Source organism: Roseburia sp. AM16-25, assembly GCF_003473825.1.
GTDB classification, from domain to species: domain Bacteria; phylum Bacillota; class Clostridia; order Lachnospirales; family Lachnospiraceae; genus Pararoseburia; species Pararoseburia lenta.
In genome coordinates this window covers 366464-424134 of record NZ_QUCW01000001.1, presented here as the reverse complement: position 1 = coordinate 424134, position 57671 = coordinate 366464, and the positions used below count along the sequence as shown (strand labels likewise).

Here is a 57671-nt window from a genome sequence, read left to right as displayed (position 1 = left end):
TCACATCAGAAAGATATGGAAGCCATCTATCAGGAATTGGATTTCGTCGGATTAAATATCTATACATCCTATAATTATGCAGAATGGGGTGCAGAAAGACAGGAAGCAAAGCCCGGAACACCGCGCAATTCCCTCGGTTGGGTCATTGATGAACGCGTTATGTACTGGAATGTACGTTTCGTGTACGAACGATATCATCTGCCTATCATGATCACAGAAAATGGTGTTGCTGAACACGATGTTGTAAGTATCGATGGTGCCGTCCATGATCCGCAGAGATGTGATTTTATCTATCGTTATCTTGGACAGTTAAAGCGTGCAGCCAGTGAAGGGATTCCGATTTTGGGATATTGTCATTGGTCTGTTATGGATAACTTTGAATGGGCGGAAGGCTATGATCCACGGTTTGGTCTGGTCTATGTAGATTATCCGACGCAAAAAAGAATTGTTAAGGATTCTGCGTGGGAATACAAGAAAATAATAGAAAGCAATGGAAGTATTTTGTAGGGGGTTACACATGAAAAAAGAAGTTAGGTTATTAGATCATGGATTGTTTGAAAAGCCTTTTATGGATTCAAAGGCACGTACAAGAGCAGTATCGACAAAAGAGATTGCCTTTGGACATTTGATAGGACCACTGGGGTTGATCTTAATTGTTAACACGATTGCAGCACTGGTAGAAAAATTCTTCACACAGCAGACAGGTGCTATGTATGGTACGGCAAATGTGAATATGATTCGTATTATGGGTAGTCGTTATGAAGTTGTTATGACTGTGGCAAAGATCCTTGCAGTCGGTATGGGGCTCTTAAACGGATGGCTGGTTCAGCATACACATTCGAAACAGGGAAGACTGCGTCCCTGGTATCTGATTTTTGGTTTTTGTTCGATTATTATTGGTGCTCTGATTTTTCAGTTTGCAGGACCGAATGATCTGGGAGAAGCTTACTGGTATTACTTTTTCTTTTTACTGATCTGTTATCATACCGTGGGTTCCAGTTATTTCTTTGTCTTTAAAGATACGATCGTTTCGTTGACATCGCGAAATCCATCGGAGAAGATGCGCTTGAAATTTGTCCGTCAGTTATGCTGGACATTGATTTCCGGAATTTTAATTGGAATGATGGTTTCTATGGTCGTTCTCCCGATGTGGCTGGAAAATGACATTAGCGGTTACCCGCTACTGATGATCATCTTATCCGTGATTGCCATACCATTGCTTTTGCTGGAGTACTTCTACACCCGTGAGCGAATCACAGAGGATGTCACACAGGAATACGGAGATGAGAATAAGATTCCGTTAAAAGAACAGATGAAGGCTCTGTTTACCAACAAATATTATGTTTTGTTGACCATCATTGTAACGGTAGGAAGTATTGTTGATAATTTTAAGGGTGGTAATGTCCAGTACTTCTATATCAAGTTCTTATTGGGAGGCGCGGATAACCCGATCATGTTTACACTCTATCAGGTCGCAACCGGTATTCCGCTGGGGATAGGAGCCTTTGCTATTTATCCATTGGCAAAGAAGTTTGGGATAAAAAACGTATCCATTGTAGGATACATCTGTGTTCTGATAGGAAGTGTTGTTGGTCTACTGAACCCATCCAATATTCCGGTTGCAATTGCGGCTGGCTTCCTGCGCCAGACAGGTATGCTTCCAAATGCTTATGTGTTTGCAACACTTGTATGTTATGCCTATGACAGCGTGGAACATGATTCCGGTTATCGTCTGGAAGGCTTGCTTGGACCTGCCATTGTCCTTGCGGTCCAAACGATATTGACGGCTCCGTTCGCAGGAGGATATGAGTCCGGTATTTTAAAACTGGGATTTGTGGATGTTCAGGGCATTACACCGAACAGCGATGTACTTCAGTTTATGACTTTCGCATTTTATATGTTTGATATTGTGGCATCCATTATTTATATCGTACTTTTGCCGTTTGTTGATATTGAAAAGAAACTACCGCAGATTAACGAGGATTTGCGTGAACGCCAGAAGCAGATTGCCTTATCCAAAGGAGAAGAATGGATAGAACCGGAAGAAATTGCCAGACGGGAACGCGAAGAAGCTGATCGTATACAGGAACAGAACCGCATTCATGATTTAGAGGAGCGTTGCGCAAAGAAAGGACTGGACTTTGAGACAGAAAATCGAAAATATCTGGAGAAACAGTCAAGGAAGAAGAAAAGATTAGGAAAGAGGTAGGAAATGACATGTGATTTTAACGATGGCTGGTTGTTTCAGAAAGAAGGTCAGCCGGGGGAAAGTGTTGATCTGCCACATGATGCTATGATAACAGAAGTACGGAATGCCTCTTGCAGAAATGGCGTCAATACAGGTTTTTTCCCGGGAGGAAAATATGTCTATACCAAATATTGGAAAGTTAATCCGGAATGGTTAGAGAAGTCAGTCCGTATTCATTTTGAAGGGGTTTATCAGAATTGTCATGTCTTTTTAAATGAAGTGGAAGTTGGCAGCCATAAATATGGATATACGCCGTTTGACATTGATTTGACAGGGTGGTTGCAGGTTGGTGAGAATTGTCTGCGTCTTATGGTAGATAACTCTCTAGAACCCAACTGCCGTTGGTATTCGGGGGCAGGTATTTATCGCCCGGTGCAACTGATTGTGGAAGAGAAGCAGCATATTGAGCGAATTCGCGTGAAAACACTTGCAATCAATCCTGCGGTGATTTCTGTGGATGTTATAGGAGATAGTCTGGAGGCTGTGACCGTTTCCATTTGTGATAGAAGCCACATTCTATATGAGGGAGAACCTGGGAAAATTACACTACAGCAAGTACAATTATGGAGTGATGAAACGCCAAAACTATATACCTGTATTGCAAAATGTAAAACAGATGAAAAACGATTGGATTTTGGCATTCGTAAACTGGAATGGTCAGCAGAAAAAGGACTTTTGGTGAATGAAAAAGAAATACTGTTGCGAGGTGGCTGCATTCATCATGATCATGGTGTCCTGGGGGCGTGTGAATTTTGGGATGCGGAAGAACGACGTATCCGTATATTAAAGGATGCGGGATTCAATGCCATCCGCATGGCGCATCACCCTGCGTCACAGATTTTACTGTCTATTTGTGACAGACTCGGCATGTATGTTATGAACGAGACTTTTGATGGCTGGTATGTACCAAAGACATATCATGATTATGCCAGATATTTTGACGAATGTTGGAAAGCCGATGTTAGAAGCATGGTGGAATCTGCGGAAAACCACCCGAGCGTGATCATGTACTCTATTGGTAATGAGGTATCGGAGACAGCGACCCCAAAAGGCATTAAAGTCTGTCGGATGATACAGGATTATGTGCATGGATTAGATGACACGCGACCGGTAACAGCTGGTATCAATGTGCTGCTGAATGTGTATGCGCATATGGGGATCGGTGTCTATCGTGACAAGGGGGAATACCAGCCAAAACCTTTGCCACCGGGGAAAAGTTATCATGATAAAAAGTCGGGATCCGCTTTTTTTAATGCAATGGCACAAAAACTGGGTCCGCTCATGTTCTTTATGAGTAAAGGCAGACATGGGGATAAGGCGTGTGCGCCGGCGGGAGATGTATTAGATATCATAGGATTGAATTATGCGTCCTCGCGCTATGATGAAGATGCGAAAAAATACCCTGAGCGCATGATGGTTGGCAGTGAGACTATGGTGGCAGATTTACCTTATAATTGGAGTCGAGTGAAGAAATATCCGCAACTTGTCGGGGATTTCGTTTGGTCGGCATGGGATTATCTGGGAGAAGCCTGCATTGGAGATTGGACGTATCATTCCTACAAAGGTCTTCCTTTGCTGGCTGGTCAGGGGATGATTGATATTACGGGAAAAGCACTGGCATCCATGTATTACATGCAGATTGTATGGGGCTTGCGAAAGAAACCATTTATTGCTGTTAGTCCGCTGAATCATGCAGATGAGACGCCAACGAAAGGAGCCTGGCAGTTTACCAATGCAATTGATAGTTGGAGTTGGGAAGGCTATGAAGGTGTAAAAACGACGGTTGAGGTATATGCGGCGGGCGAGTCGGTTCGACTCTTTTTAAATGACAGACTGATTGGGTGTCGCAGGCTGAAAAAATTTAAGTCAAGTTTTTCCCTAGTCTACCAACCGGGAGTTTTACGGGCAGAGGCATTAGATACCAATGGAAATGTAATCGCGCAGCATTTCCTTGGAACAGCCCAAAAGGAGACGATTCTTTGGGCGGAAGCCGAGAAGAAAGAACTACGCGCCAACGGGCAGGATCTTTGCTATGTTCCAATTGAATTTACAGATAAGAAGCATTGTCTCAAGCCTTATATAGAGAAGCGTGTGGATATTGCGGTAGAGGGCTGTGTAAGTCTGGCTGGATTTGGCAGTGCCTTGTGTAAGACCAACGAGGTGTTTGACCGGAACCATCATATGGCATATCGGGGAAGATGTCTTGCTGTGCTTCGCGCAAAGAATGAGCAGGGGAAAGCCAAGGTTAGCATTTCCGCAGAGGGAGTGGAACCGGTAGTTATTAGATTGGAGGTAAAATAAAATGAAGAAATTTCAGTCGTTTGGAGTTCTTACACCAGAGGAATCAGAGCGTGAAAAAAAGCATAAGTCACTTGCCAGAAGAGCAGCGGCAGAGGGATATGTTTTGCTGAAAAATGAAGGCCTTCTGCCTTTGCAGAATAAAAATATCGCCCTATATGGAGCAGGCAGCAGGCGTACAGTGAAAGGAGGTTCCGGTAGTGGCGATGTCTACGAGCGCCATAGCGTGACCATCGAGGAAGGCTTAAAAAATGCCGGATTTACCTTCCCGACGACTCTGTGGATGGAGCGTTTTGAAAAAAAGTATCAGGAAGATATTGCGGAGTGGGAGGCGATGGTAGAAGAAAAGATAAAAGGTTTCTCACCAGTGCAATCCATGAAAATGTTTGATGTGATCCATGAATATCAGAAACCGAATCCAGCGTGTACGCCGATATTGGAAGATGAACTGAGTGACGAGACAGATACCGCTATTTATGTATTATCCAGACAGGCGGGCGAAGGCGGTGACAGACGCTATGAGAAGGGGGATTATCTTTTGTCGGAGGTGGAAGAAGAAAGTATTCGTCTTCTGTCTGCACATTATAAAAAACTTGTGCTGGTTTTAAATTGTGGCAGTGTGATAGATCTGTCCATTTTGGATCAGGTACGGATTGATGCCGTTATTTTCTATGCGCAAGGTGGTATGGAAGGTGGAAATGCCCTTGCGGATATTTTGACCGGAAAGGTAAATCCATGTGGAAAACTTACAGACACATGGGCATATCACTATGATGATTATCCATGCGCCGATACGTTTGGCTATCGCAATGGGGATGTGTCACAGGAAGATTACCGGGAAGATATTTATGTGGGATATCGTTATTTTGATGCCTTTTCTATTCATCCGCGTTTTCCGTTTGGTTTTGGTTTGTCCTATACAACTTTTTCTATGGGAAGAAAGGCTGTTCTGGTAGATGGAAGTAAGGTTACAGTAGATGTTTCTGTTAAAAATACCGGTAAATATGCCGGACGTGAGGTGGTTCAGTTATATTTGCAAAAACCACAGATGGTGCAAGGAGTAGAGGAGAAGTCACTGGCGGCATTTGCAAAGACCGGATGTCTGCAGCCGGGGGAGACAGAACTGGTTACTACAACTTTTGATGTCTGTGATCTTGCGGTTTATGATGAGAAAAAAGAAATGTTTGTCCTGCCGCAGGGCGAGTATGGAGTTCTGTTGGGAACGCATGCAGGAGCGGTCAGCCCTGTGGCGGTATTGACGCTTTCAGAAGATGTGGTTGTGGAGCAGGTGTCTGCCGTACATCCATTTGCACGTTCTTATGAACGTATGCAACCGGAACAAGGCAAGCGTGTTTACGAAGAAAGTCTTACCCGTTACGCGATGCAGGTGGATCCGAGGAGAAGAAAAGAGAAGACACAGGCAAACCCTTATCAGAAGCGAGTAGAGGAACTTTTGCGAAATTTAACAATTTCCGACCGTATCAGATTGGTCACTGGCGGTGGATACAGCATGAAATGCTACAACAATGTCATGGGGGCGGCAGGAAGAACCTGCACCAAATTATTAAAAAAAGGCGTCCCTAATATTGTTATGTCAGATGGTCCGGCAGGACTGAACGTTGTGCCGTGTACTGCGATCGCAAAAGACGGCACACCGCGTTTCCCGGATGGCGTACGTGTAGATTGGCGCTGGGGATGGATAAAAAAGCACGAGGAAATGATTAAACATCTTCCGGGAAAATATCAAAAGGTATATCGTTATATGACTGCCTGGCCGAGTGAAACACTTCTTGCGCAGAGTTTTGATATTGATTTACTGGAGGAAGTGGGACAAGCCATTGGCAGGGAGATGAAGGAAATAGGTATTTCTATATGGCTTGCGCCAGGCTTGAATATTCACAGAAATCCGCTGTGTGGAAGAAACTTTGAGTATTATTCAGAGGATCCGCTGGTATCCGGAAAGATGGCGGCAGCGGTGACAAGAGGCGTGCAGTCCGTAGGAGGCGTCGGCGTTTCTGTCAAGCATTTCTGTTGCAATAATCAGGAAGATAATCGTATGGAAATGTCCTCCAATGTCACACAAAGAGCCCTGCGTGAGATTTATCTTCGGGCGTTTCGTATTGCGATTGAAGAGGGAGACCCATGGACGATCATGAGTTCTTATAATCGTGTGAATGGTCTGCATGTCTGCAATAACAAAGAACTTTTAACGGATGTCTTACGTGGAGAATGGGGATATCAGGGGCTGGTCATGAGTGACTGGACAGCGACAAATCAGTGTTCCCATGCCAAGGCAATCAATGCAGGAAATGACTTGATCATGCCGGGCGATAAATCTGTCTGGAAGGCGTTAGAACAGGCAAAAAAAGAAGGACTCCTGCAAGAGGATGCCTTACAGCAATCCTGTGAAAGAGTCCTGACCTTAATCTTGAAGAGTGAAACCTGTAAAGATTTTCGCTAGGTCTGTGCATTTGCATTTTCAGCAACGATCTGATAAACACTGATCTTAAACTGCTGTTCCGGTGTAATGCCGACAAAGCAGCAGCCGTATTGAATAGAGTCATCGATACATTCGGCACGGATGACTTCAATAATGGTTTGGATACTTTCTTTGTTTTCAAGTGTTATATTGGCATCATAGTAGGTGCCGAGTTTGAATTGGTAGTCGGATTTGAAAGCCATGCCCGTTGTGGAAATATCTACGACATTGACATCAACGGCAGTTGGCTGATCCGCACTGTTCTCTATCATACCATAAAAAGCAGAAAAAATGCAGAGATTAAGCGGATACTTTTCGGTTGATTCGTGTGGCTTGACGTGATAGAGTAGTCATAAAAGATTGAGGACGAGAGGAAGATGGCATGATAAAGTTTATTTCATGGAATATTGATTCTTTAAACGCGGCACTGACATCAACATCGGCAAGAGCAGAACTTTCCAGAGCCGTATTAGACACCATAAAAGGGGAAAATGCAGACATTATTGCCATACAGGAGACAAAACTGCCTGCAACCGGAATGACAGACAAGCATAAGGAAGCATTGGCTTTCTATTTCCCGGACTATCAGGTGGAGTGGGTCAGTTCCGTACCGCCAGCCAGAAAGGGCTACGCGGGTACCATGGTTTTATACAAAAAGTCCCTGCAGGCACAGATGAGTGCACCGGCGATCGGCGCACCGGATACCATGGATGCGGAGGGAAGAATCCTTTGTCTGGAATTTGAGGATTTTTACTTTGTAAATGTTTATACACCGAATGCGGGAGACGGCTTGAAACGCCTTGCAGACAGGCAAAAATGGGATGCCTGTTATGCAGATTATCTGAGTGGGCTGGATCAAAAGAAACCGGTCATTGCCTGTGGTGATTTTAACGTGGCACATGAGGAGATCGACTTGGCGAACCCGGACGGCAATCATATGTCTGCGGGCTTTACAGATGAGGAGCGAGAAGGCTTTTCCCATCTGCTTGCCAAAGGTTTTGTTGATTCTTTCCGTTATCTGCATGGCAATGTGGAAAAGGTCTATTCCTGGTGGGCGCAGAGGGTCAAGACCAGCAAGATCAACAACTCCGGATGGAGAATTGATTATTTTCTGGTCAGTGACAGGATCAAGGATGGAATCCTAAGATCCGAAATGCTGGATTCAGGCGCCAGACAGGATCATACACCACTGGTACTGGAGATGGAAGAAAGTAAGTGATAAGCATATATAGGGTAGGGAGGTGCAAAAAACAGCGCAGGCAGCGAAGATTACCGCTTTAGGCAAGAAAACAAACCGCCCGGTGTCCTAAAAGACGCCAGACGGTCTGTTTTATATTTGAAAGATCCTATCTGCAATTAAATGTCCGTTGCAGATAAGTGCTGTGTTCTTATATAGTCACCGATCTTTTTGTCGGAACCAAGGATGTGATTGGATAACCATGCCAGAAGAAAATCGATCAGATTGATCAGATATTCCTGCTGGTTGTCGTCCATGGCATCCAGTTCGGACAGATCGATCTCTACCAGACGCTCTACAAAAGCAGAATGGGCGCGCTTTTGTGCCTCAAACCCCGGATAGGAGATCTGCTCCATCAGGGCTTCCTCATCACTGAAATGAAACTCGGTGTATTGCCTTAATTCGGCAAGCAGGCGCATGATCTCATCGTACTTGTCATGAAGCAATTCTTCGTGGATCAGATCGTTGACTTCACGGATGATGGCAAACAACTGCTTGTGTTCGTTGTCTACCAGTTCGATACCGGTCTTGTACTTGTCTGTAAAGGCAAAAGGATCTTCGGTCGGCTCCGGTTTTTGACACATTTTGCCGATCATGATATCACTGCTTAAGATATGATGATAGAGCCAGCGTACCAGATAGGTCAGCAGATCATTTAAGGATGTGCGGGCGGCTTCCGGTGAGGATGTATCCAGTACAAAGGTATTCATCTTTTCTGTAAAAGCCGTATGTTCCTTGCGCTGTAAGGGCAGTTCCGGGTCGTTGATGCTCTCCATGTAGGCTTCCTCATGGGCAAAATGTGTGGCAGCGTATTCCTTTAAACGAGGCAGAAGGCTGTCGGCGATGGTTGTGACATCCTCGGTGTGCGCTGCGAGATCGATCGCCTCGTTGATCATTTGGAACAATCTGCGGTGTTCGTTATCAATTTCTTCTATATGTATCATGCAATCTTCTGTAAATTCGTACATAAGAAACCTCCTTCCATAGATACCACAATCATAGCACAGAAACTTGGGGAATCAAAGGAAACTATCGAAAATATACGAAAAAAATTCCATTTTATCGTTTGGTCTGTGCCTTGAACTGAGAGACATTTAATAGTATAATTTTTTCGATTGTTAGAGTAGATGCATGAGTGAGGAGGAAATTTTATGACACAGTGGAAAAACTTAGATACCCTTGCTTCTTTTGGTGAGTTGGCAAAGGTTCAAAAAGTAAATTTAGTAGAGGCTATGTCCGGACAGAACGGAGCAGATCGTGTAAAGAAATACAGCGTTCCGATGGCAGAAGGTCTTACATATAACTATGCAGCAAAACAGGTTGACGATCAGGTGATCGACGCACTGGAAAAACTGGCAGCAGAGGCAGAACTTTCTGACAAATTTGCAGAATTATACAATGGTGCCGTGATCAATACCGGGGAGAACCGTCTGGTTCTGCATCATTTGACCAGAGGTCAGTTGGGAGATACTGTTACCGCAGACGGCGTGGACAAGAGAGCCTTTTATGTAGAGCAGCAGCAGCGTATCGCTGATTTTGCCAACAAGGTACACAGTGGCGAGATCACCAATGCCGCAGGCGAGAAATTTACGACAGTAGTCCAGATCGGTATCGGTGGTAGTGACTTGGGCCCGCGTGCTATGTATCTGGCACTGGAGAACTGGGCAAAGAAGAACAAAACCTTCAAGATGGAAGCCAAGTTCATCAGCAATGTAGACCCGGATGATGCAGCAGCCGTACTGGCATCTGTTGATGTAGCACATTCGATTTTTGTTCTCGTGTCAAAATCAGGCACGACTTTAGAGACACTGACAAATGAGTCATTCGTCAAGGATGCATTGGCAAAGGCAGGACTCGACGCATCCCGTCATATGATCGCCGTTACCAGTGAGACATCACCGCTTGCCAAGAGTGATGATTATCTGGCAGCCTTCTTTATGGACGATTACATCGGTGGACGTTATTCTTCTACCTCTGCCGTAGGCGGAGCCGTACTTTCACTGGCATTCGGACCGGAAGTTTTTGCAGCATTCTTAGACGGTGCAGCAGCAGAGGACAAACTTTCAGCCAATGCTAATGTCAGAGAAAACCCTGCTATGTTAGATGCCTTGATCGGGGTTTATGAGAGAAATATCTTGGGCTATCCTGCAACCGCAGTCCTTCCGTATTCACAGGCGCTCAGCCGTTTTCCTGCACACTTGCAGCAGGCAGATATGGAGTCCAACGGTAAGTCAGTCAATCGTTTTGGAGAGCCGGTAGATTATGTGACCGGACCGGTACTCTTTGGTGAACCGGGAACCAATGGCCAGCATTCTTTCTATCAGTTGCTCCATCAGGGAACCGATATCGTGCCATTGCAGTTCATCGGCTTTAAGAATAGCCAGATCGGTACAGATGTTGTGATTCAGGACAGCACAAGCCAGCAGAAACTTTGTGCCAATGTCGCAGCACAGATTGTTGCATTTGCATGTGGTAAAGCAGATGACAACCGTAACAAGAATTTTGAGGGCGGTCGTCCATCCAGCATCATCATTGGAGATCAGTTGAACCCACAGGCACTTGGCGCTTTGCTTGCACACTTTGAAAACAAGATCATGTTCCAGGGATTCCTTTGGAATGTCAACAGTTTCGACCAGGAAGGAGTACAACTTGGCAAAGTTCTGGCAAAACGTGTTCTGGCTCATGAGACAGACGGCGCATTAAAAGAATTTAGTGATCTTTTGAACATTTAATTTTACAGAAAAATGTGATAGTATAAGGCGACGAGGTTTCGTTGCAAGAAAAGGGCATCCTCGAAATGAGGGTGCCTTTTTAGACGAAGAGGATGAAATGATGACATTAAAAGAACTAGAGATAGGACAGAGTGCAATCATTACGCGTGTGGGCGGAGAGGGTGCTCTGCGGCAACATTTTTTGGATATGGGAGTCATCCCGGGAGCAGAGATTACTTTGATCAAATATGCACCGATGGGAGATCCTATGGAATTTCAGGTGCATGGCTACGAATTGACCTTGCGTTTGGATGACGCAGCGCAGATTGATGTGGAACTGATTGCTGCAAGAGCACGCAGCCACGAAGGAACAAGTGATATCAATAAATCTGTTCATCCGGGTCTTGGTGAGGAAGGCAAGTATCATAGCAAGGGCGATGGGGATCCATTACCGGATAGCGAAGACCTGACCTTTGCTTTGGTGGGAAACCAGAATTGTGGCAAGACGACACTGTTCAATCAGTTGACAGGTTCCAACCAGCATATCGGAAATTTTCCGGGGGTAACCGTAGATCGTAAAGATGGTCCGATTCGAGGACAGGCGCATACGAAAGTAACAGATCTGCCGGGAATTTATTCTATGTCTCCTTATAGCAGTGAGGAAATTGTTTCGCGTAACTTTGTATTAGAGGAACATCCAAAGGCAATCATCAATATTGTGGACGCGACAAATATCGAGAGAAATCTTTATCTTACGATGCAGTTGCTGGAGATGGACATACCGACTGTTGTGGCGCTTAACATGATGGACGAGATGACGGGAAATGGCGGTTCTATTGATGTAAATCACATGGAAGAAATGCTTGGAGTTCCAGTGGTTCCAATCTCGGCAGCAAAAAATGAGGGGGTGGATGAACTGGTGCGCCATGCCATGCACATCGCGAAATATCAGGAGAAGCCGGGAAGACAGGATTTTTGTGATGAAAATGATTTTGGTGGGTCTGTACATCGCTGCATTCATGCCATCTGTCATTTGATCGATGATCATGCGAAAGCGGCAGAGATCCCGGTGCGTTTTGCAGCAGCAAAGATTATCGAGGGCGATGCTCTGATCATGGAACGCCTGAAATTGGATGACAATGAAAAAGAAGCGATTGAGCACTTGATCCTTCAGATGGAAAAAGAGCGTGGTATCGACCGGAGCGCTGCTATTGCCGATATGCGATTTACCTTTATCGAAAAGGTATGCGAGCAGACGGTAGTTAAGCCAAAAGAAAGCAAAGAGCGTATCCGAAGCCAGAAGATTGACCGCATACTGACCGGAAAATACACGGCAATTCCTTGCTTCTTTGGCATTATGCTTCTGGTATTTTATCTGACTTTTAATGTGATCGGTGCATGGCTGCAAAATTTGCTGGAACTTGGCATATCACAATTATCCGATGCGACAGAACAACTGATGATCGCGGCAGATGTTAATGAAGTATTGCGAGGGCTGGTCATCGATGGCATTTTTACCGGTGTGGGAAGTGTCTTGAGTTTCCTGCCGATCATTGTAACCCTCTTCTTCTTCCTTTCTTTGATGGAGGACAGTGGCTACATTGCCAGAGTTGCCTTTGTCATGGATAAACTGCTTCGGAAAATCGGTCTGTCAGGCAGAAGTATCGTCCCAATGCTGCTCGGATTTGGATGTACGGTTCCGGCACTTATGTCAACAAGAACACTTCCGAGTGAGAGGGATCGTAAGATGACCATTTTGTTGACACCATTTATGAGTTGCTCTGCAAAACTGCCGATTTATTCTTTCCTGATCAGTGCCTTTTTCCCGGGACATGGAGCCTTGATCATGATGGGATTATATATACTTGGAATTGCTGTTGGCATTCTTGTGGCACTTGGTTACCGCAAGACGCTGTTTAAAGGAGAGGCAGTGCCATTTGTCATGGAACTGCCGAATTATCGTCTTCCGGGAGCAAAAAATGTGTTGCAACTCTTATGGGAAAAAGCCAAGGATTTTATCCAGAAGGCTTTTACTGTAATCTTCATGGCAACCATCTGTATATGGTTCCTTCGCAGTTTCAGCCCGCACTTTAGCCTTGTACAAGATTCAAAGGACAGTATACTTGCCATGATCGCAAGCGTGTTAGTGCCAATCTTTAAACCACTTGGTCTGGGAGATTGGAGGATCTGTGTTTCCCTGATCAGCGGATTTATGGCAAAAGAAAGCGTGGTATCTACACTGGAAGTGCTTTTTGGCGGTGCGATGCAGCAGTTTATGACACCACTTGCAGCTATGTGTCTGCTTGTATTTAGTTTATTATACACACCGTGTGTTGCTGCAATTGCATCTATTCGTCGGGAATTAGGACGCAAGTGGGCATGGGGCGTTGTTATCTGGCAATGCGTGATTGCCTGGCTCGTTGCCTATGCGGTAAATCTAATCGGCGGATTTATATTAGGATAAAAGAACAGGGAGAATGACGATATGAATATAGATCTTTTGATTGAGATCATGAACCTGATCGGGGATGTGGCATTTGCCGTGTCCGGGGCAATGACCGCGATCGAGAAGCGGATGGATATTTTTGGCGTCTGTGTCCTTAGCATTGTAACGACTGTAGGCGGGGGCATGACCAGGGATGTTTTGCTTGGCATTCTGCCACCAATCGCTTTGCAAGATCCACTGGATATCGGTGTGGCGACGGTTGTTGCCTGCATTGTCTTTATCTGGGCGGCACGAAAGAAGCATCTGGATCAGAGCCAGAGCCCTATCACGGCAAATATGCTCAATATTTCCGATGCGATAGGGCTTGGTATTTTTACGGTCATTGGTATCAATGTGGCGCAGAGTCATCTGGAAGATGCACATGCTTTTATCCTGATCGTTGTTGGTGTGATCACCGGTGTCGGTGGAGGTGCCCTGCGAGATGTGCTGAGCGGTTCCATTCCTTATATTTTTAAAAAGCATGTCTATGCCATGGCATCTGCCGTAGGCGCGATCGCCTATGTGGTCATGGATGATCTGGTGGGCGTAGCATGGGCGACTATTCTCTGTGCGATCTTAGTGATTGCGATCCGGCTTCTGGCAGCCTATTATCGGTGGAACCTGCCGCGGATCCATGAGATCGAGGAGGAAATCGGAAGCAACACAGAACCGTGATCTTTGGAAGGGGAGAAGATAGGACATAAAGTGAGAGGTGATATGGCGGATGAAGATACAGTTGGCACAGACACTGAGAGATTATGACAAGAAAAACTTGCCCAAGGATATGTTTGCGGGGCTGATCATTATGGCAGTTTCTATCCCGATATCCATGGGATATGCGCAGATTGCGGGCTTGCCCGCAGTTTACGGCTTGTATGGATCGGTATTCCCTATTCTTCTGTTTGCCCTCTTTTCCACATCGCCCCAGTTCATTTTTGGCGTGGATGCGGCTCCGGCGGCATTGGTCGGATCGGCGTTGCTTGGTATGGGGATAGAAAGTGGATCGGCAGAGGCGATGTCTGTCGTTCCGGTACTTACCTTCTGGGTAGCGGTATGGCTCTTAGTATTCTCTCTGCTTGGAGCCGGCAAATTGGTCAATTACATCTCAGCACCGGTCATGGGTGGTTTTATCACGGGTATCTGTACCACGATCATTCTGATGCAGGCACCGAAACTCTTGGGAGGAAGTGCAGGGACAGGTGAGTTGCCGGAATTGCTCTTGCATTTATGGGAAAGCCTGCCGGGATTGAATGTGCCGTCTCTGCTCTTGGGACTTCTGGCACTGTGTATCCTTTTGCTATCCAAGAAGATCATGCCAAAGTTTCCTATGGCAGTGGTCTTGATGGCGCTTGGCGTTTTGCTGTCTAAGTATCTGCCTTTGCAGACCTGGGGGATCGCCACTTTATCAGCGGTAGAGCCGGGTATGCCAGAATGGAGCCTGCCGGATCTTTCCGCAGTGCCTTTTGTGGATGCCATGACCATCAGTTTATCGGTTGCTGTCGTTATCATGGCAGAGACCCTTTTGGCAGAAAATTCTTTTGCCGGAAAGAACGGTTACCGGATTGATGACAACCGGGAGATCTTTGCCTTTTTTATGGGTAATTCTGTGGCGGCTCTGACCGGCTGTTGTCCGATGAACGGATCGGTTTCCAGAACTGCCATGGGAGAACAATATCAGGCTAAGACCCAGTTGACAGGGATTGTCGCAGGGCTATCCATGATCGTTCTTCTGCTGTGCGGAACCGGTTTTATCGGTTATCTGCCGGTGCCTATCTTGACGGCAATCGTGATCTCTGCCCTGCTTGGCGCGACGGAGTTTGATCTGGCGGCAAGACTGTGGGAGGTCAGTCGGACGGAGTTCTTTATTTTTGTCGGTGCTTTTGTCGGCGTTTTGCTGCTGGGTACGATCAACGGCGTTTTGATCGGTATGATCCTTTCTTTTTCTGAAATGATCATCCGTACCTCCAAACCGGCAAGGTGCTTTCTGGGTATCCAGCCGGGGCACAAACATTTCCGGGATCTGACGGAGAGCGACCAGATCCATGCTGTTTCCGGTGTCTTGATCTACCGCTTTAGCAGTAATCTCTTTTTTGCCAATATCGCGGTCTTGGAGCAGGACATTACAGACCATATCACGCCGGAGACAAGGGCAGTGATCTTGGATGCCAGCGGTGTCGGCAGCCTTGATATTACCGCGGCAGACCGACTGGGAATTTTGTACCATAAATTAAAGGAAGAAAATATCCGTTTTTACATGACAGAGCACATTGCCGGTGTCAATGACCAGTTGCGCAAATTGGGACTGGGCTACATGATCGAGGAAGGAGCCGTCCGGCGCACCATCCATATTGCCCTAAAGGATATGGGCTATCAACGTCCTTATCCCTTGGAAGGCGGCGTGGATAATGAGGAGCGCAGTGCTTCGCGCAAGCGGGCAGACAACCGTGTGCAGGAATTTGTCTGGGCGTTTGGCAAGGAGAGCGAAGAACAGATCGAAAAACAGATTGCTCTACAGATTGAACAGTTGAAGCAGACAGGCGATGTCGAGGAACTTTTGCATGGCAGGTGGAGTCATATGGAAGCCTTGGATGAGGATGAGTGGTTGGAACATCTGGAGGAACATCTAAAGGAGATCGTTAATATTTCCGGTAAAGATGAGGAAACTTTAGCAGCCCGTCTGGAAACTCACAGACAGGAAGTGCATGACCGCATTGCCCTAGAGCATCCGGAACTGGCGGAACGTTTTAAGGAGCGCAGACATTTGCTGGACGATCATCTGAAAGAAAGACGACCGGAAGTATATGAAGTGGTCGTTCGGATGCGCCAGAAGAAAGAACAGGAAAAAGAGATAGGAGAAAAGTATGGCAGAAGCAGTAGTAACACTGAAAAAAGGGGAAGGAAGAAGCCTGAAGGCGGGCGGACTCTGGATCTATGATAATGAGATCGACACCATCATGGGAACTTTTACCAATGGTGATATTGTACTGGTACATGACTTTGACGGATATATCATGGGACGTGGTTATATCAACCAGAATTCCAAGATCCGCATCCGCATGATGACAAGAGAACCGGATCAGTTGATTGATGAAGATTTTCTGCGGCGGCGTGTGGAAAATGCATGGCAGTACCGCAAGGATACGGTGGATACTTCCTCCTGTCGTCTGATCTTTGGCGAGGCAGACTTTTTGCCGGGATTGGTCGTGGATAAATATGAGGATGTCCTGGTGGTCGAGTCGCTGGCGCTGGGGATCGACCGCATGAAAGAGACTATCGTCGGGCTTTTGAAGGAGACACTGGCAAAAGACGGAATCATGATCCGCGGTGTCTATGAACGAAGCGATGCCAAGGTGCGGCTCAAAGAAGGGCTTCCGCGTGTCAAGGGCTTTATCGGGGAGCCTTTTGCCACCAATGTGGAAATTGTGGAAAATGGTGTACACTACATGGTGGACCTTGTGGACGGACAAAAGACGGGCTTCTTTTTGGATCAGAAGTACAACCGTCTTGCTATGCAGCGCATCTGTCAGGGCAAGACCGTCTTAGACTGCTTTACCCATATGGGAACTTTTGCCCTGAATGCCGGGATAGCCGGAGCCAAGGAAGTCACAGGGCTGGATATTTCCGAGTTTGCCATAGAACAGGCAAGAGCCAATGCAGTTCTCAATCATCTGGAAGATCGTGTAAAGTTTCGCTGTGCCAATGTCCTGGATGAATTGCCGCGTCTGGCAAATGAGGGGGCAAAGTATGATGTGGTGATCTTGGATCCGCCTGCCTTTACCAAGTCAAGAGAGGCGACAAAGAATGCCATCAAGGGCTATCGTGAGATCAACATGAAAGGCATGAAACTGGTCAAAAATGGCGGTTATCTGGCAACTTGTTCCTGCTCCCACTTTATGACACAGGAACTTCTGGCAAAGACCATCAAGGAGGCAGCCAAGGCAACCCACAAGCGTCTGCGGCAGGTGGAATTTCGCACCCAGAGCCCGGATCATCCGATCCTGTGGGCGGCAGATGAATCTTATTATCTGAAGTTCTTCATCTTCCAAGTTGTAGATGAGAGATAGACATAAAAAGAGTAGGCAATCAAATGCCTACTCTTTTATGGTTCTAAAATAAATTTACTGCTGACCTCTGACACTCTTGATGAGGTTGACGCCTTCTTCCTTTCCCTTGCTGATCTGTGTAGCAAAGGATACCAGTTCGTCGGATACCTTGATGATGCGGTCCGTCTCGCGCTCATTGGCAAGAGCGATATTGTGAAAGTGTTCCATATTCTTGCCGGTAATCTCGGCATTGTTGGCATTTTCCTCTGCGGAGGATGCCAGATTGTTTACAGTGTTTTCGATACGGTTCTTGTGATCGCCTAACTCAGTGATCTCGGTATCAATATCAGAGATAGACTGGGTTACCAGATTGATCTCCTCGTTCAACTGACCAAAGATATCCTTTGTCTCGTTGATCTTTTCGTTTTGCTTTGCAAAGGAATCGGTAACTTTCTCGGTAATCTCTACGCTGACATTGGCATTGCTCAAAAGTTCATTGACAATCGTATTGATCTGCTCGGTAGAAGACTTGGATTGATCGGCAAGCGCGCGGATCTCGTCAGCAACAACGGCAAATCCCTTGCCAGCATCGCCCGCTCTGGCAGCCTCGATACTGGCATTCAGTGCCAAAAGGTTGGTCTGTGCGGAAATATCTGCGATCAGTTCTGTAGCGGTACGAATCTGCTGGGTGGACTGGTTGGTAAGTTCTGTCTGCTGGCGCACCTGCTCAATGGCCTGACCGCTTTCCTCACTGTTGAGGATCAGTTCGCGGATGATGGTCTCTGCGGCTTCGTTGCAGGAACGAACCTTGTCAGCAGAAGCATTGAGGGCAGCGACATTGGCTACGATCTTGTCGATCGCATCGCCGATCGCGTTGATCTTGTCCTGCATATCCAGTGTGCTGTCTGCCTGTGCGCCGGTATTGTCAACGATGGATGTAATGGCTGACTCGGTATCGGTCATGGCATCGGACATCTCACCGGAGATCTGTTTGAAACTCTCGGAAACAGCGGCAAGTTCTTGTGTTGCACTGGAGATCTGTGTTACCATAGTAGCAAGACCAAGGGTATTGCTCTGGATGGTACGGACAGCCTCGCCGAGTGCATCGTCGCGCTGTGCAAATTTTTTAAATTTCTCTTTTTGCTTTTCGGATTCTGCCGGTGCTTCCTTACCACGGATAGCGGCTAAGAAAGGGTGCAGGAGCGAAAGGATAAAAGAGGTCAGCAGTCCGAAGATAGCGGCGATGACGATGATCTGTATGATCATGGCAACCAGTGTATTCAGGAAACCATGAGATAAGAGTTCAAATAAAATAATCTCAAAGGCAAGCATCAGTACTAAAAATCCTATGAGGGGTTTGAGTAGTTTGGCTATAAGATTTTTTTTGTTGTCCATAGGGAATACTCCTTCATATATAAATATCCATTATTATAGTTTCTATTATTATAGCGTGAAAAATGTCATTTTTCAACGGAATTGTGATAATAGACAGATGTGGAAAAGAAAGGTGGCTAGGTATGAAAAAGAAGCAGAAAACAGTATGGATCACGGGTGCAAGTTCCGGTATTGGACTGGCATTTGCCAAAGCATATGCGAAAAAGGGATATCGCCTGATCTTAACAGCAAGAAGACAGGGGCGTCTGGAAAAATTAGCAGAAAATTTAGGAGTTCCCTGTCGGATTGAGACGGCAGATCTTTTCAAAGAGAAAGAGTGCTATCGTGTCTGTGAAATTTTAAAAGAGGAGACCATAGATATTTTTATCAATAATGCCGGATTGGGAAACTGCGGCGATTTTGCCAGGACAGATCTTTCCAAGGATATGGATATGATCCGTGTCAATGTCGAGGCTATGCATATCTTATGTAAGGAAGTCCTGCGCCAGATGCAGGTCAAGGGCAAGGGAACCATCCTCAATGTGGCATCGTCTGCCGGACTTTTGCCGGGGGGCCCTTATATGGCAACCTATTATGCGACCAAGGCATATGTTGTCAGTCTGACAAAAAGTATTGCAGAGGAACAGCGGGAGAAAAAAAGCGGTGTTTATGTCTGCGCGCTCTGTCCGGGACCTGTAGATACAGAGTTTAATGCGCGGGCGAATGTTGTTTTTGCCCTGCCCGGTATCACGGCAGACCAGTGTGTAGCGGAAGCCCTGCGGGGGATGCGCCTGCGCCGTACCATCATCGTGCCGACCTTTATGATACGCATAGGTGCAGTCTTGCAGCGTCTGGTGCCTGATTTTATCATGCTGCCACTGGTGGCAAGCCGACAGAAGTCAAAAATACGCATTCGTTGAGATGGACATCGGTGTGGCATTGCAAAAAAAGAAAAAAGGGGTACAATTCTTAGCGAGAAGTATTGTAGAGGGCATATATTTATTTAAAATAGAAGAGGCAGGATGATGGAAGAAAAAAAGAAACAAAAGATGCAGACGTCGGAGACCTTTCTTTTGAGTGCGATCTTAGCGGTGTCGGGAGGCTTTCAGGATGCTTATACCTACAATGTGCGCGGGGAGGTCTTTTCCAATGCACAAACCGGAAACGTGGTACTCATGAGCCAGCACTTTTTGATGGGAGATTGGTATAAGGCACTGCATTATCTATTCCCGATCGTGGCATTTGCCTTTGGTGTTCTGGTGGCAGAGCAGATCGGGCATAAATACAAATATGCCAAACACATCCACTGGCGTCAGATCATTGTTGTGATCGAAATGACCCTGCTTTTTGTTGTGGGATTTATCCCGGCAAAATATAATATGGCGGCGAATATGATCGTTTCCTTTGCCTGCTCCATGCAGGTGCAGACCTTCCGTAAGGTGCACGGATACGGCTATGCCAGCACCATGTGTATCGGTAATCTGCGCAGTGGAACCGAGAGTCTGTCTGTCTATCTGCGTGACCACCAGAAGGGAGCCTTGAAAAAGGCGGCGCATTATTATGGAATCATCCTGATCTTTGCGCTGGGCGCAGGATTGGGCGGTATCTGCTCCCTGCATTGGGGCATGAAAGCCATCTGGGTATCCAGTGCGCTTTTGCTTGGTACCTTCCTTATGATGGTAAAGGAACGTCGATAATGATATTGAACATATGTTCGAAATGTGTTATCATACATAAAACAAAGAAATTAGGGCATTTGCTATAACAAGTGCCTTTTTTCGTATCAAATTATAAAGGGGGGATAGGCTTGGCTGAGGATAGAATCTATATTGCGATCGATCTGAAATCCTTCTTTGCATCGGTGGAGTGCAGGGAGCGGGATCTGGATCCTTTGAATACGAATCTGGTCGTGGCAGATGCTGCCCGCACGGAAAAGACCATCTGCCTAGCGGTCACACCCTCACTCAAGTCCTATGGTATTCCCGGCAGAGCCCGCCTTTTTGAAGTCGTACAGCGTGTGCGGCAGGAAAATCAAAAGCGGGCAGCGGCAGCACCGGGGCACCGCTTGGAGGGCACTTCCTATTCACATGACGATCTGCAAAAGGATCCATCCCTTGCGATTGATTATCTGATCGCCCCGCCACGGATGGCACTCTACATGGAATACAGCACCCGGATCTACCATATCTATCTGCAATATGTCGCCCCGGAGGATATTCATGTCTACTCCATTGATGAGGTCATGATGGATGTGACTGCCTATCTGCGCACTTATGGCATGAGTGCCAGAGATCTGGCACGCAAGATGATACAGGATGTCTTGGAGGAGACCGGCATTACGGCGACCGCCGGGATCGGCACCAATCTCTATCTCTGCAAGATCGCTATGGATATTGTGGCAAAGCATGTGGAGGCAGATGCGGACGGTGTGCGCATGGCGGAATTGGATGAGATGTCTTACCGCAGGCTTTTATGGGATCACAGACCCCTGACAGACTTCTGGCGGGTCGGCGCGGGTTATGCGCGCAAACTGGAGGCGAGCGGCATCTACACCATGGGGGATGTGGCACGCTGTTCCATCGGGCGGGAGGATAACTTTTATAATGAAGACCTCTTGTACCGGATGTTCGGTATCAATGCGGAACTTCTGATCGACCATGCCTGGGGCTATGAATCCTGCACGATGGACATGATCAAGTCCTACCGCCCGACCACCAACAGCCTTTGTTCGGGACAGGTTCTGCAGTGTCCTTATGATTTTACCAAGACCCGACTGGTCGTACAGGAAATGATCGATCTGCAGGTCTTGGATCTGGTAGATAAGGGACTGGTGACAGATCAGGTCGTCCTCACGATCGGCTATGATATCGAAAACCTGACAGATCCCAAGCGGCGCAAGGCATATCGCGGAGAGGTCACCATTGACCGCTATGGCAGATCTGTGCCCAAACACGCACACGGTACTGCCAATCTGGGCAGGCACACATCCTCGACCCGGCTGGTGACAGAAAAGGTTTTAGCACTTTATGACCGCATTGTGGATCCGGCACTCCTGGTACGCCGGATCAATCTCTCGGTCAATCATCTGATACCGGAGGCGGATGCCCGGGAAGATCAGACCTACGAGCAGTTGGATCTCTTTACCGATTACCGGCAGAAGGAAGCCGAAGATCAGCAGGAAAAAAAGGATCTGGAACGTGAGAAAAATATCCAGCATGCCATGATCGATATTAAGAAAAAATATGGCAAAAACGCCATCTTAAAAGGCATGAATCTGCGAGAGGGCGCGACGGCAAAAGACCGCAACCGCCAGATCGGAGGGCACAGGGCATGATGCAGAGAAAAAGTAAGGACTACAGTGATATCATAAATCTGCCACATCCGGTATCAAAGAAGCATCCGCAGATGTCTTTATATGATCGGGCGGCACAGTTTTCGCCTTTTTCTGCCCTGACCGGACATGAGGCGGCGATTGCGGAGACCGGGCGTTTGACAGATGAGAGAACTGAACTTGACGAGGATGCTAAGGAACGTCTGGATGAGAAATTGCAATATCTTTTGTTCCGTTTACAGGTGTGTGGATCTGAGGGACTGCCCATCCGTGTGACCTATTTTGTACCGGATGAGAAGAAAGAGGGTGGCGCTTATCAGGAATATATCGGCAGTCTCAAACGTCTGGATGCCTATGCGCGTGCTCTGATCTTTAGCGATGCTACAGAGATTTCTTTAGACGCCGTCTATGATATTGCCGAAGATACAAAATAAGCATTTGCATGCAGACAGGCTGTGCTATAATAGGTAGCAGTAATGTTTTTATAAAAGCAGGAAAGAAGGAATACAGCATGAGTAAAATGAAAGAATTACAGGACGCGATGATCGCAGCAATGAAAGCAAAGGATAAGTTTCGTAAGGATGCGATCTCTGTTTTGGTATCCGCTGCAAAAAAGAGCGGTATTGATGCAGGATGCCGTGAGGATATCCCGGATGACATGGTCAATACAGCCATCTTAAAAGAGTTAAAGTCTTGCAAGGAACAGATCGACACCTGCCCGGAGAGCAGAGAAGACCTCTTGGAAGAATATAAGAAGCGCTATGAGATCATGAGTGAATTTGCACCAAAGCAGATGGATGCAGAGGAGATCAAGGCATACTTGCAGGAGAAGTTTGCAGACGTGATCGCCACAGGCAACAAGGGACAGATCATGAAGGCTGTCATGGCTGACTTAAAAGGCAAGGCAGATGGCAAGCTCATAAATGGCATTGTCGCAGAATTGATGAAGTAGAGGATTGCGTATGAACATCTTTGAGGTGGTGGGACCGGTCATGGTAGGACCGTCAAGTTCTCATACAGCGGGAGCCGTCAAGATCGGCTATATTTCCGGGCGCTTGCTGGGGGAGCCTTTGGTGCGGGCAGAGATCAACCTGCATGGCTCCTTTCTTGCGACCGGGGACGGACACGGTACGAAAAAAGCGCTGGTGGCAGGACTTTTAGGTATGCAGACAGACGATATCCGCATCCCACAGGCACTGGAGATCGCTGAGGAGCGGGGAATTGTCGTCAGTTTTGGACAGGCCATCCTGCGTGAGGCACATCCCAATACCGCGCAGTTGATCTTACATGGCAGATCCGGGCAACGTCTGGAGATCATCGGACAGTCGCTGGGCGGCAGCCGGATCAATATTGCACAGTTGGATGGCATTGAGACCAACTTTTCGGGAGAGTCACCGACGCTTGTGGTCTATAATGAGGATCGTCCGGGGCATGTATCCGAAGTGACGACCATGCTTTCTAACCAGAATATCAATATCGCATCCATGCGCCTGTATCGCTCCAGCCGTGGCGGCGAGGCTGTCATGGTGGTTGAGTGTGATCAGGAAGTGCCAGAGAGCGGCATTGACTGGCTGCGTGGATTTGACGGTATCCGTAAGGTAACCTATCTTGGAATGACGGGAGAATAGATAGATGTATCATTCGATAGCAGATATTATCAGACAAAGTGAAGAGAAATCATGCCCTTTCTGGCAGATCGTCCTGCAGGCGGATATGGAGGAGAGAGGTGTTTCCTATGAGACATCTTTTGCGACCATGCGCCATATGTATCAGGCGATGAAAGCTGCGGATGCGGGCTATGATCCGACTATACATTCCGCATCCGGTATGGCTGGCGGTGCAGGAGAGAAACTGCATGTCTACAATGCCAAGGGTGCCAATCTCTGTGGAGAACTTGTAGGACAGGTCATGGAAAAAGCCATCAAGATGGGCGAGTCCAATGCCTGCATGCATCGTATCGTTGCAGCGCCTACGGCGGGCTCTTGCGGTGTGATCCCGGCAGTTTTTCTGGTGGTAGAGGAGAGGCTTTCTCTGCCTGAGGAGAAAATGGTTGAGGCTATGTTTGTCTCTGCCGGTATCGGTGCAGTCATTGCAGAGAATGCCTCACTTGCCGGAGCATCCGGCGGTTGTCAGGCGGAGATCGGTTCCGCCAGTGCCATGGCGGCAGGCGGACTGGCTTATTTACAGGGAGGTTCTGCCGAGCAGATTGCAGATGCAGCAGCCTTTGCACTCAAGAATATGTTAGGACTTGCTTGTGATCCGGTCGGGGGACTGGTAGAAGTTCCCTGCATCAAGCGCAACGTGGCAGGCGCAGTGAATGCATTGACTTCAGCCCAACTGGCGATGGCAGGGATCACGTCTGCCATTCCGGTAGATGAGGTCATTGATGCCATGCGCAGGATTGGCAATGAGATGCCGTCTGCGATCAAGGAGACCAGTCTGGGCGGACTTGCCACTTCTCCTACGGCAGTCAGACTGACAGAAAAGTAATGCCGGACTATTTGTCCAGCATTTTCTTGTATTCACGCGGGCTGACGCCGACGTGCTTTTTAAAGAGTTTAGAAAAATAACCGAAATCAGGAATACCGACCGCCTCAGCGACCTCAGCGACGCTCATGTTGGTCGTATTAAAGTAGCGCAGGGAGGATTGGATGCGCTGTTTGCCGATATAAGAAGTCAGCGTCTCGCCGACTTCTTTTTTAAATGCATTTGACAGATAGGAAGGATTTTTGTCAAATTCCTCTGCCAGTACAGAAAGGCTCAAGTCAGTAACTAAATGTTGGTCGATATAGTTGACGACATTGCGAATCAGATAGGAGTATTTTTCATAGGTGTAGTTTTTGGCAAGCAGGGCATATTTTCTGGTCATCTCAAAAGGAAGATGTGTCAGAGCGCGTTGGGAGTTGAGTTCTGCAATCTTGAGGTCAAAGTTCTGCATTTGGTTAAAGACGTAGTAAGGATGAACTGCGGTCTCCAAAAGCCTTGCCGCGAGAAAGGTATTCATTGCAAATAATTCATGTCTTATCTGTGGCAGAGGACTGGACTGAAAAGGAGCCGCATAGTCTAACAGGGATTTCATATGATCGAGAGCCTGCGACTGATTTCCACTGGTTACAGCCTTGCTGCATGCCTCGATACGCTTGTGCATTTCCTCAACATAATCAGAAGAAAACTTATGAAAGCGTTCTTCGCTGGGATTGAGGGCGTGCTTTTCTGATTTGTAATTGACATATTCTACACGGTGATCCGCGAAGGCAGGAAAAAAGAACGTTATCAGATGCTCTATGGTCAAGATCAGATCGTTCAACTCTACGACCGGCAGGGACAGATAAAAGTGGGACATGGTCGAGGTATGCTGGGGAGCAATGCCGTTTTCTTTCATGATGCGGTTGATATTTGCCTGGTTGATCGGTTCCGTCCGAAATGGCATGATACCGATCAGATCCGGTTCTTCATCTGCGGTCAGGGAAATGATCATATTGTAAAAGCCCAGCGTGCTTTCCAAGACAACGATACGATAGGGAGAGTCCTCTGCTATAGAGAAGATGGGCGAATTGGTAGAGTATTCACCCCAGACCATGCGCCTAAGTCCCATATCCATTTTTTCAAAATCGTGGTAGGGCGCATGCATGAAAAAGGAATCGACCTTAAAACTGTCCGCTAGTGTCTGTTTAAATAATGGGAAAAAATCATCCGTACTGATATTCTCAAATGCCATAAGTGCTCCTTTCGTATATGTTTTTTCTATGTTTGACATATTTTGTTTCTATATATTTCCAGGTATCTGTAATTTTTTTGTCAAGAATACAATTCATGTAAAAATTTTACCAAAATAGCAAAAGTAAGACAAGAGCAATTTATCCTGGATTGCTATACTGGGTTCACAAAGCAAGTGAGAAAGAAAAGAGCCGTGTGCTCATTTTCGAAAAAGGAGGGTAAATTTAATGGCAACAAAGAAGAACATCAATGCATCTTGGAACTTCACAAAAGATGCAGTTTCTGTTGCAGAAGGCACATCCGTTTTATCTCAGGGCAACTGGGAGACATTAGATCTGCCTCACACATGGAATGGTGATGACGGACAGGACGGTGGTAACGATTACTATCGTGGAACATGCTATTATGCAAAGAGTATGAAGCGTGACGAGTTTGGCTCAGATCCGATCGTTTATATGGAATTTGAGGGGGCAAACTCAAGTGCATGGCTTTATGTCAACGGCAAAGAGGCAGGACACCATGACGGTGGTTACTCTACCTGGAGAGTCAATGTCACAGATCTTCTGGCAGAGGACAATGAGATCGTCGTTGCAGTAGACAATGCACCAAACGACCATGTATATCCACAGATGGCAGACTTCACATTCTATGGCGGTCTCTATCGTGATGTTAATGTGATCAGTGTATCTGATGCACACTTTGATCTGGACTATTACGGAACACCGGGCATTGCCGTAACACCGACGGTAGAGGGTGCTAACGCTAAGGTCGAGGTTGAGGTATTTGTTACCGATGCTGCAGAAGGCGACACTTTAGAGTATGTTATCAAAGACGGTGACGCTGTGGTGGCAACCAAGACTACTTCTGCTGATGAGACAAAGGCAACTTTTGAGATTGAAAACGTGCATCTTTGGAACGGACGCAAGGATCCACATCTTTACACCGCAGAAGTTTCTTTAAAGAGAAATGATGCAGTATTAGATGAAAGAAGCACACGCTTCGGCTGCAGAACGTTCGCTATCGATCCGGAAAAAGGATTTATCTTAAACGGAGAGCGCTATCCACTGCACGGTGTATCCCGTCATCAGGACAGACCACACATTGGTAACGCTTTGACACATAAAGAGCACAAGGAAGATGTAGATCTGATCCTTGAGATGGGTGCCAATACCATCCGTCTTGCTCATTATCAGCACAATCAGTATTTCTACGATCTGTGCGATGAAGCAGGACTTGTGATCTGGGCAGAGATTCCATATATCTCTAAACATTTACCAAACGGACGTGAAAATACCGTTTCACAGATGAAAGAACTGATTACACAGAATTACAATCATCCATGTATCGTTGTCTGGGGACTTTCAAACGAAATCACTATGGGTGGAGCAGAAGATGCTGATCTGATTGAAAATCACAACATCTTAAATGATTTGTGCCACCAGATGGATCCAACAAGACTTACGACAATGGCTGTTGTATCTATGTGCAGTATTGATGCAAAATATGTACAGATTCCAGATGTGATTTCATACAACCACTATTATGGATGGTACGGTGGAACAACGGATATGAACGGAGAGTTCATGGATGACTTCCACAAGAAATATCCAAATATTCCAATTGGTATGAGTGAGTATGGATGTGAAGCTTTAAACTGGCATACATCAAATCCTGTTCAGGGTGATTATACTGAGGAATATCAGGCATACTATCATGAAGAACTGATTAAGCAGCTCTTTACAAGAGATTTTATCTGGGCTACACATGTATGGAATATGTATGACTTCGCCGCTGATGCAAGAGCAGAAGGTGGAGAGAACGGCATGAACCATAAGGGCTTGGTTACATTTGATAGAAAGTACAAGAAGGATGCTTTTTATGCATATAAGGCATGGTTATCAGATGATCCATTCGTGCATATCTGTGGTAAGCGCTATGTAGACCGTGTAGAAGATACAACAAAGGTTACGGTATACTCTAATCAGCCAGAAGTAGAATTGTTTGTAAATGGTGAAAGCCTTGGCAAGCAGACAAGTGATGTGCATTTCTTCTACTTTGATGTACCAAATGCAGGCGAAAGCACACTTGTTGCAAAAGCAGGTGATTGCAGCGATGAAAGCAAGATTCGCAAGGTAGATACCTTCAATGAAGAATATCGTTTGAAGGAAGAAGGCGAAGTTCTTAACTGGTTTGATATTGATATGCCAGAAGGATACTTCAACATCAATGATCAGATTGGTGATATCATGAAGACCATCAAGGGTAAGATGTTCATTGGCGAATTGATGCTTAAGATTATGAAAGACGCTGATGGCGGCGCAGCAGGAGCAGCAGCTGGTGTTGACCGTGAAGGCATGATGAAGATGCTTGGTGGTTTCTCTGTTAAGCGTATGCTCAACCTTATGGGAACTGCAGGCGGTGGCAAGCAGTTTACAAAAGAAGAACTTCTTGAACTGAACAGAAAACTCAATAAGATTAAGAGAAAAGACAAATAATAAAAAGTGTTTTTTAGGAGGAGTTTATTATGAGTAAAACAAAAGAAGTAAGACCTTTTGGCTTACGAGACAAAATCGGCTACATGTGTGGCGATTTGGCAAATGATTTCTCATTTATCTTTGCAAGTAGTTATGTAATGGTATTTTACACAAAGGTTATGGGTATTTCAGCAGGTATGGTAGGAACGATGTTCCTTGTTGCAAGATGTCTGGATGCATTTACAGATATCGGCATGGGACGTATTGTTGATAATTCAAAGCCGACAAAGAACGGACGTATCCGTCCATGGATTCTTCGTATGTGTGCTTTCGTAGCACTGGCATCCTTTATGATGTATCAGTCATTCCTGGTTGATGCTTCTTATGGTGCTAAAGTAGCATATATGTTTATCACATATATCCTTTGGGGATCTATCTTCTATACATCCATCAATATTCCTTACGGATCTATGGCATCTGTTATTTCAGCAGAGCCTAAGGACAGAAGTTCTCTTTCTGTATTCCGTTCTATGGGTGGTGGTGTTGCCGGTATTATGATTGGTATTATGGCACCGATGCTTGTATATCATACCGATGCACAGGGTAATCAGGTTGTATCTGCATCTCGTATTTCTGTGGTTGCAGGCGTATTCTCTGTCATCGCTATTATTTGTTACTTACTTTGCTATACACTCACAACAGAACGTGTTGCATATGTGCCAAAGCCAGCAAGCGAAAAGAAATCAACAGCAGAGACATTAAAGACTCTTTTTACAAGCAGAGCTTTGTTAGGACTTGTACTTTCAGCTGTATTACTTCTGTTGGCATCTCTTATGGGGCAGGGTATTAACACATACTTATTTGCTGATTACTTTAAGAACACAAAGGCATTGTCTGTATTTGCATTATTGATGCTTCCATGTATGATCGTACTTGCAGGTATTTCTACAAAACTTGCTACAAAATTTGGTAAGAGAGAATGTAGTATGGTTGGTATGTTCGTATCTGGTATTCTCTACTTTATCATTGGATGCTTACACATCAAGAATGTATGGGCATTCGTAGGAATGGTATTCGTAGCTATGCTTGGTATGTACTTCTTCCAGATGCAGTGTTGGGCACTTGTTACAGACGTTATCGATGATATGGAAGTACAGACAAGAAATCGTGACGATGGTACGATTTATGGTATCTACTCATTCTCAAGAAAGATTGGACAGGCAATCGCTGGTGGTCTTTCCGGATGGGCACTTGGATGGATTGGATACGATGAACTTGCAGCAGGACAGACAGAGGCAGTTGCAAATGGTATTTATAACTTGGCTACTTTCTTCCCAGCAGTTATCTATATTCTTTGTGGATTAGTACTTATGTTCATTTTCCCTCTGAATAAGGCAAGAGTAGATGCAAACGTTGCAGAACTCAAGAAGAGAAGAGAAGCAGCAAACTAGTCATATATTAAGAAAAACTCAATTACGAATGAAAATCCACATGTCAGATCAAGGCATGTGGATTTTTTCCTGTGTTTTATTAGGAGTTTCGTAAATTTTCGGTAAAAATGCCGAAAAAGCGTAGATTTTGCAGGGACTCTATGTATATAATAGAAATATGTTTACAAAATGCTGATGAAGGGGGATTTCAATATCATGACAGAGACACAAAAATATCTTTATGCGGATAGTGATCGTCAGACCGAGCATGTGAACCGGTTGGAATGGCAGGTCTTTACGATTTTTTCTATCTGTAATTTTATGATCGTATTTGTTGCTTTTTTGAGGGGATACAGGACAGCGGCATTTACAGGGACGACTTTTCTTATTTCGGCGGTCACGGTGGTGGCTATGCTGATCGCATATCTGCGCAAGCGCGACAGCAGCAAGATCCGTTGGATATCACTGGTGGCACTGGTGCTTTTGACACTGTTTACGACCACTGCCTTTGACAGTTATTATATGCGCTTTGCAGTTGTTGCACCGATGGCAGTCTATATCCTGTATTATGACTCCAAGTTCATGGTCAGTTCCGCGGTAGCGATCATGCTGACAGAGATCGCAACAACTGTGCAAAAGTTCTTTAAACCGGATTGCACGGTAGACCGTATTGACATCTGTACGGCAACGGCGATCGTTATCTTCTACCTGATCGTAGTCTGCTTTATCGAAGGGACCGGCAAGAAGTTCCGTCTGGATATGCTGGGCAGCCTACAGGATGAGAAAGACCAGCAGGAAAAGATGATGCAGGATGTCATCTATGTGGCAAGTGAAGTACGAAAGGGTACGGCGGGTGCCATGGATATCATGAACCAGTTGAATGAATCCACCAGCGTTGTGACAGGGGCAGTCAAGGATATTTCCGACAGTACCCAGTCGACCGCAGAGAATATACAGAACCAGACCGTGATGACCCAGAGCATCCAGGATGCGATCGAAAAGACCCTTCATCACTCTGAGAGCATGGTTACGATCGCGGAAAAGGCAAAGGAGTTAAACGAGGAAAACTTATCCATCGTCAAGGAGATCCAGAACCAGTCTGAAACGATCGCAGAGACCAATGATGAGGTGGCAGTAACCATGCAGACTTTGCAGGAACGTGCCAATGCCGTTAAGGGTATCGCTGATACCATTTTTGATATTTCCAGCCAGACCAACCTGTTAGCGCTTAATGCATCCATCGAAAGTGCCAGAGCAGGCGAAGCGGGCAAGGGCTTTGCAGTCGTTGCAGATGAGATCCGTCAACTGGCAGAAAAGACCCGTGTGGAGACGGAAAACATTGCATCGATTCTGGGTCAACTTTCCGAAAATGCAGCAGATGCCGTGAATGTCGTTGCCAAATCTGCAAGCGCAGCCGGACAGCAGAATGAACTGATCGGCAGAGCAGTAGAGACCTTTGATGAAATGAATACTAATGTAGGACAACTGACACAGGATATCTCAGATATCGACACTATGCTGACAGATCTTTCCGAAGCCAACAATCATATCGTGGACAGCATTACCCACCTGTCAGCAACCTCGGAAGAAGTTACGGCAGCGTCGGCGCAGGCGGAGGGCTTGAGCAGCAAGAACCTGACCAATGCCGACCAGACCAAGAGTATTCTGGATCAGGTACTACATGTTTCCAAGCAATTAGACAAATATGTCGGCACAGAAGAAAGCGATGTGTCGGAGATTATTCTTTAAACACTACCCCGGAAGAAAAATTTTCCTCCGGGGTATAATATTTTTTTTCAGAATACCGATAATCATTGTGTAAAAGCAAAAAGAGCTTCATGTTTCAAGGAAGAAAGGAGAGTGCCATTATGCGTATAGAAGCATATAATCAGGTAGCACAACTCTATAAGACGAATAAGACTTCAAGCACCCGCCCGGCGTCAGCAAGTGCTATGGGAAGAGACGAAGTGCAGATTTCATCTTTTGGACGTGACTATCAGATCGCAAAGAAGGCAGTCGCAGAAGCTTCGGATATCAGGGAAGATAAAGTTGCTGAAATGAAATCAAAGTACGAGTCAAATGATTATCAGGTAGATACCGGAGATTTTGCAAGCAAATTGCTTGAAAAATATCAGATGGGACTGTAAGGAGAATCGTAAGTGGCTAGTTTAGTAGAAGAATTACTCGTAGGAATGAAAAAAGAAGATGCATGTTATACCAGATTACTGGAACTGTCCGAGAACAAGAGACAGGCGATCATTGCAGGTGCAGTGGCTGATCTGGAAGAGGTGACTGCTACAGAAGAAAGTATCAGTAGTGACTTGAAAAATCTGGAAAACAAGCGCGTGAGTATTCTTCGCGATATGGCTGTAGTTTTAGGACATGACGGTGAGCAGTTGACTGTGACCAATGTCATCGAGCAGTTAGACGGACAGCCAAAAGAGCAGGGCGATCTGACGGCAGCCAGAGACGCACTTGTAGACGTTGCCACACGTTTACAGACAGCAAATGCACAAAACAGTGTACTTCTCCAGCAGGCATTAGAGATGGTTGAGTTTGACCTGACTTTGTTCAAGAGTCTGAAGCAGGCACCCGAAACAGCGAATTATGACAAGAACGCTTACAACACGGGAGAACTGCTTGGCAGCAGTAGCTTTGATACATCCCAATAAAAGGATAACCGGGGCTTTTGAATTAGAGTTAGAGGAGGATATACCATGGCTAATGGATTCGGAAGCTTGTACGTGGGAGCGTCAGGATTACAGACACAACAAAATGCACTGAATGTTGTTGCCAACAATTTAGCAAACGTAAATACGAAGGGCTATGTACGCCAGCAGGTCGTATTTGCAGATAGAAATTATACATCTTTTGCATCAGCATCTATCAGTACACAGCGGGCAGGACTCGGTGTGGATATCGGTGATGTGGTTCATGCGAGAGATCTTTTTTTAGATAAAGCATATCGGTCCGCAACAGGACGTCAGGCATTCTATGCCGCCAGTTATGATGCGGTCTCCGAGGTAGAGACATATTTACAGGAAACGCAGGGACAGGCTTTTCAGACCTCGCTTGCCGATCTGTATGAAGCATTTTCTGAATTTGCAAAGGATCCGTCCGATGCAGTCAACCAGAATCTGGTCATGCAGAAGGCATCCCTTTTTGTCAGCCGTGTAAGTAGTCTGAATCAGGGACTTCAAAGTTATCAGTCAACGATCAATCGTAAGATTTCCGATGATGTTGACCGCATCAACGAACTGGGCACCAAAATCCAGGAATTAAATTTACAAATACAGAGAGTGGAAGCAGGCAAAGTGGAGACAGCCATGGATCTGCGCGATCAGAGAGACCTCTATTTAGATGAACTCTCCAGTCTTGCAAAGGTATCTTATTCCGAAAATGTTGATGGTATTGTCAAGGTACAGATCGACAATGTGGAATTTGTTACCGAGAATAACGTCTACCAGATGGCGATGCACGAGGATAAACTGACAGGTTTCCAGACCCCATACTGGCCGCAGTTATCTGATACCGAGAATGAAGACTACTATTATGTATTCGATACGGACAATGCCAATGCCACCAACGGCACGGATGTGGGAGAGGTCAAGGCGCTTCTTTTGGCAAGAGGTAGCGGTCATGCCAATTATCTGGATATGGCAGGGCTTAGCGCATACGACTATAGTACCGGGCTTTCCAATTCCATCATGATGAATACAGAGGCGGAACTGGACACTCTTTTCCATAGCATCGTGACCGCCATCAATGATACCCTCTGTCCGAATACGACCTATGGGGCAGTTAATTCCAATCTTGGCGGAGGTAGCATAACCGGTGTGGATGCGACAGGAAAGACTTGGACGATCACGGCGGATACCAAGATCTTAGATGAGGCAAATGCTTCGGTCGGCAGTGATGGAGAATTGCCGCCACACGAACTTTTCTCCCGCATCGGTTGCGACCGTTACACCAAGGTATCCCTTGCGGATGGCAGTACAGTTTATGTATATAACGAAGAAGATCCGAGCGATGAATCGACCTGCTATACCATCGAGGATACCGTCATCAACCCGGACATCATCGATGAAAAGAGTCTGATTCCCTATAAAAAACAGACAGGAGAGATCGATTATACTTTGGGCGCCAATCTGGAGCGTATCTGGGATCAGGAAAATTACCTGCTCAATCCTACCGATACGACACCATGTACCTTTACCGATTTTTACATCAAATGGATCGGCGAGGTTGGAACCGTCGGTTCCGTCTACAGTACGACTTCTGACAGTTTGCAGGGGACAGCAGATACCATTGACAACAACAGGCAGATGGTAGTAGGGGTTTCTTCCGACGAGGAACTGACCAACATGATCCGTTATCAATCAGCATACAACGCATCCAGCCGATATATTAATGTGGTGAGTACCATGATCGATTATCTGCTGAACTCATTATAGAAGGGAGGGCAAAGACGCTATGCCATCTTCATTTTTTGGACTTACCGTTGCCTACTCGGGCTTAAATGCCTCACAGGCATCCATCAATACAACGGCAAACAATATCTCCAATGTGCAGACCAAGGGATACAGCAAGCAGGTCGTCAATCTGACCGCATCTTCTGCCCTTCGCTGCTATCAGAGATACGGCAGCACAGGAACCGGTGTTACGGCGGATTCCGTTACTCAATTACGTGATGAATATTACGATGAGAAATACTGGAACAATCAGGCGACACTGGGGCTTTACGAAAAGAAACTCTACTATATGGAGCAGATCCAGAACTATTATACCGACGGAACGTTTTCGACCACAACAAGTTCCGGTTTCTCTACCATTTATGCCAAGATGTTCAATGCCTTAGATGCTGTCAAGACTAATGCCGGATCAAGTGCATCCCGCAATGAGTTCTTAAGCACCGCCGGAGAACTCTGCACTTATTTTAACAGTACGGCACAGCAGTTACAGAGTTTACAGACTTCCATCAATGATGAGATCAAGACGACGGTCGACAATGTCAATTCCATCGCCAAGAAGATCTCCATGCTCAACAAGCAGATCAATATCATTGAGATGGAGGGGGGACATGCCAACGAACTCCGCGATCAGCGTGCAACGCTGGTAGATGAACTTTCCAAGATCGTACCGACCAAGGTCGAGGAAAAGAAAGTAACCAACAGTAATTACGAGGATCAATATACAGGGGCTACCTATTATACAGTCAAGATCAACGGACAGACCCTGGTAGACAACTACGAATACAATGCCCTTGCCTGCAAGTCCAGAGATTACAAATACAATCAGTCCGATGTGGAAGGACTTTATGATCTGGTCTGGGCGTCCACAGGAGCAAGTTTTGATGCGACTGCGACCAACATGAGCGGCGAATTGCGTGCCATGTTTGAGATCCGCGATGGCAACAACAGCGAGAATCTGACCGGACGTGTGACGAAGACGAGCAGCACTTCCATGACGATCACGGGAGCCAATATTACAGATATCGACAAGATGAACATGCCGGCATCCGGCTCTATCTGGGTCAACAATAAGCAGTATTTCTATGATTCCTTTGAATGTGAAACGGATGCCGATGGCAACATCACTTCCTATACTTTTGATCTGAACAAGCCGCTCACGACGGATGAACAGACCAAACTTGCCAACAAGAAACTGGTAGTCGGGGAGAGCGTTAGTTTCATGGGGGTTCCGTATTACATGAACCAGATGAACACTTTCCTGCGATCTTTCTGTGAGGCGTTTAACAGCATTGAAAGAACCGGCGTGGATGCCGATGGCAATGACATGGGATCTGTCTTTGTGGCACAGAACAAAGCGCTGGGGACAGAGTATGATATGTCCGATGCCTTAAATGAGACCGATGCCAACGGCAATGTCTCTGGAACGACATTTACTTCTTCGGCAAATAATTACTATCAACTGACTGCGGGCAATGTCAAGATCGCAGAGGAATGTAGCGACCCGGATCGTTTTGCGACCCATACCAAGTCAGATACAGAGGATGGCGTAGATGCCTATGATCTGATCGAGCAATTAAAAAATCTGCAGAGCAAGACAGAACTCTTCCGCGGTGGCGGTGGCGATACTTTTTTACAATGTATCTATGCAGATGTTACGGTAGATACGCAGGAATGTGATGTTTTTACCGATAACTATACCAGCATAAGTACAACGATCAACAACCAGAGAATGTCCGTATCCGGCGTGGACGAGGACGAGGAGGCATTGGATCTGATGAAATTCCAGAATGCCTACAATTTGGCATCCAAGTGCATTTCCGTATTGGCAGATATGTACGACCAGTTGATCTTAAACACAGGTGTGTAGTTTAGAACGTGTGATTTATAAGAAAAGGAAAAGGTGACGAGTATGCGTGTTACGAACAATATGATTTTGAGGAACTCTTCCTATAATATCAATGGAACGAAAGGCAGTGTCAATTCATCCATGAACCAGATGACGACACAAAAGAAGATCAATCAGCCATCCGAAGATCCGGTGGTTGCCATTCGCTCCCTTCGTCTGAGCACCAGCCTGAGCCGTGTTGATCAGTATTACAAGAAGAATATCCCGGATGCAGAGTCCTGGCTGGATGTAACTGAGACAGCCCTCAACAACATGAAGTCATTGATGACGGATGTGCGTACCCAGTGTGTCAACGGATCCACGGATACCCTGAATCAGGAAGACCGCAATACCATCCTCAAGCAGTTGAAGTCTTTGCAGAGCCAGTTGTATGCAGAAGGTAATGCAGACTATGCGGGAAGAACGGTATTTACCGGCTATCGTACCGATCAGGATCTGGTATTTACGGAGAATGAAACCAAGACCTCTTATCAGATCGATCAGACCTTTACCTATGAAGATCTGGAGAGTTTTCGCTATTATACCGGCAATGTCAAGGTGCCGGCAACTAAGGATGAGGTCTTAAACAGCGATATTTCCGATACCTTGCAGTCTAATTATTACAGACTGCGTACCTCTTATAACAAGATCGATGACATGCAGGCATTTTCTTACACGACCAAGGATGCCAACGGTCAGGAACAGACCATGACTATCGATCTGGCAAATGCAACAGATCAGACCGGCACCAATGCCGATGGCTCTAATTTTACCTACAAGACGGCTACCGCAGTAGATGCAGGCGGTGCGGCAGTCAATCCGGCAAGAACCATGTATGTCTTTGATACTGAGGAGGACTGGGCGGCTGCTATGGGACAGAAGCGGGTCGGCGACAATGATATTGTCCTGATCAAGGAAAACGGAAACATTGTACTTGGCGAGCAGGTTTCCTCGGAGTTCCGTACCAACAAGGCGACCATTTCTACGACCTATGACAAGACCGGATTTGACAAAGGGGAACTGCGGCCGGAGTATTATTTCAACTGTACCAACAAGACGGATGCCAACAATCCGATCAGTTATAAAAAGTATGATGAAAATGGCAAGGAAATCGGCTACGATATCAATTATACCGTTGCCAACAATCAGGAACTGACGGTAAATACCGAGGCATCCGATGCTTTCAACAGTGATATCCAAAGAGATATTGACGATATGATCACATCTGTGACCAATGCGATCAGAGCGCATGACAAACTGACCGAGTTAAAGGCAATGAAGGGGGAAGCCCAGTATGCCGAGAAAGAGTACCAGACCAAACTGGATGAATGGATCACGGCAGCCCAGAAAGAGGCTGATTACGCAGACGACCATCTGCAAAAGTTATTCAGTTCCGAGATCGGCAAGGTTGATGGCTATCTGAGCAATATTAACCTGTCTATCACCCAGGTGGGGTGTACAGGGGACCAGTTGCAGTTGACCGAGACCAGAATGAGCAACCAGCAGGAGACTTTGCAGGAATTGCAGTCTGACAATGACAACTTGGATCTTTCAGAGATCATCATCAATTATACAGCCATGTATAATGCCTACCAGTCATCATTGACGGCGGCAGGGAAACTGAGTGGCATGACACTTTTGAACTATTTATAAAATGTGCCATAACAAAGGCAAAAGGAGAGGAATATGCGAGTAGAAACAAGACTATTTGGGGAAATTGATATAGCAGAGGAAAAGATCATCACCTTGGGCAGAGGCTTGATCGGTTATCCGGATATGAAACGTTTTACCCTGATCTTTGATGAGGAAAAGCAGGGCAAGATCATGTGGCTGCAATCACTGGATGAGCCACAGTTTGCTATGCCGGTCGTAGATCCGGCGGGCATCTGCGCGGACTACAATCCGACCGTCAATGATGAACTTTTAACACCACTGGGTCAGTTTAGTGAGGAATCTTTGTTTGTGCTGGTGACGATCCGTGTGCCATCGGACATTACCCGGATGACGATCAATCTCAAAGGACCGATCATCATCAACACCGATAATCTCCGTGGCGAGCAGATCATCGTGGAAGATGAAGTGCAGACACGTTTCCCGATCTATGACATTTTAAAGAGCAGAAAAGAGAAGGCAGGTGAGTAAGAGATGCTGGCATTAACGAGAAAAAAAGGCGAATCCATCGTCATCAACAATAATATTGAGATCAGCGTATTGGAGATCCGCGGAGATCAGATCAAGATCGGTATCTCTGCACCAAAGGATGTGCCGATCTATCGCAAGGAAGTATATTTGCAGATCCAGGAAGAGACCAAGGAAGCCATGAATGTGGAAGGTCTGGAAGCACTGGAAAACCTGTTTTAAAAAGAATGGATAGGAAGAGATTTGTGGGAGAAGATCCGCAAATCTCTTTTTGCATGTGGGGTTAAGAATTCCAGCGCACAGTCGATATAAGATGTAGAAGAATTGATGTCGTTTATATTTTGCACACGGAGGTGTAAGGATGAAAGTAGAATCAATGCAACAGGTAAACAGCAGTTACCAGAGTCAGGGAAGTGCTAATGTGGCTGCGCAGGCTGTACCGGCAAAGAGTGGTACAGCGTCTACCAATGACATGAGCATGCAGCAAAAGGCAAAGGATGCTGTTACGATCACGGAAGATGGTGTCAAGACAGGAAATGTTCGGGAAGATGGACAGGCGAGCAACGAACAGATCCGTCAGGCTGTAGATACGATCAATAAGAATGCACACAATGAGGAGGCTGTCTTTGGCATCCATGAGGCAACCAACCGTGTGACGATCAAGATTGTGGACAAGGAGACAAAGGAAGTCATCAAGGAGTTTCCACCGGAAAAGACATTGGATATGATCGCCAAGGTCTGGGAAATGGCGGGGATCATGGTAGACGAGAGAAGATAGGAGGCAGCATATGACAATTCGTATGTCAGGTATGGTATCAGGTATGGATACAGAATCATTAGTATCCGCTATGGTATCTACTTATGTATCAAAGAAAGAAAAATATCAGAAAGCCCAGACCAAGTTGTCCTACAAGCAGGATGCATGGAAGGCTTTGAATACCAAAGTATATAGTTTATATTCATCTATCAGTAGTCTGCGTCTTTCATCTGCTTACAGCATGAAAAAGACGACGGTTTCAGATGCAACAAAGGCAACGATCACTGCGGGCAGCAATGCCATCAATGGTACACAGAGTCTGCAGATCAAGCAGTTGGCAAGATCCGGTTATATCACAGGGGCCAAACTTGCCAAAGGCACGAATGAGGATACGACACTGGCTTCTTTGGGCTATACCGGTGCAGATACGACAATCTCTGTCAAGACAGCATCCGGCACCAAGGATATCACGATTGGTAAGGACAGCAAGATCTCTGATGTTGTCAAAGCCATGAATGATGCAGGTGTTAAGGCTAGTTTTGATGCGACCAACTCCAGAATGTTTGTCAGTTCCACAGAGACCGGTACAGCCAATGATTTTGCTCTGACGGCCGCAGATGGCAATGGACTCAAGGTCTTGTCATCCCTGGGAATCCTGGTGAAGTCCGATGCGACAGATGCTGCCTATAAGGCAAATGCTGCTTATGCACTTGGTACCATGGGCACCGATGCAGACGGCAATGTGGTTTCCTATTTTGAATTGGATGATGATGGCAATATCAAGTATGATTCTGACGGAAAGGCGATCGTGCGCGCAGGCGTTACTTACAGTGCTTCCGAGACTCAGAAGGCAATCCAGGAGATCATGGAAAAACTTGCCAATGCCTATGACAGCAACAGCAAGTTAGATGCAGAAAAGAAAGAACTGACTTCAAAGATTGATTATACCGAAGCAAAAAATGCGGTAAATGATGTTCTTGCAAAAGATAAAGGCTCGCGCCTGATTCAACTTTTAAAGACGGCAAATCAGGACAAGACCTATGTAGGACCGGATGGACAGACCTACACTGGACGGAGTGAGGTCAAGGACGACGATGGCAATGTAACCGGCTATCACTATTACAATACTAAGACTATCAAGGTCAACGGAACCTATCTGGATGTAGAAGATGAGGACAAGCCGTCTCTGGATGTATCTGCGGATGAGAAGATTGAACTGGCATCCGAAGAGATTAATACCCTTGCAGAGAAGTTGGGTTTGATCACGAAAAAAACTGAGACCGCGGAAGATGGCACAGAGACCGAAAAGACAGATTCTACAGCTTTAAATACCTTGAAATCACAGTTGAAGACGGTAATGGCTGTGGATGATAATGCCATCTATACCGACGAGGATAAGGCGGCATATTATCTGAGCGATGATCAGATGACAGAGGCAAAGGCAAGACTGGAAGAGATCGCGCTGGCAACCAAGACCAACGATGCTACCATTGCGGCTAACAGTTACTGGGATGTCAAGGATTATTCTGCGTACTATGAGAATGGAGTTTTAAGCAGTGATAAACTGGCAGATCTGGCAGCATCCATTACGGATAAGATCACAACGGCAAAAGAGATCGTGACCGGAGAGACAGCGTTTGCTTACAATGAAGGTGCGACCCGTGTAGATGCACAGGATGCGACCATCATCTTAAATGATGCGGAGTTTACGTCATCAACCAATACCTTTAATATCAATGGGCTGACGATCAAAGCGCTTGCAACGACTGCTGCGGGTGAGACACTCAGCATCAATACCGATACGGATACCCAGGGGCTTTATGACAAGATCAAGGATTTTCTGACTCAGTATAATGAGATCATCAATGAGATTACCAGTCTTTACAATGCAGATTCCGCTAAGGGTTACGATCCATTGACAGATGATGAAAAGTCTTCTATGAGCGATTCCGAGATCGAAAAGTGGGAGACCAAGATCAAGGATGCCATCCTGCGAAAGGATTCCACGCTGGGAACCATTCAGAATGCTATGACGAGTGCCATGATGCAGTCTTATACAGTTAATGGTAAGTCCTATTCTCTGGCAAGTTTTGGTATCTCTACCTTGGGATATCTGAATGCTTCCAAGAATGAGAACTATGCATATCATATCGATGGGGATTCTGAGGATACTGCTACCTCCGGCAAGACCGACAAACTCATGACGGCACTGGAAAACGATCCGGATTCTGTTATTGACTTTATGAAGCAGTTGACTTCCGGTCTGTATACAGCACTGGATAAGCAGATGAAGGGTACCAATTTAAGAAGTACCTATACCATCTACAATGACAAGCAGATGGCTTCTGAGTATAGCAACTACACCACCTTGATCAAGCAGTGGGAAGAAAAGATCCAGGATTATGAAGATCGTTACTATAACCAGTTTTCAAAGATGGAGTCCTCTCTTGCAAAACTGCAGAGTTCGACATCATCCTTGTCATCCTTGTTTGGAAATTCATAATTGAGTAGGAAGGGGAAAACCAATGGTACCTAATAATGGGTATAATGCGTATGCAAAGAATAAGATCATGACGGCTTCACCGGCAGAACTGACACTTATGCTCTATGAGGGGGCAATCAAGTTTTGCAATATTGCGGTCGTTGCGATCGAAAATAAAGATTATGCCAAGGCGAATACCAATATCCAGAAGGCAGAACGGATTATCGGTGAGTTTAAGGCAACCTTGAATCATAAATATGCAACGGCAAAAGATTTCGATGCTGTCTATGATTATCTTCTGGATCGCCTGATTCAGGCGAATATGAAAAAAGATCCGGAGATTTTAGAAGAGGTCTTAAAACATCTGCGCACGATGCGTGATACATGGAAAGAAGTCATGAAGATCACAAAGAACGGCACAGTGGTAGCATAAGAGGAGCAAGGATGGACGAGAAAAATTATATTCAGATTTTAGAAGACAGTCTGGAGTCTAAGATCGATCTTTTGCGCCGCTTGCAGGTGCTGTGTCAGGAACAGGCAGAGATCTTAAAGGATCCCAATGCGTCGCCGGAGGCTTTTGAAGAGAATATCGAAGAAAAAGGAAAACTGATCGATCGGCTTTCGGCTCTGGATCAGGGCTTTGATGCTTTCTTTGCAAAGGTCAAGGATCAGTTGGAAAACAATCGGGATCAGTACCGTGATTCCATCGCTCACATGCAGGAGATGATCCGGGAGATCACACAGCGCAGTTCCAACCTACAGGTCTTGGAGAAGCAGAACTCTGAATTGGCAAAGGCAAAGTTCAGCCAGATCCGCACCCAGACCAAGGAGATCCGTCAGAGCCGTAAGGTTGTCAATTCTTATTACCAGAATATGATGAAGATGAATACGGTTGATCCGCAGTTTATGGATCGGAAAAAATAAAAAATTTCCATTTAGGTATTAAGTATTGGAAAATGTCTCCGATATAGAAAGTACAAGGGCAAGAAACACTTGCTCGTGAGGAAGCCGGAGCGTGTACGGCGAAGGTGGAATCACTGATTATTAATCACATCTGTCATGGAAGACAGATTATATTCAAGGAGGAATGAATTATGGTAGTACAACACAACATGCAGGCAGCTAACGCTAGCCGAGTTCTTAACATTACAGCTGGACAGCAGGCAAAGAGCACAGAGAAGTTATCTTCTGGTTACAGAATTAACCGTGCAGCAGATGATGCAGCTGGTCTTTCAATTTCTGAAAAGATGCGTAAGCAGATTAGAGGTCTTGACAGAGCTTCTACAAATGCACAGGATGGTGTATCTGCAGTACAGACAGCTGAAGGTGCTTTAACAGAAGTACATTCAATGCTTCAGAGAATGAATGAGTTGGCAGTTCAGGCAGCTAACGGAACAAACTCTACAAAAGATATCAAGGCTATCAATGATGAAGTTCAGCAGTTGAAGAAGGAAATCGGTCGTATCGGTTCTACAACAGACTTCAATGGCAAGTTCATGTTAAAGGGATCTGCAGTAGAAATTTTCGTTGGTTATACAGCAGCTTCAGCTAACACAATTAAGATTTCTGGAGTTAAGTTAGCTACGATTGCTAATTTAGTAGGATCTATTAAGGATACAACAACAGCAAAGAATCAGTTAGCTAAGATTGCATCTGCAATCGAGCAGGTTTCAACTGCAAGATCTACATTTGGTGCTTTACAGAACAGACTTGAGCATACAATCGACAACTTGGATAACGTTGTTGAAAATGTAACAGCAGCAGAATCACGTATTCGTGATACAGATATGGCTGATGAGATGGTTAAGTACTCTAAGAATAATATTCTTCAGCAGGCTGGCCAGTCAATGCTTGCTCAGGCAAATCAGTCAACACAGGGTGTATTATCACTTCTTCAGTAATTGAAGTTACGAAGAAATTTTTGAAAAAGTATTCGTACACAATACTTCCGGGAGTCATGGGAGACCATGGCTCCCTTTTTAAAATAAATATTTGATGAAATGATATTGTAGGTAACAGTATGGAAAAGATGGATAAAACAAACTCAGAAGTAGAAAGACTTGAAAAAAAAATATCAGCATTTTGGAAAGAAGAGAATTACATCGAAATTTGTAATCTAGCAGAGGAAACGCTGGATGAAGTACAGGCATCGTATAGAACTTATGGAGAAAACCAGAAATTCTATGCGGCAAAAATTTGCGCTTATGTTATGGTATCTGCAATTATGATTAGCGAAGGTACTGTAATTGATATTATAGAAAGTAAGAAAAATGAGAGTTGTGTGACGTGTATTTTTGAAAACGAAGAAATTTGTCAATGGACATTACAAGCGTTACAAATTTTGAATATAGATTATGTGCGCTGTGCGTATATTAAGAGAATTGTTCCCGATAGATATGCAGAACAATTTGATTTTGATAAATTTGATTTTGAATCAACCGATTACGATGAAATAAATTTACTGACGCAGGAGATAGAAGAAAGAAAGAATGCAGAGTGGAATGTATTCTTAGAAAGATGTCAAGAAGTTGGAATGCTTGATTTAAAATCTGTTGTCCTTGATTTTCCAAAAGAATTTTTTGAAGGGGAAACAAGAAATGGATTTTATATTGAGCCACTTATGAAGCACGCGTGGGCTGCGAATATAGAAGTACTGCATAAAGTAGATATTTTATGTCAGGCATTGCATATCCCATATTTTGTGGATTGGGGCACATTGCTTGGAACGATACGTCATAATGGATATATTCCCTGGGATGATGATATTGATATAGGGGTGCTACGAGAAGATTATGATAAGTTGAAGTATGCTATTCAATACTGCCAAAATGAATTGGAGTTCTATGATGTGTATGAGGAGGCTGACTGGGGAGCACATGCGTCAAAAATAGTCAATTCGCTCACCATTTTGACAGATCGTTTTGATTTGAAGCGTTATCATGGATTTCCATTTCCGTCCAGCGTGGATGTTTTTGTTATAGATGCTGTTCCTAGAGATAAAAAATTAGAAAAGGAGCAGTATGATGCATTGAAAGTGATTTCCGAAATTGTGCATTTACGTGAACAAATGAAATCATATGCTCCAGACGGCAATGAATATTATTATGCAAAGAAAAATGAAAAAAACCTTTTGGAAACAATTTGTGGAATGTGTCATGTTGATTTTTCGCAGGAAGAACCTACAAATCAAGAATTGTTCATTTTGAAAGATGAAATATTGAATTTGTATTCAAAGGAACAAGCAGATTTTTATACAGTGCCACATCGATTAGCGAATGGACAAGATTATTATATTCCAAAAGAGGTTTTTGAAGGCAGAATTCGTATGCCTTTTGAAAATATTGAAGTGTCGGTTCCTAGCGGCTATGAATTTATTTTGACAAAGAATTATGGAGATAATTATATGACACCAATCAATCGAGGAGGGGGTCATGGATATCCATTTTATGGAATCTTTATAGATAGTCTACAGGAAAAAAGACAGGACAAGACAAAAGAGGATACATTAAGATATATTGAACAGGTTGCCAGTGGTTATTACGACAATTTTTTGGCACAGGAGAATACACCGACATATGAGTATTGTGCTGATGATTTTTGTGCAGATATGGTAGATGGATGCATGGTTTCGGAGGAAACAAAGAGAAATCGTGCTGCTGAAATGGAGATTTTGACTGAAATTCAGCGCATTTGTGATAAGAAAAAGATCAAATACTTTGCCGTAGGAGATACCATTTTGGGAGCTGTTCACAAAGCAGGGTATTTAGCACAGGCAGAAGGTATTCATCTTGGTATGCTTCGAAAAGATTATGTGGAATTTATGAACTGTTTAGGGCAGGAATTGGATACTTGGTTTACTTTTCAAAGTATTTATATGAATGAGCAATATACAGATATTCGATCATTGATTACGACCGACGCGTATCTGGTGGCGGATACTAATTATATGGAACGTTTCCATGGCTGTAGGGAAATTGTAGGAATTGATCTTACACCAGTGGACATGGTAGATCCAGATGAGATCATGGATCAGACGCGATTAGATATTATAAATGCTATGTTGCGTACAATGGCTATTGTGCCATGCATGCCACCTTATGATGAAGATACACTATCGTTAGTAGATGAATGGACGAAGCAGCTAAATATTGAAATAAGCAAGGATGGAAATTTGCAAAGAAATTTTGCTCGCGCAATTGATACTGTGGCATCCGGTTATAATGAGCAGGGAGAGAAAGTAAGAATTACTTCAGATTTGCAAATAGGAAAAAATACTGTTTATACAAGAGAATGGTTTGATGATACAATAGAATTGCCATTTGAAAAAGGTACAATTGCTGTTCCAAAGGGATATCTTGAGATAATAGGAGAATAGGGATGCTTAATCCGAAAGAAAAATTTTTTGAAGGTGAAAAACGAGAAGGTTTTTTCATTGATTCGCGCATGAAGCGATATTGGGCATCGCAAATAGAGGTGCTTGAAGAAATCAAGAGGATTTGCGAAAAATATAAAATTAAATATTTTGCTGAATGGGGTACGCTTTTGGGAGCAGTACGTCATAAAGGTATTATTCCGTGGGATGATGATATCGATATAGGAATGTTGCGTGACGATTGGAATCGTTTCGCACAAATCGCTCCACAGGAGTTGGATGCGTGGTTTGAGATGAAAAATATTTATAATGATACAGAGCAGGATAATTGTATTATGCGTGTCATTAATAGCCGCCATATGAATTTTGATACGGAATTTTTGGAACGATTTCATATGTGTCCGTTTTCTACAGGAATTGATATTTTCCCAATTGATTATATTCCAAGAGATCCCAAAAAGGATGAGGAGTTAGTGCATTTAATACATACACTGATGGTTACAGCAGCAACGGTATCAGAAGAACCACCATATACTGCAGACGATAAAGAAATTGTGGAAATGTGGGAAAAAGCACTGGGAATAAAGATTGACTGGAATAATAGATTACACCATGAAATTAAAAAAATGGTGGATATGGCAATGCAGCAATGTGCACCGGAAGAGGCAGACGAAGTATGCTCTATGATGCGACGTCAAAATGGACAGGACTATCATGTGCCAAAAGAATATTATGATGAATGGATTGACATGCCGTTTGAGTATACGACAATACCTGTACCAAAAAATTTTGATTATATTTTGAAATTAAAATATGGAGAAGATTACATGACACCAAAACAAATACGAGGTGGGCATGATTATCCGAACTATAAGGAACAGGAATTGGCGTTAAAGGTAGTAATGGAACAGACTTTTCAAACGCAGATATCTTATGAACAGATGCAAAGTTTAATAGATATGAAGGTGTTTGGGGAAACAAAATAGCAAGCAATGCATGGATGCATTGATAATATCATGGAGGAGCATATGAAAAAAGTTATAACGTATGGAACCTATGATTTGTTTCATGAGGGGCATTACAAACTGTTGCAACGAGCAAAAGCATTAGGAGATTATTTGATTGTAGGAGTGACTACAGAGCACTTTGATGAGGCTAGAGGTAAGGTTAATGTAGTGGATTCTCTTTTGGAGCGCGTAGAAAACGTGCGCAAAACAGGATTTGCTGATGAAATTATCGTTGAGGACCATGAAGGACAAAAAATAGAAGATATCCAAAAATATGGGGTAGATATTTTTACGGTTGGTTCTGATTGGGAAGGTCACTTTGATTATTTGAAAGCGTATTGTGAAGTGGTTTATTTGGAGCGTACGAAGAATGTATCCTCTACCATGATACGAAAAGAAAAATTTCCGATTGTAAGAATGGGTATTGTTGGAACAGGACGTATTGCCCCTCGTTTTATGTCGGAATCGAAGTACGTTAGTGGTATTGAAGTGGAATGTGCGTATAATCCTGAAATGGTAAGTGCAATTCAATTTGAAAATGAAGAAAATATACCAGTATATACAGAAAAATATGCTGATTTTTTACAGCATGTGGACGCCGTGTATATTGCATCTCCAAATGAAACGCATTATCAGTATGCAAGAGAAGCATTATTGAATGGTAAACATGTTTTGAGTGAGAAACCACTAGCATTTACATATAATGAAACCTTTGAATTATATGAACTTGCAAAGAAAATGCATGTTGTTTTGATGGAAGGAATCAAAACAGCGTATTGTCCAGGATTTCAGCAACTTATGAATGTGGCAAAAAGCGGGAAAATAGGGAATATACGAGACGTGGAAGCATGTTTTTCCCGGCTTGCAAATCCAGTATCAAGAGAACGCACCGATGCAAGATATGGTGGAGCGTTTCTGGAGTTTGCTGGATACACACTACTACCTATTTTTAAATTATATGGAACAGACTATTCGGAAGTGACCATTGACAGTATTTGCGATGAGAACGGAGTGGATATTTATACAAAGATACAATTGCGTTATCCGAATGGCATGGCAACAGCTAAGATGGGGGTAGGTGTCAAATCAGAAGGAAGCCTTGTTATTGCTGGAACAGAAGGCTATATTCTAGCACCATCACCATGGTGGTTGACGCATAAATTTGATGTTCGATATGAAGATCCAAATGTAATTGAACATTTTGAACCAAACTTTCAAGGGGATGGTTTGCGATATGAAATTAGCGAATTTATAGGAAAAATCAATGGTACTGGTCGAAGAGATTATAAATTGACGGAAGAAGAATCTGTTACAATGTCACGTATTGTTGAAAAATTTATGATGGAACGAAAAAAAAATAAAGCCTTGGAGTAGGATGAATGATAAGGTTAGGAATTATTGGGACAGGAAGAATTGCAAAACGATTTGTATATGATGCATGGCAAGGGTTGGATGTAGAGATTGTAGGTGTATACAATCCACATATGGAAAGTGCAGAAAAATTCTGTGCAGAAAATCATGTGAAGGCTGCATATTCTGATTGGAATCTATTTATACATGCAATAGAAGCTGTATATGTCGCATCTCCTTTAGGAACACATGCAGAATATGTCAAAAAGGCACTGGAAGCAGGTATCCATGTGCTGTGTGAAAAACCAATGGTAGTATCAGGCGCTCAGGCAGAGGAACTTTTTGCATTGGCGGATGAAAAGCAGTGTGTTCTAATGGAAGGAATCAAGACGGCATATAGCCCGGGATATAAGAAATTAAGGGAGTTGTTAGAGGAAAAGCCTATTGGTGAGATTAGGGATGTCGAAGCGTGTTTTACTAAATTAGTAAAACCGGGCTTGAGAGAGTGGACGCATCTGGAGGATTGCGGCAGCATGACCGAATTGGGAAGTTATGGCTGCTTTGCCGTCCTAAGTATTTTGGGAGAAGATTATGTGGAATCACATCATGTGTCTCTTCGAAATGAAGATGGGGTAGACATTTTTACCAAAGTGTTCTTTTCCTACCATTCTTATGCCATGGGATTAGTGAAATCGGGTATTGGCGTGAAATCAGAAGGTGAGTTATTGATTTCTGGAACAAAAGGATACATTTTGGTGAAAGCACCATGGTGGATGCCAAAATGCATAGAAGTCCATTTTGAAGATGCTAATAAAACGCAAATATATACGTGCGAATATGTGGGGAATGGACTGCAATATGAATTAGAGCATTTCGTAAAGAGAATAAAAGGTACGCAGATGGCATCAGGAGTTACGAAAGAACAAAGTATAAAGATTGCATATATTATGGAAGAATTCTTGCGGCAAGAAAAGGATTACAGAATAGTAAGAAAATGATTTAGGTATGGTGAGAAAGATGGGATTTGAATATACGCAGGAAATCATCAGAAAAATGCAGATGGTTGAATTGGATATGCTCAAGGAATTGGATCGCATATGTAGAGAAAACAATATAACGTATGTGTTAGATGCAGGAACATTACTTGGCGCATATCGTCATAAGGGATTTATTCCGTGGGATGATGATGTCGATGTCAGAATGTTAAGAAGTGAATATGAGCGATTTTGTGAAGTATGTAAAACGCAGTTGAATACAAAAAAGTATTTTCTGCAAAATCATAAAACAGATGCAGGATATCGATGGGGATATGCAAGAATGCTTCGAAATGGTACAAACTTTCAGAGAGCAGGACAGGATATGCTTACCATGCGAAGAGGTATTTTTATTGATATTTTTCCGGTGGATGATTTGCCTGAAAAAAAGATCTCAAAGGATATCTATAATGCAAAATGCTGGATTGCAAGAAAAATGTTGTATTCAGAGGTGGCACTTGGAAATTATAAACCAGGAATGAATAAGTTTGGTTTTTGGATTTTGAATTTATTCCCAAAAGAAAAAGCTTTTAAAATATTTGAAAAATTAAGTGAAAAGTATAATGACAAAGGTTTCAGTAAGGTAAGAATCCAAGGGTGGGGAGATCCGGTTGATACCGCTGGATTTAAAAAAGAGTGGTTTATTGATACAGATAAAATATGGTTCGAAGATGCGTGGTTTACATGCCCTAAGGATACAGAAGGATTCTTGGAACATTCTTTTGGTAAGGATTATATGACACTACCACCAGAAGAAAGTAGAAAACCAAGACATACAGCAACAAGTATTTCGTTTCCAGAGGAATAAGGAGCATTAATTATGAGAGAGAAAAAGGATATGTTAAATTTTACAGTTGGTCCAGTGATGGCTTCTGACGAAATATGTAGAATAGGTGCAGAACAAGTACCTTATTTTAGAACGGATGAATTTTCAAAGATAATGAAAGAAAATGAAACTCTTGTAAAAAAATTTTCTGGAGCGGAAGAAGCTGGTAGAGTGGTGTTTCTTACTGGTTCAGGAACAGCGGCTATGGAGGCGGCAGTTATAAATACGCTGACAAAAGATGATAAGGTTCTTGTTGTTAATGGTGGTGGTTTTGGACAACGCTTTGTGGATTTGTGTGAAATACATAAGATACCGTATACGGAGATTAGACTAGAAAAAGGTAAAAAACTTACAGAACAGGATTTATATGTGCATAATCATAAAGATTTTACAGCATTTGTGGTGAACGTACATGAAACATCAACAGGTGTTTATTATGATATGAACATTATTAGTGAGTTTTGTAAAAACAATGATTTGTTTCTTATTGTGGATGCAATCAGTTCATTTTTGGCAGATCCGTTCGATATGAAAGCATTGGGCGTAGATGTGATGATTGCAGGTTCACAGAAAGCGTTAGCATGTCCTCCGGGAGTATCTTTTGTTGTTTTATCGGATAAAGCATTAAGAAGAATAGATAGCAATGAACCGAGTTGTTTATATCTTAACTTAAAAGTTGCATTAAAGGATGGAGAAAGAGGTCAAACACCATTTACGCCTGCGGTGGGGATTTTAAGACAAATAAATGCAAGATTGAGGGAAATAGAAAAGAATGGTGGAGTAGAACATGAAATATCAAAAATACAGTTACTAGCAAAAAACTTTAGAGAAAGAATTTTGGAATTGCCATTTGTGTTTTTCTCTGAATCCATGTCAAATGCAATGACGGCATTACATCCGACAACGGCATCTGCTTATGATATTTTTATTACATTAAAGGATGAATATAATATATGGATCTGTCCAAATGGTGGAGAATTAAAGGATTGTGTCTGTCGCGTTGGTCATATCGGAAATTTGACATTAGAGGATAATGATAGGTTAATTGACGCATTAAAGGATATGCGGGGACGAGGTATAATATAGTTAAAACGCAAATTGTCCAACGAAAAGATATAGGAGAAAGATAGTGCTATACGATAACTGTGGTAAATACATTGAAGAGATAATTAACAAAGATGCAGAGAATAGGAAATTATTACATAGGACAATTATCATAGATGGAATGGATAGTATGTCAGAAACAGTAGTGTTTCTTTTGAAAGAAAATAATATAGAGAATATTGTCTTGGTCGATGATGAAAAAAGGGGTGAAGTATGGAACGACATACAAGTTCAGGGAGTAAAAGAAGTACTAGAAACGATTGATGAACCCCAAAATTATTGCATTATAGTAACAGATTATCAAAAAGGAAGTAATATTATAAATGATATCGAAACTTCATTTCCAAATCTAAAGGAATGTATATGGGATTTGAGCTATATTACGATGAACAAATTACCAAATATATATGCGGAGGAAGATTATGGCAGGCAAATTGAATTGAGAAGATGTCAGGAAATACAGTTGGAAGTATTGCAATTTTTCACAAGTTTTTGCGAAGAGAATCATTTGCGTTATTTTTTGGATTATGGATCGCTTTTAGGAGCTGTACGTCATAAGGGATTTATTCCGTGGGATGATGATATCGATATAGCTATGCCGGTGGATGATTATTTACGGTTAGGAAAAATTTTCCCTGAGGATGCAGATTTCTTTTGGGATAGTATGTTTAACGAAGGTGTCCATGACTATACGATAAGTACATTGTCTAAAATTAAATCAAAAAAAATGTTGACAGAATTCAGGTCGTTTCCTATAAGAACAATGACTGGGATTGGAATAGATATTTTTCCGCTGTGTGGATATCCGAAAGATTATGATGACCAGATACGCTATATGGATGAATTTGGTTATTGGACGCGATGCTGGAAAGAAAAAATAGTAATCCCGTATGGAACCGAGAAGTATTCCAAGAAAGAGCATATGAATATGTTTCAAAAAATGAATGAGATTATGCTGCGATATCCATATGATGAGTCTGAGTATATAGGGGTAGGATATTTTGGTTACGATAAACCAAAGGCTACAGATGATACACGTGTGATGTTAAAAAAATGGTATGATGAATATATATTGTGCGATTTTGAGACTATGAAGTGTAGAGTTCCAATAGGGTATCATGAAGTGCTGCGCAAATGGTATGGAGATTATACTGTGTTGCCGCCAAGAGAACAGCAGAAACCACACGGAATATTTAAGGTTTATATGAATGAAAATAAAAATATCAATAGAGTTTGGAACTGACAAAGCAGAAGGTAGGGCAAGGGACGTATGATAAGGTTTGCTCAGAAAAAAGATTTAAAAGAAATTGCAGAAATACATTTGCACAATCGAAAAGTGGCATATCAAGGAATCATGAATGAATGCTATTTAAATGGATTGACGCAAGAATCTGTTTATGAACAGTGGATTATATATTATAGGAAAGCGGATAGAAAAATACTTGTATATGATTTGGACGGAAAGGTTGTGGGATTTGCAGGTGTTAAGTTCTTTGAGGGGAAAATGAATTGCGGACTGCTAGACTATTTTCATACAAAAGAGGGGTATCGAAACAGGGGCATAGGGAGTGCGTTATGGACAGCCGCATGTTCATTGTTGCTTTCTGAAGGGATACAGAACATGGAAATATTTTGTGTTGAAGGAAATGATAGTGCGAAGAAATATTATAAAAAAAGAGGGGCAACATTTAATGGTTTCAAGATAAGAACATATACGTCAACAGAAACGATATCAAATAGATATATTGTAAACAATATTGATAAGGTATGTCCTGAGAAAGAAAGACAAAAATATAGTTTAAATAATAATTATGATTTGCTTTTGAAATGCATAGAAAAAGATTTCGTTTTATTTGGAGCAGGTGGATATGCGGAAGAATTTTTTGGACAATTTGGAGGAGTTTATAAGCCAAAAATGATTTTTGAAAACAATGAAAGACTGCATCACTTGCGAATCAATGGGATAGAAATAGTTGCTCCAAGATTGACGGATTACAATGTTGTTGTCGCAAGTCCGTATACGGCTGACATAGAAGAACAATTACAAGAGATGGGATATCAACAGATTGAATTTTTCTGCCCGTGGCATCAATATTTGCCGTTATAAAACGTTATTTTAGAATTTTAAGGAGAAAAAGGAAAAATGAAGCAAGTATTATATGCGTGCAGAAATTCAAAAAATGCAGTTAGAGGATTAAATTTTTTATTGTCAAACGAGAATATTGAATTGAGAGGATGTTTAATACCAGATAGATGTGAAAACGTTAGAGAAATTTGCGAAAAAAATGATATTAACATCTATGATGACAAAACGCGGGATAAAATAAATGAAGATTTTGAAGAATCATCTATCGACTTGCTGATTTCTTTTTCTTATCCTAAAAAAATAGACGACTATATTTTGGGAAAAACAAAATGTGCAATAAATTATCATCCTGCGCCACTCCCTGAATACAAAGGAAATGCATGTGCTTGTCATGGACTTTATAATGGAGAAACCTATTGGGGAGGTACTTTTCATATTATGACAAGTGAATTTGATAGGGGACCAATTATTGAAAAGAGATATTTTGAAATCACACCGGATTTACAATACGGAATATTGCTTAGTAATGCAACGTGGGATTTGGGATATGAAATGTTGAAACATTTGGTAAATGAGTATGTGAAAATTGGAAGTTTGACATCTGTAGAGCAACAGCAAACGGGAAAATTTTATAAAAGAAAAGATTTGAATAGAGCTAGAAAAATTTATGAAACAGATTCGCCAGAGGAAATCGAAAGAAAAATAAAAGCTTTTTGGTTTCCACCATATGAAGGCGCTTATATAGAAAAAGATGGAGAACACTTTAGTGTTATAACAAATGAAATGCTCATGGAAATTGCAGAAAAAATGAATAACAATAAATAACTGAAAATCATGGAGACAAGAAAATATGATATATGATAATTGCGAAAAATACATAAAAGAAGTTGCGATGGAAGAAATTGCAACATGTGATTTACGTAATAAAAAAATAATTGTGAATGGGTTTGATGTATTATCAAAAACTTTTATCTATTTCTTTTTGCGGGAAGGAATTCAAAACATTGAAATATTTGATGACCGAAGAATAGGAGAAATCTGGTGTGGATTAAAAATTAGGTCAGAAAAAGAAATCGGTGCGTATATTGCGGATGCAGGTGAACAATATATTTTGATTACTCCATTACGAGATTACCAACAGAGAGTGGATTCGTTGTTAAATATAGATGCAGGGTTAAAAAATGATATACATGTGTTTAATAATATTACAATGAATACGATGCCTAATAATTTGGTGCTACCAGGAGGTGCGAGGGAGATTTCATTAAGAGAAGCACAATTGTTGCAGTTGAAGATATTAAAGTGGTTTCATGAATTCTGTGAAGAGCATAATTTAAGATATTATCTTCATTTTGGTACTCTCATAGGTGCTGTACGACATAAAGGATTTATACCTTGGGATGAAGATATTGATATTACCATGCCTGCCCCAGATTATATTAAACTTGGAAAATTGTTTCCAAAAGAATGTGAATTCCTCTGGAACAGTGTATTTAATGAACAGCTTGAGGACCTTCCAATAAGCACGCTGTCAAAAATAGAAAATGAAGATATTTTTACGGAATACCGATTTTTTCCAATGCGTGCATGGACTGGGATGGGTATAGATATTTTCCCATTATGTGGATATCCGAAAGAGGCGAAAGAACAGGTCACCTTTAGACAGGAGTTTATGTATTGGGAAAATGTATGGAGCGAACAGGTGGTGCTTCCGTATGGAACAGATAGATATTCTTTAAAAACACACAAGAAATTATTTGAAAAAATGAATGAAATGCTTATGCGATATGATTATGATGCATCAGAAAACATTGGTATTGGTTATTTTGGCCGATTTTATCCACAACCTAGGGATGGTTCCGTGGTTATGCCCAAAAAATGGTATGAACAGAGTGTTTTAATGGAATTTGAGGGTGAGAAATATCGAATACCAATAGGGTATGATGAAGTGCTAAAAAAATGGTATGGCAATTATATGCAATTGCCACCAGTGGAGGATAGAGTGTCAAAAGGGCATTCTCCAATTTACTCACATCACTAGATGCTGTAATAGAGGAGATTGAGAAAATCAATAAAGTGCATGGAAATTCGTGAGGTAAAAGATGAGCGTAGAAATGATGAATGTAAATTTGAATATGGAAAGAGGATGGCCTTGCAAAGAACAATTAAATTTGTCCTTGCCTATGCTAGATCTAGTAAGATCAGATACTGTCTTAGAATACGAAACTGATTATAGGGGCTATGCGGGAACCGGTGGAATTACCCCATTAAAGAACATTTTTTCTGAGATACTAGATGTTTCCAATGAACAAATTTATTTGGGATCAACCATGAGCACTACAATTATGTATGATGTGGTGGCCAAGGCTATGTTTTTGGGACTTGATGGAGAAAAACCTTGGAAAGAATCTGGAAATGTAAAATTCATATGTCCATCACCTGGATACGAGAAGCATTTTAAAATATGTGAAACATTTGGAATTGAGATGATTCCAGTAAAAATGAACGATGATGGTCCGGATATGGATATCGTAGAGGAACTAGTGAAAAATGATACTTGTATAAAGGGTATGTGGTGCGTGCCATTGTATTCAAATCCAACCGGTGCAATCTATTCGGATGAAGTTGTTCATAGGATTGCAAGTATGGAAGCCACAAGTGATTTTCGAGTTTTTTGGGATAATGCATATATGGTGCATCATTTAACTGACGAGGAAGTTACGATAAGTAATATATTAAAAGACACTTCGGTTCATCCGAACAGGGTATTTGAGTTTTTCTCAACATCCAAAATTACTTTTCCGGGAGGTGGAGTAGCAGGATGCGCATCTAGTATAGAGAATATTAAGTGGCTTGAGAGAACATCGTTGCTACAATTGAAAACTGGAGACAAAATAAACCAGTTGAGACACGCCTTGTTTTTGAAAAATAAACAGGGTGTATTGGAACATATGGCAAAACATAGGACGATTATAAAACCTAAGTTTGATTTGATAGATGATATGTTAACAAATCGAATTGGATATAATGATAATGTAAAATGGAATAATCCAAAAGGAGGTTATTTTATCAATCTAGAATTTGCATCAGGTGGTGCAAAAAGTGTGTATGAGTATTGTAAAGAAAGAGGCCTTAGAATAACGCCAGCAGGGTCTACGTTTCCATATGGGATTGATCCGGAGGATAAGTTTTTGCGCTTGGCACCGACATACTTGTCGTTGGATGAATTAGAAGTTGCTAGCGCTATTTTATGTGAAGCGATTGTAAATGAGCTTGGATTGGAATAGAGAGGTAAAGAATGAGAAAAACAGCAATAATTTTAGCAGCTGGATTGGGAAGCAGATTAAAACCACTGACAGAAACAGAACACAAATGCATGACAAAGGTTGGTGGTATGCCAATTATACAGAGAACTTTAGAAAATCTGGAAAGTTTTGATGTCAAAGAAGTGATAATTGTTGTCGGATATTTGCATGAAAAATTGATGCAGCAAATCAAAGATATGAAGGTTGGGATGGATATACAATTTGTCGTTAATCCGGACTATAAAAATAGCAACACGATACTATCATTAAATTATGGATTGGAAAGTATAAACAGAGAATTTGATTTCCTATATGTCATAGAAGGTGATGTCGTTTTCGAAAAAAAAGTTTTACAGAGGGCAGACGAATCAAGATATAAAAATGTGTCAATATTGGAACCGTATAACGAGAATTTAGAAGGAACATTTGTGACTCTGGGCAAGGATGCAAGGATAATTGATTGGAGGCATAAGAGCGATCAAGAAGATGGATATGTGCTTACGGATAAATATAAGACCGTTAATATCCATAAGTTTAGTGCGGCGTTTGTAAGAAATAGTTTGATGCCGGAAGTGGAAACATATATAGAAAAAAATGGGGTTATGCAACCAATGGAAAAAGTTATGAGAAGTATAGTGACGATGGGAAATACCCCTATATATGGAGAAGTCCTTCGGGGTGAGAAATGGTATGAAGTAGATGATGTGAATGATTTAAAAAAAGCAGAAGAAATTATGGGAAAAATGTGATAGTAGGAGAGAATGCTATGGTGATAGATAAAAAATATTGTATGAGCTCTTTTTTGACATTTAGATATATTGTGGATGAAGAAAAAGTATTTTCAGAGAATTTAAAACATAAAAATATTACATTATATGATGAGGATGAAAAGTTGGCATGTGATTCGGCAGAAGAGATAGATAATGCTATAAAATCACAGCTGTCTGCTATTGATTTATCGGATGCGGGAATTTTGCTTAGCGGAGGTATGGATTCAGCGATACTTGCGTCATACATGCCGAAAG

The 57671-nt window shown here is 43.3% G+C and carries 49 protein-coding genes (2 of these 49 running past the window's edge); 45 read left to right on the top strand and 4 right to left on the bottom strand.

What is annotated here, in order from left to right:
• The 4 genes in view from DW183_RS02080 to DW183_RS02065 are tightly spaced (at most 10 nt apart) and all read left to right on the top strand, a layout consistent with a single transcriptional unit that may run on beyond the window.
• Nucleotides 1–507, top strand: the end of a protein-coding gene (locus DW183_RS02080) for a glycoside hydrolase family 1 protein (RefSeq protein ID WP_118280698.1). Its footprint begins 813 nt before the window's first position; the window shows 507 of its 1320 coding nt (coding positions 814–1320); its start codon lies beyond the left edge, outside the window; its stop codon occupies nt 505–507.
• A gap of 10 nt (nt 508–517) precedes the next feature.
• On the top strand, nt 518–2209 hold the full coding sequence (locus DW183_RS02075; protein WP_158572997.1) for an MFS transporter: 1692 nt from the start codon (nt 518–520) through the stop codon (nt 2207–2209).
• A gap of 3 nt (nt 2210–2212) precedes the next feature.
• A complete protein-coding gene (locus DW183_RS02070) occupies nt 2213–4549 on the top strand; it encodes a glycoside hydrolase family 2 TIM barrel-domain containing protein (RefSeq protein ID WP_118280415.1) in 2337 nt (778 codons plus the stop codon).
• Between the two features lies 1 nt (nt 4550).
• Nucleotides 4551–7007 carry a beta-glucosidase gene (locus DW183_RS02065; protein WP_118280414.1) on the top strand — a complete coding sequence of 819 codons (2457 nt, stop codon included), beginning with the start codon at nt 4551–4553 and terminating at the stop codon, nt 7005–7007.
• Here DW183_RS02065 and DW183_RS02060 read toward each other — a convergent pair.
• Nucleotides 7004–7297 carry a PilZ domain-containing protein gene (locus tag DW183_RS02060; protein WP_118280413.1) on the bottom strand — a complete coding sequence of 98 codons (294 nt, stop codon included), beginning with the start codon at nt 7295–7297 and terminating at the stop codon, nt 7004–7006. The genes DW183_RS02065 and DW183_RS02060 overlap by 4 nt on opposite strands.
• A gap of 110 nt (nt 7298–7407) precedes the next feature.
• Here DW183_RS02060 and DW183_RS02055 point away from each other — a divergent pair, with 110 nt between their 5' ends.
• Nucleotides 7408–8244 carry an exodeoxyribonuclease III gene (locus DW183_RS02055; RefSeq protein WP_243069490.1) on the top strand — a complete coding sequence of 279 codons (837 nt, stop codon included), beginning with the start codon at nt 7408–7410 and terminating at the stop codon, nt 8242–8244.
• Nucleotides 8245–8381: 137 nt separating this feature from the next.
• On the opposite strand, the gene DW183_RS02050 is transcribed toward DW183_RS02055, so the two are convergent.
• Nucleotides 8382–9230, bottom strand: coding sequence for a bacteriohemerythrin (locus DW183_RS02050; protein WP_118280412.1), 849 nt, complete (start codon nt 9228–9230; stop codon nt 8382–8384).
• A gap of 183 nt (nt 9231–9413) precedes the next feature.
• Between DW183_RS02050 and DW183_RS02045 the strand changes: the two genes are divergently transcribed.
• The 5 genes from DW183_RS02045 to DW183_RS02025 all read left to right on the top strand — a co-directional run bounded on the left by DW183_RS02045 (nt 9414) and on the right by DW183_RS02025 (nt 17522).
• Entirely contained in the window at nt 9414–10994 is a 1581-nt protein-coding gene (locus DW183_RS02045; protein ID WP_118280411.1) for a glucose-6-phosphate isomerase, read from the top strand.
• 100 nt (nt 10995–11094) lie between these two features.
• Nucleotides 11095–13437 (top strand): ferrous iron transport protein B, encoded by a 2343-nt coding sequence (gene feoB, locus DW183_RS02040; protein ID WP_118280696.1) that lies wholly within the window; start codon nt 11095–11097, stop codon nt 13435–13437.
• Between the two features lie 21 nt (nt 13438–13458).
• Complete coding sequence (locus DW183_RS02035) at nt 13459–14133, top strand: trimeric intracellular cation channel family protein (RefSeq protein WP_118280410.1); 675 nt, start codon at nt 13459–13461, stop codon at nt 14131–14133.
• A gap of 49 nt (nt 14134–14182) precedes the next feature.
• Nucleotides 14183–16393 carry a SulP family inorganic anion transporter gene (locus tag DW183_RS02030; RefSeq protein ID WP_118280409.1) on the top strand — a complete coding sequence of 737 codons (2211 nt, stop codon included), beginning with the start codon at nt 14183–14185 and terminating at the stop codon, nt 16391–16393.
• Nucleotides 16320–17522 (top strand): class I SAM-dependent rRNA methyltransferase, encoded by a 1203-nt coding sequence (locus DW183_RS02025; RefSeq protein WP_118280408.1) that lies wholly within the window; start codon nt 16320–16322, stop codon nt 17520–17522. The genes DW183_RS02030 and DW183_RS02025 overlap by 74 nt, the downstream gene beginning before the upstream one ends.
• A gap of 54 nt (nt 17523–17576) precedes the next feature.
• On the opposite strand, the gene DW183_RS02020 is transcribed toward DW183_RS02025, so the two are convergent.
• Complete coding sequence (locus DW183_RS02020; protein WP_118280407.1) at nt 17577–18896, bottom strand: methyl-accepting chemotaxis protein; 1320 nt, start codon at nt 18894–18896, stop codon at nt 17577–17579.
• 122 nt (nt 18897–19018) lie between these two features.
• Here DW183_RS02020 and DW183_RS02015 point away from each other — a divergent pair, with 122 nt between their 5' ends.
• The 7 genes from DW183_RS02015 (at nt 19019) to sdaAA (ending at nt 24696) form a co-directional block, all read left to right on the top strand.
• On the top strand, nt 19019–19795 hold the full coding sequence (locus DW183_RS02015) for an SDR family NAD(P)-dependent oxidoreductase (RefSeq protein WP_118280406.1): 777 nt from the start codon (nt 19019–19021) through the stop codon (nt 19793–19795).
• 105 nt (nt 19796–19900) lie between these two features.
• Complete coding sequence (locus DW183_RS02010; RefSeq protein ID WP_118280405.1) at nt 19901–20572, top strand: YoaK family protein; 672 nt, start codon at nt 19901–19903, stop codon at nt 20570–20572.
• Nucleotides 20573–20682: 110 nt separating this feature from the next.
• Entirely contained in the window at nt 20683–22209 is a 1527-nt protein-coding gene (locus DW183_RS02005) for a Y-family DNA polymerase (RefSeq protein WP_118280404.1), read from the top strand.
• Nucleotides 22206–22640 (top strand): hypothetical protein, encoded by a 435-nt coding sequence (locus tag DW183_RS02000; protein WP_118280403.1) that lies wholly within the window; start codon nt 22206–22208, stop codon nt 22638–22640. The genes DW183_RS02005 and DW183_RS02000 overlap by 4 nt, the downstream gene beginning before the upstream one ends.
• 77 nt (nt 22641–22717) lie before the next feature.
• Complete coding sequence (locus DW183_RS01995; RefSeq protein ID WP_118280402.1) at nt 22718–23158, top strand: GatB/YqeY domain-containing protein; 441 nt, start codon at nt 22718–22720, stop codon at nt 23156–23158.
• A gap of 10 nt (nt 23159–23168) precedes the next feature.
• Entirely contained in the window at nt 23169–23834 is a 666-nt protein-coding gene (gene sdaAB, locus DW183_RS01990; RefSeq protein WP_118280401.1) for an L-serine ammonia-lyase, iron-sulfur-dependent subunit beta, read from the top strand.
• A gap of 4 nt (nt 23835–23838) precedes the next feature.
• A complete protein-coding gene (gene sdaAA / locus DW183_RS01985) occupies nt 23839–24696 on the top strand; it encodes an L-serine ammonia-lyase, iron-sulfur-dependent, subunit alpha (protein WP_118280400.1) in 858 nt (285 codons plus the stop codon).
• Nucleotides 24697–24703: 7 nt separating this feature from the next.
• Here sdaAA and DW183_RS01980 read toward each other — a convergent pair whose 3' ends face one another.
• Complete coding sequence (locus DW183_RS01980; protein ID WP_158572996.1) at nt 24704–25924, bottom strand: helix-turn-helix transcriptional regulator; 1221 nt, start codon at nt 25922–25924, stop codon at nt 24704–24706.
• A 226-nt stretch (nt 25925–26150) separates the two neighbouring features.
• Between DW183_RS01980 and DW183_RS01975 the strand changes: the two genes are divergently transcribed.
• The 28 genes from DW183_RS01975 to DW183_RS01840 form a co-directional block, all read left to right on the top strand.
• On the top strand, nt 26151–28418 hold the full coding sequence (locus DW183_RS01975; protein WP_118280398.1) for a glycoside hydrolase family 2 protein: 2268 nt from the start codon (nt 26151–26153) through the stop codon (nt 28416–28418).
• A 29-nt stretch (nt 28419–28447) separates the two neighbouring features.
• A complete protein-coding gene (locus DW183_RS01970; protein WP_118280397.1) occupies nt 28448–29848 on the top strand; it encodes an MFS transporter in 1401 nt (466 codons plus the stop codon).
• Nucleotides 29849–30043: 195 nt separating this feature from the next.
• Nucleotides 30044–31576, top strand: coding sequence for a methyl-accepting chemotaxis protein (locus DW183_RS01965; RefSeq protein WP_158572995.1), 1533 nt, complete (start codon nt 30044–30046; stop codon nt 31574–31576).
• A 119-nt stretch (nt 31577–31695) separates the two neighbouring features.
• The gene (locus DW183_RS01960) at nt 31696–31974 is read left to right on the top strand and encodes a flagellar biosynthesis anti-sigma factor FlgM (protein ID WP_118280395.1); all 279 of its coding nucleotides are present in this window, start codon (nt 31696–31698) and stop codon (nt 31972–31974) included.
• 12 nt (nt 31975–31986) lie between these two features.
• Nucleotides 31987–32499, top strand: a complete 513-nt coding sequence (locus DW183_RS01955) for a flagellar protein FlgN (RefSeq protein ID WP_118280394.1) — start codon at nt 31987–31989, stop codon at nt 32497–32499.
• A 45-nt stretch (nt 32500–32544) separates the two neighbouring features.
• A complete protein-coding gene (gene flgK, locus DW183_RS01950; protein ID WP_118280393.1) occupies nt 32545–34281 on the top strand; it encodes a flagellar hook-associated protein FlgK in 1737 nt (578 codons plus the stop codon).
• Between the two features lie 19 nt (nt 34282–34300).
• Nucleotides 34301–36166 carry a flagellar hook-associated protein FlgK gene (flgK, locus tag DW183_RS01945; RefSeq protein WP_118280392.1) on the top strand — a complete coding sequence of 622 codons (1866 nt, stop codon included), beginning with the start codon at nt 34301–34303 and terminating at the stop codon, nt 36164–36166.
• A gap of 42 nt (nt 36167–36208) precedes the next feature.
• Nucleotides 36209–37837 carry a flagellin N-terminal helical domain-containing protein gene (locus tag DW183_RS01940; RefSeq protein WP_118280391.1) on the top strand — a complete coding sequence of 543 codons (1629 nt, stop codon included), beginning with the start codon at nt 36209–36211 and terminating at the stop codon, nt 37835–37837.
• A 33-nt stretch (nt 37838–37870) separates the two neighbouring features.
• Nucleotides 37871–38326: a flagellar assembly protein FliW gene (fliW, locus tag DW183_RS01935; protein WP_118280390.1), complete on the top strand. Its 456-nt coding sequence runs from the start codon at nt 37871–37873 to the stop codon at nt 38324–38326.
• A 3-nt stretch (nt 38327–38329) separates the two neighbouring features.
• Complete coding sequence (gene csrA, locus DW183_RS01930) at nt 38330–38545, top strand: carbon storage regulator CsrA (RefSeq protein ID WP_118280389.1); 216 nt, start codon at nt 38330–38332, stop codon at nt 38543–38545.
• A 139-nt stretch (nt 38546–38684) separates the two neighbouring features.
• Complete coding sequence (locus tag DW183_RS01925; protein WP_118280388.1) at nt 38685–39101, top strand: flagellar protein FlaG; 417 nt, start codon at nt 38685–38687, stop codon at nt 39099–39101.
• Nucleotides 39102–39111: 10 nt separating this feature from the next.
• Nucleotides 39112–41583 (top strand): flagellar filament capping protein FliD, encoded by a 2472-nt coding sequence (gene fliD, locus DW183_RS01920; RefSeq protein ID WP_118280387.1) that lies wholly within the window; start codon nt 39112–39114, stop codon nt 41581–41583.
• Between the two features lie 22 nt (nt 41584–41605).
• On the top strand, nt 41606–41995 hold the full coding sequence (fliS, locus tag DW183_RS01915; protein WP_118280386.1) for a flagellar export chaperone FliS: 390 nt from the start codon (nt 41606–41608) through the stop codon (nt 41993–41995).
• Nucleotides 41996–42006: 11 nt separating this feature from the next.
• Nucleotides 42007–42486, top strand: a complete 480-nt coding sequence (gene flgN / locus DW183_RS01910) for a flagellar export chaperone FlgN (protein ID WP_158572994.1) — start codon at nt 42007–42009, stop codon at nt 42484–42486.
• Between the two features lie 170 nt (nt 42487–42656).
• Nucleotides 42657–43463 (top strand): flagellin N-terminal helical domain-containing protein, encoded by an 807-nt coding sequence (locus tag DW183_RS01905; RefSeq protein ID WP_118280384.1) that lies wholly within the window; start codon nt 42657–42659, stop codon nt 43461–43463.
• 119 nt (nt 43464–43582) lie between these two features.
• Complete coding sequence (locus DW183_RS01900) at nt 43583–45937, top strand: LicD family protein (protein ID WP_118280383.1); 2355 nt, start codon at nt 43583–43585, stop codon at nt 45935–45937.
• 2 nt (nt 45938–45939) lie between these two features.
• The gene (locus tag DW183_RS01895) at nt 45940–46920 is read left to right on the top strand and encodes a LicD family protein (protein WP_118280382.1); all 981 of its coding nucleotides are present in this window, start codon (nt 45940–45942) and stop codon (nt 46918–46920) included.
• A 42-nt stretch (nt 46921–46962) separates the two neighbouring features.
• Nucleotides 46963–48315, top strand: a complete 1353-nt coding sequence (locus tag DW183_RS01890; protein WP_118280381.1) for a Gfo/Idh/MocA family oxidoreductase — start codon at nt 46963–46965, stop codon at nt 48313–48315.
• Between the two features lie 5 nt (nt 48316–48320).
• Nucleotides 48321–49289, top strand: coding sequence for a Gfo/Idh/MocA family protein (locus tag DW183_RS01885; RefSeq protein WP_118280380.1), 969 nt, complete (start codon nt 48321–48323; stop codon nt 49287–49289).
• A 19-nt stretch (nt 49290–49308) separates the two neighbouring features.
• The gene (locus DW183_RS01880) at nt 49309–50133 is read left to right on the top strand and encodes a LicD family protein (protein WP_158572993.1); all 825 of its coding nucleotides are present in this window, start codon (nt 49309–49311) and stop codon (nt 50131–50133) included.
• A gap of 30 nt (nt 50134–50163) precedes the next feature.
• The gene (locus DW183_RS01875; RefSeq protein ID WP_118280695.1) at nt 50164–51237 is read left to right on the top strand and encodes a pyridoxal-phosphate-dependent aminotransferase family protein; all 1074 of its coding nucleotides are present in this window, start codon (nt 50164–50166) and stop codon (nt 51235–51237) included.
• A gap of 43 nt (nt 51238–51280) precedes the next feature.
• Complete coding sequence (locus DW183_RS01870) at nt 51281–52498, top strand: LicD family protein (protein WP_118280378.1); 1218 nt, start codon at nt 51281–51283, stop codon at nt 52496–52498.
• A 27-nt stretch (nt 52499–52525) separates the two neighbouring features.
• On the top strand, nt 52526–53362 hold the full coding sequence (locus DW183_RS01865; RefSeq protein WP_118280377.1) for a GNAT family N-acetyltransferase: 837 nt from the start codon (nt 52526–52528) through the stop codon (nt 53360–53362).
• Nucleotides 53363–53398: 36 nt separating this feature from the next.
• Nucleotides 53399–54166 (top strand): formyltransferase family protein, encoded by a 768-nt coding sequence (locus DW183_RS01860; protein ID WP_118280376.1) that lies wholly within the window; start codon nt 53399–53401, stop codon nt 54164–54166.
• 25 nt (nt 54167–54191) lie between these two features.
• A complete protein-coding gene (locus tag DW183_RS01855) occupies nt 54192–55382 on the top strand; it encodes a LicD family protein (protein WP_118280375.1) in 1191 nt (396 codons plus the stop codon).
• Nucleotides 55383–55443: 61 nt separating this feature from the next.
• Complete coding sequence (locus DW183_RS01850) at nt 55444–56628, top strand: aminotransferase class I/II-fold pyridoxal phosphate-dependent enzyme (protein ID WP_118280374.1); 1185 nt, start codon at nt 55444–55446, stop codon at nt 56626–56628.
• An 11-nt stretch (nt 56629–56639) separates the two neighbouring features.
• Entirely contained in the window at nt 56640–57395 is a 756-nt protein-coding gene (locus DW183_RS01845; protein WP_118280373.1) for a phosphocholine cytidylyltransferase family protein, read from the top strand.
• Nucleotides 57396–57412: 17 nt separating this feature from the next.
• A protein-coding gene (locus tag DW183_RS01840) for an asparagine synthase-related protein (RefSeq protein ID WP_118280372.1) crosses the window boundary here: on the top strand, nt 57413–57671 show its 5' portion. 800 nt of this gene lie beyond the right edge of the window; 259 of the gene's 1059 nt are visible here — the first part of the coding sequence; its start codon is at nt 57413–57415; its stop codon lies off the right edge, out of view.

Bases quoted from the DNA above. Each gene is read 5' to 3' on its own strand.
- DW183_RS02075 (WP_158572997.1), top strand. From the start codon at position 518: ATGAAAAAAGAAGTTAGGTTATTAGATCATGGATTGTTTGAAAAGCCT.
- DW183_RS02070 (WP_118280415.1), top strand. From the start codon at position 2,213: ATGACATGTGATTTTAACGATGGCTGGTTGTTTCAGAAAGAAGGTCAG.
- DW183_RS02065 (WP_118280414.1), top strand. From the start codon at position 4,551: ATGAAGAAATTTCAGTCGTTTGGAGTTCTTACACCAGAGGAATCAGAG.
- DW183_RS02060 (WP_118280413.1), bottom strand. From the start codon at position 7,297: ATGATAGAGAACAGTGCGGATCAGCCAACTGCCGTTGATGTCAATGTC.
- DW183_RS02055 (WP_243069490.1), top strand. From the start codon at position 7,408: ATGATAAAGTTTATTTCATGGAATATTGATTCTTTAAACGCGGCACTG.
- DW183_RS02050 (WP_118280412.1), bottom strand. From the start codon at position 9,230: ATGTACGAATTTACAGAAGATTGCATGATACATATAGAAGAAATTGAT.
- DW183_RS02045 (WP_118280411.1), top strand. From the start codon at position 9,414: ATGACACAGTGGAAAAACTTAGATACCCTTGCTTCTTTTGGTGAGTTG.
- feoB (WP_118280696.1), top strand. From the start codon at position 11,095: ATGACATTAAAAGAACTAGAGATAGGACAGAGTGCAATCATTACGCGT.
- DW183_RS02035 (WP_118280410.1), top strand. From the start codon at position 13,459: ATGAATATAGATCTTTTGATTGAGATCATGAACCTGATCGGGGATGTG.
- DW183_RS02030 (WP_118280409.1), top strand. From the start codon at position 14,183: ATGAAGATACAGTTGGCACAGACACTGAGAGATTATGACAAGAAAAAC.
- DW183_RS02025 (WP_118280408.1), top strand. From the start codon at position 16,320: ATGGCAGAAGCAGTAGTAACACTGAAAAAAGGGGAAGGAAGAAGCCTG.
- DW183_RS02020 (WP_118280407.1), bottom strand. From the start codon at position 18,896: ATGGACAACAAAAAAAATCTTATAGCCAAACTACTCAAACCCCTCATA.
- DW183_RS02015 (WP_118280406.1), top strand. From the start codon at position 19,019: ATGAAAAAGAAGCAGAAAACAGTATGGATCACGGGTGCAAGTTCCGGT.
- DW183_RS02010 (WP_118280405.1), top strand. From the start codon at position 19,901: ATGGAAGAAAAAAAGAAACAAAAGATGCAGACGTCGGAGACCTTTCTT.
- DW183_RS02000 (WP_118280403.1), top strand. From the start codon at position 22,206: ATGATGCAGAGAAAAAGTAAGGACTACAGTGATATCATAAATCTGCCA.
- DW183_RS01995 (WP_118280402.1), top strand. From the start codon at position 22,718: ATGAGTAAAATGAAAGAATTACAGGACGCGATGATCGCAGCAATGAAA.
- sdaAB (WP_118280401.1), top strand. From the start codon at position 23,169: ATGAACATCTTTGAGGTGGTGGGACCGGTCATGGTAGGACCGTCAAGT.
- sdaAA (WP_118280400.1), top strand. From the start codon at position 23,839: ATGTATCATTCGATAGCAGATATTATCAGACAAAGTGAAGAGAAATCA.
- DW183_RS01980 (WP_158572996.1), bottom strand. From the start codon at position 25,924: ATGGCATTTGAGAATATCAGTACGGATGATTTTTTCCCATTATTTAAA.
- DW183_RS01975 (WP_118280398.1), top strand. From the start codon at position 26,151: ATGGCAACAAAGAAGAACATCAATGCATCTTGGAACTTCACAAAAGAT.
- DW183_RS01970 (WP_118280397.1), top strand. From the start codon at position 28,448: ATGAGTAAAACAAAAGAAGTAAGACCTTTTGGCTTACGAGACAAAATC.
- DW183_RS01965 (WP_158572995.1), top strand. From the start codon at position 30,044: ATGACAGAGACACAAAAATATCTTTATGCGGATAGTGATCGTCAGACC.
- DW183_RS01960 (WP_118280395.1), top strand. From the start codon at position 31,696: ATGCGTATAGAAGCATATAATCAGGTAGCACAACTCTATAAGACGAAT.
- flgK (WP_118280393.1), top strand. From the start codon at position 32,545: ATGGCTAATGGATTCGGAAGCTTGTACGTGGGAGCGTCAGGATTACAG.
- flgK (WP_118280392.1), top strand. From the start codon at position 34,301: ATGCCATCTTCATTTTTTGGACTTACCGTTGCCTACTCGGGCTTAAAT.
- DW183_RS01940 (WP_118280391.1), top strand. From the start codon at position 36,209: ATGCGTGTTACGAACAATATGATTTTGAGGAACTCTTCCTATAATATC.
- fliW (WP_118280390.1), top strand. From the start codon at position 37,871: ATGCGAGTAGAAACAAGACTATTTGGGGAAATTGATATAGCAGAGGAA.
- csrA (WP_118280389.1), top strand. From the start codon at position 38,330: ATGCTGGCATTAACGAGAAAAAAAGGCGAATCCATCGTCATCAACAAT.
- DW183_RS01925 (WP_118280388.1), top strand. From the start codon at position 38,685: ATGAAAGTAGAATCAATGCAACAGGTAAACAGCAGTTACCAGAGTCAG.
- fliD (WP_118280387.1), top strand. From the start codon at position 39,112: ATGACAATTCGTATGTCAGGTATGGTATCAGGTATGGATACAGAATCA.
- fliS (WP_118280386.1), top strand. From the start codon at position 41,606: ATGGTACCTAATAATGGGTATAATGCGTATGCAAAGAATAAGATCATG.
- flgN (WP_158572994.1), top strand. From the start codon at position 42,007: ATGGACGAGAAAAATTATATTCAGATTTTAGAAGACAGTCTGGAGTCT.
- DW183_RS01905 (WP_118280384.1), top strand. From the start codon at position 42,657: ATGGTAGTACAACACAACATGCAGGCAGCTAACGCTAGCCGAGTTCTT.
- DW183_RS01900 (WP_118280383.1), top strand. From the start codon at position 43,583: ATGGAAAAGATGGATAAAACAAACTCAGAAGTAGAAAGACTTGAAAAA.
- DW183_RS01895 (WP_118280382.1), top strand. From the start codon at position 45,940: ATGCTTAATCCGAAAGAAAAATTTTTTGAAGGTGAAAAACGAGAAGGT.
- DW183_RS01890 (WP_118280381.1), top strand. From the start codon at position 46,963: ATGAAAAAAGTTATAACGTATGGAACCTATGATTTGTTTCATGAGGGG.
- DW183_RS01885 (WP_118280380.1), top strand. From the start codon at position 48,321: ATGATAAGGTTAGGAATTATTGGGACAGGAAGAATTGCAAAACGATTT.
- DW183_RS01880 (WP_158572993.1), top strand. From the start codon at position 49,309: ATGGGATTTGAATATACGCAGGAAATCATCAGAAAAATGCAGATGGTT.
- DW183_RS01875 (WP_118280695.1), top strand. From the start codon at position 50,164: ATGTTAAATTTTACAGTTGGTCCAGTGATGGCTTCTGACGAAATATGT.
- DW183_RS01865 (WP_118280377.1), top strand. From the start codon at position 52,526: ATGATAAGGTTTGCTCAGAAAAAAGATTTAAAAGAAATTGCAGAAATA.
- DW183_RS01860 (WP_118280376.1), top strand. From the start codon at position 53,399: ATGAAGCAAGTATTATATGCGTGCAGAAATTCAAAAAATGCAGTTAGA.
- DW183_RS01855 (WP_118280375.1), top strand. From the start codon at position 54,192: ATGATATATGATAATTGCGAAAAATACATAAAAGAAGTTGCGATGGAA.
- DW183_RS01850 (WP_118280374.1), top strand. From the start codon at position 55,444: ATGAGCGTAGAAATGATGAATGTAAATTTGAATATGGAAAGAGGATGG.
- DW183_RS01845 (WP_118280373.1), top strand. From the start codon at position 56,640: ATGAGAAAAACAGCAATAATTTTAGCAGCTGGATTGGGAAGCAGATTA.